Below are 57,671 nucleotides of genomic sequence, written 5' to 3' on the forward strand. Positions count from 1 at the left end.
CACCCCACCTCCGGACTCCGCCCCCGCCCCGGCTCGCCCGGGGCGGGGGCGGAGCTGTCACACCGCACCCGTCGCCGTATCCCCCTCGCGTCAGCAGCTTTACCCAAAGCCATTCCATCGAGTGACCGTTGGGCCATCCGGATGACGGGTCTCCAGGGTCCAACTAGGGTGCGGCGCAGGCGTTCCGGCACTTGGCCCACCGGCATTGCGATGTCAGTGCCGGGTGCCACAGTGGGGGAGTGAGCAACGCAGGCCGCAGGGCAGAGGGGGTGAGGTCCGACCATGTCCGGTTCCGGTATCGGTGAGGAGATGGGTGCTCAGGGCGCCCGTGTACGGGCTCTCGCGGTGCTGCGCATCCGCAGCAGGGCGCTGGGCGTGGCGGTGCTGCCCGCCGCCGTCGCCGTCGTCCTGCTCGTCGGCGGGGCCACGGGCCGCATCAGCGGCGGAGGCTGGGACATCGCGCGCTGGGCCGTGACGGGCGTGGCACTGATCGTGTTGCTGCTCGCGGGCGCCGTCGCCGCCGTGGTCGCCCGCGCCAGGCCCGCGCTCAGCCCGACCGTCCCGGTCAGCGAGAAGGCCGCCCCCGATCTCTACCGGCTGGTGCGCGATCTCGCGGAGCGGCTCGACGTGCCCGCGCCCTCCGCCATAGCGCTGACCCCGGACTGCGACAGCTGGCTGGAGGACCGTACGCATCCGGCGCAGGCCGAGGCACTCTCGGGTACGCACTCGGACGCATATACGCACCCGCGCGCGCTGTCCGGCTTCGGCGGCGGCCGTCGCCGCGCCGCCCGGCGGATCGCCGCCGCCCCCGTCCTCGTGATCGGTTCGCCCTTCCTGTGGTGGATGCGGGTCGCCGAGCTGCGGGCCGTGCTCGCCCCTGTCGTGGCGGGTACGGGACCTTCGGCGCATCCGGACATAGCCGCAGCCCGCCGGTTCGTCCGGGGGCTGGACGCGGCGGTCGCCGTCGCGTCCCGGCCTGGCCTGGGACCGATACGCCGGGTGGCGCTGGGCTTTGTCGGCCAGGTCGCCAAGCTGCTGCTGCGCGGCTGCGGCGAGCATGCCGCGCTGATGGAGCGCGGTGTCGCGGCGGCCGCCTCCGAGCGCGCACAGGCGGTGGACTACGGTCTGCGGATCGTCGCCCAGGAGCAGGTGGGCCTCGCGTACGCGGGCTGGGACCGGCTGCTGACCAGGGTCGCGCTGCCCGCGTGGCGCATGGGCCGCTGGCCGTCCCGGCTGGACGCCGGCGTGGTGTCCGCGCTCACGGAGCTGTCCCGTCGCGACCGCCTCGCCGAGGGTTTCACGTCCCGGCTCGGCGAGCGCCCCGCCTGCGATCTGCTCGAAGAACCGGGCGTGGTCGACGAGGCGGCCTCTCTGCTGGCCGCCCGGCTCTTCCACGGTGGCCCGGCCGAGGCGGGCCCGGACTGGTCCCCGGTGGACTGGCAGCAGTATCCGGAGGAGGTCGTCGACCGTAAGTGGCGTACGGAAGCGGCGCGGCTGCACCGCGTCCTCGACGCCATGGGCGTACGGCGCTCCGCCGACCCCGCAGGCTCCGCCCTGACGCCCGGCCCGACCCTGGAACGGGTCATCGACCATCTGTCCCGGCACGACGCCGGGACAGGCGTCACCGGCAGTACCCGTCATGTCAGTGGCGGCAGTGGCGGCAGTGGCGGCAGCGGATGCGGTGGCTCCAGCGGCACCAGTCCCGTCAAAAGCGCGAGTGAGGGCGGCAAGACCAGCGGGACCGGTGAGGCCAACGAAACCGGCAAGACCAGCAGCGAGGCCAACGAGACGAGTAAGACCCACGAGCCGAGCAAGACCGAGGAGCCGAGCAAGGCCAACGAGACGAGCAAGCCGAGCAAGACGAGTAAGCCGAGCAGGATCAGCGAGACGAACAAGATCAACGAGGCCATTGAGGCGGGCGACGCCCTGGCCGCGGGCATCAGCGCCGAGCTGGCCCGCGAGGAGGCCGCGGCGGCCCCGGCCGTCCCGGCCGAGGCCGCGAGCGACGCTGTCGCGCTCTGGGGCACCGATCCGCTGCCCCTCTTCCCGCTCCAGCCGCCCCGCAGCGGCCGTGAGCTGCTCGCCGACCATGTCACGGCGATGGTCTGCTGCTCCGCCGTCGATACAGCGGGTGCCGTGCCCGGCCTGGACTGGCTCGACGGCCCGGCCCTCCTGATCGACGGCGAGCGCCGCGCGGATCTGGGCGGGCGCGTCCTCAGCCTGGTCGAGGGCGGCGACGCCGAGCCGCTCCGTTCCTGGCTGACGTCGCTCGGCGTACGGGCCGAGAAGCCCGTGCGCCTCGTGTGAGCCCCGCCATATAACGCCACATACCGCCCGGCGCCGCCCACCGCCGACCGGCGGTGGGCCCGGTAGCGCCCCGCCGACCGCGACAGCGGACCACCCCTTATCACACCGTGAATCCTGATTGTCGCGTTCCTTTAAGGTTAATTCGCAACGAACGGTGACGGAGTGCGTGCGTAATGTGATGTGCTGGGGGTCGCCGCTTACACCCGACCGCTTCACCGGCCGGATAAACGGTCGTATCACCGGCGCGTCGGTGCTCGCGTCGGCGCATCTGTCAACGGTCGTGCCACCTGATGGCGCGGGGGCTCGGAGGAGGGGCGCACCATGGGGGCGGACCAGATCCGGCGGTGGGAATCGGGTGCGCTCGCCCACGCGGTCAGCGATCCCTTCGGCCAGGGCCCGCTGCCCTGGCTGCGCGGCAGCGAGAACTACTTCGACGACACCGGCCATGTCGTGCCCTGGTACGCCGATCCGCATCTGGGCGGCGGCGGTCAGGGCAACCACGCCGGTTACGGGCACGGACACGGGCACGGACACCACGGCGGCAGCGGTGGCACCCGTACCGCCGACGACGTACGACGCCAGATCAAGGGCTTCGCGTCCACCGGCGCCGTCGCTCCCGGCGAGGCCATCGACTTCCATGTCACCGTCGACCCGCCCCAGCAGTTCTCGGTCGACATCTATCGGATCGGGCACTACGGCGGCGACGGCGCCCGCAAGATCATCACCAGTCCCCGGCTCTCCGGGATCGTCCAGCCGCCCCCGCTCGCCGCCGACCGGACCGTCTCCTGCCATCACTGGTGGCTGTCCTGGCGGCTCCAGATCCCGGACTTCTGGGCTCTCGGTGCCTATGTCGCCGTCCTCACGACAGCCGACGGCTACCGCTCCCACATCCCCTTCACCGTCCGCGACAGCCACCCCGCCGATCTGCTCCTGCTCCTCCCCGACATCACCTGGCAGGCCTACAACCTCTATCCCGAGGACGGCCACACCGGCGCCAGCCTCTACCACGCGTGGGACGAGCAGGGCCGGCTCCTCGGCGAACAGGACGCCGCCATGACGGTCTCCTTCGACCGCCCCTACGCGGGCGCGGGGCTGCCCCTCCATGTCGGTCACGCATACGACTTCATCCGCTGGGCCGAGCGGTACGGCTACGACCTCGCCTACGCCGACACCCGCGATCTGCACGCGGGCCGCGTCGACCCCAGCCGCTACCGGGGCCTGGTCTTCCCCGGCCATGACGAGTACTGGTCCGTCCCCATGCGCCGGACCGTCGAGGCCGCGCGCGACGGCGGTACCTCACTCGTCTTCCTCTCCGCCAACACCATGTACTGGCAGGTGGAGTTGGGCCCCTCGGCCTCCGGTGTCCCCGACCGTCTGCTCACCTGCCGCAAGCGCCGTGGTCCGGGCCGCCCCGCGCTCTGGCGCGAGGTGGACCGGCCGGAGCAGGAGCTGCTCGGCATCCAGTACGCGGGCCGGGTCCCCGAGCCGCGCCCCCTGGTCGTACGGAACGCCGATCACTGGCTCTGGGAAGCCACCGGCGCGACGGAGGGCGACGAGATCGAGGGCCTGGTCGCGGGTGAGGCGGACCGTTACTTCCCGCGTACCGCCCTCCCCGAGCACCAGGACCGGATCCTGCTCGCGCACTCCCCGTACCGCGATCTCGACAACAGCCGGCGCCACCAGGAGACCTCGCTCTACCGCGCTCCGTCCGGCGCGCTCGTCTTCGCGTCGGGCACCTTCGCCTGGTCCCCGGCGCTGGACCGGCCGGGCCATGTCGATCCCCGCATCCAGCGCGCGACCGCCAACCTCCTGGACCGGATCTGCAAGCGGGACTGAACGCCGGGCGTGAGCGCGGGAACCAACGCAAGGACCGAACGCCGGGACCGACCGAGCGCCGGAGCCGGCGCCGGGCCTGAGCGCCGGAAACCGAGCGCAAGGCTGGGGCGCCGGGCCCGAGCGCCGCCCACCCGTTCCCGTCCCCCCCGTCGGACCGGATCCATGAGCCGTCCGAACGGCGCGCGGCACCCCTGAGAGCTGGGACTTCCGGCATACGGGAGAATCGAGGCGATCTCTCAGATCGGACAGAACCACGGGGAGGAACCGTGTCCGGATTCGTAGAAAAGCCCGAGCCCGAAGAGGTGCCGGGTCTGGTGCACATCCACACCGGCAAGGTGCGGGATCTGTACCGGAACGAGGCGGGCGACCTCGTGATGGTCGCCAGTGACCGTTTGTCCGCGTACGACTGGGTGCTGCCCACCGAAATCCCCGACAAGGGCCGGGTCCTCACCCAGCTCTCGCTCTGGTGGTTCGAGAAGCTCGTCGACCTCGTGCCCAATCATGTGATCTCGACCGACCTCCCCGCGGGCGCCCCCGCCGACTGGGCCGGCCGCACCCTCGTCTGCCGGTCGCTCCGGATGATCCCCGTGGAGTGCGTCGCCCGTGGCTATCTGACCGGCTCGGGTCTCGCGGAGTACAAGGAGTCCCGTACCGTCTGCGGGCTCGCGCTCCCCGAGGGCCTCATGGACGGCTCCGAGCTGCCCGGCCCGATCTTCACGCCCGCCACCAAGGCGGCCGTCGGCGACCACGACGAGAACGTCCCGTACGAAGAAGTGGCCCGCCAGGTCGGCGCGGAGACCGCGGCCCTGCTCCGCCGTACGACCCTCGACGTCTACGGCCGGGCCCGGGACATCGCCCGCGAACGGGGCATCATCCTCGCCGACACCAAGTTCGAGTTCGGCTTCGACGGCGAGCGGCTGGTGATCGCCGACGAGGTGCTGACCCCCGACTCCTCGCGTTTCTGGCCGGTCGCCGGCTGGGAGCCGGGCCGTCCGCAGCCGTCGTACGACAAGCAGTACGTCCGCGACTGGCTGACCTCGCCGGCCTCCGGCTGGGACCGCCGGAGCGAGCAGCCGCCGCCCCCGCTGCCGCAGGAGATCGTCGACGCGACCCGCGCGAAGTACGTGGAGGCGTACGAACTGCTCACCGGCCTCGGCTGGCGGTAAACGCCTACGAGCAGCAGCCGGAACCGGCACGCACGGCCGGCAGGCACGGCCGATACGCACGGCCGGAACACCAAGAAGCCCCCCGACCGATCCGGCCGGGGGGCTTCTACGCTGAGCGGACGACCAGGTTCGAACTGGCGACCTCAACCTTGGCAAGGTTGCGCTCTACCAACTGAGCTACGTCCGCATGCGCCGTGGCGCGGAGACCACTATACCCAACCTCGCTCGCGGGCGAGACGCACTGCCGTATGCCGGTTCTCCGCCCCCAGTTTGGAGGCCGCCGACGACAGATAGTTCCGCACGGTCCCCTGCGACAGCGACGCCCGCTCCGCGACCTCCGCGATCGGCGCCCCGTCCGCCGCCAGCTCCAGGACCTCGGCCTCGCGCGCGGTCAGCGGCGAGTCCCCGGCCGAGATCGCGTCCGCCGCCAACTCGGGGTCGACGAAACGGTTCCCGGCGTGGACGGTACGGATGATCTCGGCGAGCTGTCGCGCGCTCACCGTCTTCGGGACGAAGCCCCGCACGCCCGCCGCCAGCGCCCGCTTCAGATGGCCGGGCCGGCCGTGGCTCGTCACGATCATCGTGCGGCAGCCGGGCAGTTCGGTACGGAGCGATGTGGCGACTTTCACACCGTCCGCGCCCGGCATCTGGAGATCCAGCACGGCCACATCGGGCCGGTGGGCCCGTGCCATCGCCAGGGCTTCGGGCCCGGAGGCCGCCTCGGCGACCACGATCAGATCGTCTTCGAGCGCGAGCAGTGCGGCGAGCGCGCCGCGGATCAAATGCTCATCGTCGGCGAGCAGTACGCGAACAGGACTCATACCGCTACTTCCTCGCCGTCCGGGTCTCGTCGGCTTCATCAGTCACGTCAGTCACACCGGTCACGTCGGTGTCATCGGCGTCATCGGCAGCGCCGCCCGCGTCGCCCGCGTCGGAGAAGGGGCGGTCACGACCGGTGTCCGCCCGTGGCAGCGGCAGCGGCACCCGTGCCGTCAGCAGGAAGCAGCCGTCCCCGGTGCTTCCCGCCTCAAGGGTCCCGTCCAGCGCGGCCAGCCTCTCCCGCAGTCCGGCCAGCCCGGAGCCCGTCCCCGACAGTCCGGAGTCCTTCCCGGCCGGCCCGGAGCCCGTCCCGGCCCGCGTACCGGCACCGGCGGCCGGCACCCCGTCGTTCTCCACGGTCAGCACCGCCTCCCGGCTGCCCGACCCCCCGGCCGGCCTTCCACCGGCCTCCGACCCATTGACCCCCGACCCATCGACCCCCGACCCGTCGTCCGCCGACCCTCCGGTCTGCGACAGCCGTACGGTGCACCGCCGGGCGTCCCCGTGCCGCAGCACATTCGTCGTCGCTTCCCGTACCACCCACCCGAGAGCCGACTGGACCTCGGCGGACAGCCCGCCGACATCGCCCCCCTTGATCCGGCAGTCGATGCCCGCCGCCTTCAACACCCCCCGGGCTCCTTCCAGTTCGGTGTGCAGATCCGCTTCCCGGTAGCCGCGTACGACCTCCCGTACCTCCCGCTGCGACTCCTGCGCGATCTGCTGCACTTCGGTCATCTGGGCCACCGCCCCCGGCCGGTCGCGCTCGGCCAGCTGGACCGCCAGCTCGCTCTTCAGCGCGATCACCGCGAGGTTGCGGCCCATGACATCGTGCAGATCGCGCCCGAAACGCAGCCGCTCCTCCGCGATCGCGAGCCGCGTATGCAGCTCGCGCGCCTCGCTCAGTTCCCAGACGACGTTGACCAGCCAGGCCGAGAAGACACAGGAGAAGCCGAGAGACGAACCCGTGGCGAGGACGGCGACCCCGTTCGCGGCGGCGTTGTACCACTCCAGCCCGAACAGCAGACTGAAGGCCGTCGTACCGGCCCCCGCACCGAGCACGGCGTACACCCTCCGCGCCGTCGTGCGCAGTCCGAGAGTGATCGCCGCCAGACCGAAGCCGGCGAACCCCACCAGCAGAAACGCGTAAGCCGTGTCCTGTGGAATCGAGCCGGTACTCCCCAGCACGAGCAGGGTGATGATGCCTCCGCCCGTCAGCGCGGAAACGCCCAGAACCAGCCGTACAGGCTGCTCACGCCGGCCCAGGCGCCAGTCCATGGCCGTGGACAGCAGCACGCCCGTCACCGCGGAGTGCGCCATGACGAGCAGGAACAGCCAGCTGCCCCGCTGTCCTCCGCCCCCGGCGAAGAGCTGCGGAATGCCGATCGCGCCGACCTCGACGATCGTGAAGCCATGGAACGTCCAGCGGGTGTAGAGCTCGACCTTGGCCATGTTGCTCCTGGCCGGCTTGCTCCAGCCGTGCCACCAGCCCGTCAGTCTGGACATCGCGCCCTTCCTCGGTGTCCTGGTGCCTGTGTCCGCGTCTCAGCGACGAGGCTCCCAGCGGAACCATCGCTGTACAGCAAACACTGAGAGGATGGTCCAAACCAAGGCGCTCAGCGCCGCGCCGAGCAGGTCGTACGCTTCCGTCCCGCCGAGCCAGCCCGCCCGGATCAGCGTGATGGTCCCGGTCATCGGCAGCAGCTCGCAGATGGAGGCGATCCGTTCGGGCAGCGCCTCCAGCGGTATGAACAGCCCCGAGCCGACCACCGAGATCATGAACAGCGGCATGCTGGTGATCTGGGCGCTCTCGACGGTACGGGTGAAGGCGGAGGTCACCGCCGCCATCGCGCTGAGCAGCACCAGCCCGAGCAGCAGTCCGCCCACCAGCACCACCGGCTGCTGCGGCGCGCGTACGTCGAGGAACGCGACCGCGGCGGCGATCATCACGGCGGACTGCGCGAACGCCAGGCCGGCCGACGGCAGCGCGGTGCCGATCAGGATCTCCCGGTCGGACGCCTCCATCGTGCGGAGCCGCTTGAGCACCAGTTCCTCGCGGCGCGCGGTGTACGCGGCGGTGAGGCTGCTGTAGACCGCCATGATCAGCACCATGCCGATGCCGCCGGTCATCGACGCCTCGATGACGCTGATCCCGGTGTCGCCGAGGTCGATCCTGCCGAGCGATTCCTTGATCGCGACGATCATCCCCAGCGGCACGAGCAAGGCGGTGAACAGCGCCGTCCTGTTCCGTACGAGCAGCGAGAACTCGGCCCGGCCGAGCGCCTTGAGGCGGTCTCCGGTCGTGGTCGTCCGTACGTCGGTCTCCCCGCTCCGCGGGATCTCGGTCTTCTGCCGGCTCACCGTGCTCATCGTGCGTCCACCGTTCCGGCCGTTTCCACTGTTCCCGCCGCTCCCGCTCCCGCCGCTCCCGCCGCTCCCGCCGTTTCCGCGGTCCGGGCCGCGATGTCGAGAAAGGCCTCCTCAAGGGAGGCGGACCGCGCGTCCAGCGCCCCCAGCTCCACGCCCGAGTCCTCGGCCCACCGGAGGAGTTCGCTCAGATCCCGCTGGAGCCGCTGCGTACGGATCTCCACCGCCTGTCCGTTCGCCGCCGCCCGCAGGGACAGCGGGAGCCGTCCGGCGGGGACGTTCTGGGGCAGCACGAAGCGGATCCGGGCCGGGCGGGTGGCGGTCACCTCGGCCGGGGTGCCGGTGACATCGATCCGGCCCTGGTGCATGATCGCCAGCCGGTCGGCGAGGGTCTCGGCCTCCTCCAGATAGTGCGTGGTCAGCAGCACGGTCGTGCCGCCGTCCCGCAGCTCCCTGATCAACTCCCAGGTGTCGCGCCGCCCTTCGGCGTCCAGCCCGGTCGTCGGCTCGTCGAGGAAGAGCACCTCGGGCCGGCCGAGCAGCGCGAGCGCCAGATCCAGGCGCCGCTTCTCCCCGCCGGAGAGCTGCTTGACGCGTACGCCGGAGCGCTTGGTGAGCCCCACCAGGTCCAGCGCCTCCGGGGTCGGCCGTGCCCCGCTGGTGCAGCCGGCGCACATCCCCACGGTCTCGGCGACCGTCAGATCGGACGGGAAGCCGCCCTCCTGGAGCATCATTCCCATCCGGGGCCGGACGGCCGTCCGCTTGGTGTACGGATCATGTCCGAACACCCGGACCGTGCCGCCGCTGGGTCTCGCGAGGCCCTCCAGCATTTCGAGGGTGGATGTCTTGCCCGCGCCGTTCGTGCCCAGCAGGGCGAACAGCTCGCCCCGCGCCACGGAGAAGGAGACACCGTCCACCGCTGTGAAGCCACCGGCGTACGTACGCCTCAGCTCTTCCACCTCGATTACCGCGTCGTTCATCATGCCTTCGAGGTTTCCGTCGGACCGGTGTGGTCGGCAGTGCGCGGTGTCATCGCGGCGGATGACATTTGTCATCGACCGCTGGGCACGTACGGGGCTCGCGCCGCGCACGCGCCGGACATACGCCGGGGCACGCCCCGGGCCAGCCGTGGCGCGCCCCCCACCGGATAGATGCCCCGCGATACGTGCCCCGCGATACGTGCCCCGCGATACGTGCCCCGCGATATGTCCCCGGGACACGTGCCCCGGGATACGCGCCCCTGGGATAGGCACCCGGGATACGCATCCGGGATACGAGATATACGAAGAAGGCCCCGGTCGAAGTGACCGGGGCCTTCATTTCTGAGCGGACGACCAGGTTCGAACTGGCGACCTCAACCTTGGCAAGGTTGCGCTCTACCAACTGAGCTACGTCCGCAGTGCGTCGGAAGCCCGACGCGAGCACCACTCTACCTGATCCAAAAGAGCCACTGGACCACCGGCCCACTGGACCGGAGAGCGACGCGGAGCGGGTGACAGGAATTGCACACTGCGCCTCCCCCTTGGAAAGGGGGCGTTCTACTACTGAACTACACCCGCACGCTGCTTGGGGTTTGGCCTTTCGGCCTTGCCCCTCGGCGTGGTCCAAACTCTAGCCGATCAATGGGGGTGCTGTGCAACTCGGTGCGCCGCGGGGCGCACTGTCCGCGGGACCGGGCCGCGCCGGGCCCGCGGAGCCGCCGCACCGAACCCGCGGTGCCGGGTGGCGCGGCCTCAACTCGCCTCGCGGAACGCCTCGTACACCCGCTTGGGGATCCGGCCCCGGGCCGGCACCTCCATCTTGTGGGACTGCGCCCAGGCGCGGACCGCCGCCGGGTCGGGCGCGAGGGCGGTGTGCCGGTAGGTGGTGCGAGACTTGCCGTGCTTGCTGGCGTTTGTCTGCTTTCGGCCTGCGGCCATGAACGGGGCCAGGGCCTTGCGCAGTTTCTTTGCATTGGCGGGATTGAGGTCGATCTCGTACGTCTTCCCGTCGAGGCCGAACGTGACCGTTTCCGCCGCTTCTCCTCCGTCGATGTCGTCGGAGAGCGTGACCACTACGCGCTGCGCCACGGATATCGGTCCTTTCCTGCGGTACCGCCCGCGCCCGTCACCTGCTGGAAACGGGGCTGACGTGCGGCGATACCGGCCTTCCGGCTGTTATGGGGCAATGCTGCTTTCTTCCGTATTCCTTTGTACAGCGGCAAGCGTCGCATTGTGAAGCCCAGCCAATTGCATCAGCGTGTCCCGAGGCAATGGTGGGGTGTGACTTTTTCCCTGGATTTTTCCCGCCGTCGCCGGGGCCGAAATCACGGCGTGATCTGCGAAACGGCATATCTACCCGCGTAGATCTTGCGGCCGGGTACGCTGAGAGTGCTCGGGGGGTCTGGGGGATTCCCTGGAGAAGACAGCAGCGAGAACCAGCCGCACCACACCACCGGGAGTGCCAGTGGCACGCGTCGTAGTCGACGTCATGCTCAAGCCGGAGATCCTCGACCCGCAGGGCCAGGCGGTGCAGCGTGCACTGCCCCGCCTGGGTTTCGAGGGGATCGCCGACGTCCGCCAGGGAAAGCGCTTCGAGCTCGAGGTGGCGGGGCCGGTCGACGACGCCGCCCTCGCCCGTATCCACGAGATGGCCGAGACGTTCCTCGCCAACACCGTCATCGAGGACTTCATCGTGAAGGTCGAGTCCGAGAAGGCCGGGAGCGCGGAGAAGGCCGAGGGGCCGAAGTGACTTCCCGTATCGGAGTCGTCACCTTCCCCGGCACGCTCGACGACCGCGACAGTCTGCGCGCCGTGCGGATCGCCGGGGCCGAGCCCGTCTCCCTCTGGCACCGCGACAAGGACCTCAAGCAGGTCGACGCCGTCGTGCTGGCCGGTGGCTTCAGCTACGGCGACTATCTGCGGGCCGGTGCCATCTCCCGGTTCTCCCCGGTGATGGAGACGGTCGTCGAGCAGGCGAAGGCCGGTCTGCCGGTCCTCGGTATCTGCAACGGCTTCCAGATCCTCACCGAGTCACATCTGCTGCCCGGCGCGATGCTCAGGAACAACCACCTGCACTTCATCTGCCGCGACCAGAAGCTGCGGGTGGAGACCACGGACACCGCCTGGACCGCCGATTACGAGGCCGGCCAGGAGATCTCCGTACCCCTCAAGAACATCGACGGCCGGTACGTCGCCGACGAGCGCACGCTCGACGAGCTGGAGGCCGAGGGCAGGGTCGCCTTCCGCTACCTGGACGGCAACCCCAACGGTTCGCTGCGCGACATCGCCGGAGTCACCAACGCGGCGGGCAATGTCGTCGGCCTGATGCCGCATCCCGAGCACGCCGTGGAGCCGCTGATCGGTACGGGCCGTACCGACGGCCTGGGATTCTTCACCTCGATCCTGAAGAAGCTGGTAAGCGCCTGATGACCATCAAGACCCTCGACACGGTCAAGCACGCGAGCGGCACGCCCGAGGCCGAGCAGCCCTGGAAGGACCTCGGCCTCAAGGAGGACGAGTACGCCCGGATCCGCGAGATCCTGGAGCGCCGTCCCACCGGTGCCGAGCTGGCCATGTACTCCGTCATGTGGTCGGAGCACTGCTCGTACAAGAGCAGCAAGGTGCACCTCAGGCAGTTCGGCGAGAAGGCTCCGGCCAACGACGCCATGCTCGTCGGCATCGGCGAGAACGCGGGCGTCGTGGACGTCGGCCAGGGGTACGCGGTCACGTTCAAGGTCGAGTCCCACAACCACCCGTCGTACATCGAGCCCTACCAGGGCGCGGCCACCGGCGTCGGCGGCATCGTGCGCGACATCCTCGCCATGGGCGCCCGCCCGGTCGCCGTCGTGGACCCGCTCCGCTTCGGCGCCGCCGACCATCCCGACACCAAGCGCGTCCTGCCGGGTGTCGTCGCGGGCATCGGCGGCTACGGCAACTGCCTGGGCCTGCCGAACATCGGCGGCGAGGTCGTCTTCGACGCCTGCTACCAGGGCAACCCGCTGGTCAACGCCGGCTGTATCGGCGTGATGAAGCACGAGGACATCCACCTCGCGAAGGCGTCGGGCCCTGGCAACAAGGTGATCCTGTACGGCGCCCGCACCGGCGGCGACGGCATCGGCGGCGTGTCCGTCCTCGCCTCCGAGACCTTCGAGTCGACCGGGCCCGCCAAGCGCCCCGCCGTCCAGGTCGGCGACCCGTTCCAGGAGAAGCTCCTCATCGAGTGCACCCTGGAGATCTTCCGGGAGAAGCTCGTCGCCGGTATCCAGGACCTCGGCGGCGCCGGGCTCTCCTGCGCCACCAGCGAGCTGGCGTCCGCCGGTTCCGGCGGGATGCGGGTCGAGCTGGACACCGTGCCGCTGCGTGACGCGACCCTCTCGCCCGAGGAGATCCTCATGAGCGAGTCGCAGGAGCGCATGTGCGCGGTGGTCGAGCCCGACAAGGTCGCCCGCTTCATGGAGATCTGCGAGAAGTGGGACGTCATCGCCACCGTCATCGGTGAGGTGACCGAGGGCGAGCGCCTGGAGATCTTCTGGCACGGCGAGCAGATCGTCGACGTACCGCCGCGCTCGGTGGCCCATGACGGCCCGGTCTACCACCGGCCGTACGCGCGCCCCGACTGGCAGGACGCCCTCCAGGCGGACGACGCCAACAAGCTGGCACGCCCCGCGACCTCCGCCGAGCTGAGGGAGCAGGTCCTGCGACTGATCGCGTCGCCGAACCAGGCGTCCAAGGCGTGGATCACCGACCAGTACGACCGGTTCGTGCAGGGCAACACCGTCCTCGCGCAGCCCGAGGACGCCGGAATGGTCCGGATCGACGAGGAGTCGAACCTCGGCGTGGCGATGGCGACCGACGGCAACGGCCGGTACGCGAAGCTCGACCCGTACACGGGCGCGCAGCTCGCGCTGGCGGAGGCGTACCGCAATGTCGCCGCCTCCGGTGCCAGGCCGCTCGCCATCTCCGACTGCCTGAACTTCGGCTCGCCCGAGGACCCGGCGGTCATGTGGCAGTTCGCCGAGGCCACGCGCGGTCTGGCGGACGGCTGCCTCCAGCTGGGCACCCCCGTCACCGGCGGCAATGTCTCGCTCTACAACCAGACCGGTGAGACGGCCATCCACCCGACGCCGGTCGTCGCGGTGCTCGGTGTGATCGACGACGTCAACCGCCGTACGCCGATCGCGTTCAAGGAAGAGGGCCAGCTCCTCTATCTGCTGGGCGAGACGCGCGAGGAGTTCGGCGGCTCGGCCTGGTCGCAGGTCGTCCACGACCATCTCGGCGGGCTGCCGCCGGCCGTGGACCTGGACCGGGAGAAGCTGCTCGGCGAGATCCTGATCTCGGCGTCCCGCGACGGGATGATCGACGCGGCGCACGATCTGAGCGACGGCGGTCTGATCCAGGCGGTCACCGAGTCCTGCCTGCGCGGCGGGAACGGCGCCCGGCTGGTCGTGCCGGACGGTCTGGACGCGTTCACGTTCCTGTTCAGCGAGTCCGCCGGGCGCGCGGTCGTCTCCGTACCGCGCAGCGAGGAGCTCCGTTTCACCGACATGTGCGGTGCGCGCGGGCTGCCCGTGACCCGGATCGGGGTCGTGGACGGCGAGGCGGTCGAGATCCAGGGCGAGTTCAGCGTGGAGCTGGCCGAGCTGAAGGACGCCCACGAGGGCACGATCCCCGCGCTGCTGGCCTGAGGTCCGTCACCGGCTGAAGGTCCGTACCCGGCTGAACGCGGTCACGCGACGATGAGCCCCCGCCCGGTCTCCACCGGACGGGGGCTCCGTCGTGCTGCGGGCATCAGGCCATTGCCGGGGAAAGTGGCGTCCGACCGCGCGTTCCTCATCTCCGCGCGAAATTCCCCGACCTGGTCGCGTATGCGGATTCATGCGCTCTCCGCACCGGTGAAAGGGGCGGTTTTTCCGCTGGGACAAGGCGTTCCCGGGAAGAAGCCCTCCTCCGTACGGAAGCGCTTCCCGTGCCCTCTGAGCAGGGATGACTCTCGATCTCGGCCTCGGTGCCCCGCCTTTGGCGGAGCGCGGCGGTGAAGCGGGCTTCTCTCCGCGCGTTTCTCGCGCGGGAAAGGCCCGGAATTCCATGGGGCGTTGGGTTCTTCACCATTCCGGAGGCCCGGCCGAATGGTGCGCGGACGGAACCGGTGCGTTCACTTCGCGCCAGTCATGGCCGGAGACGCGTACGGACCCCGGCGGCCGGCCGGGGGCCGCGCATATGCTCGCGCCATGCCACCGGCCAAGAAGCGTCTGCGCAGCTACGACTCCGCCAAGATCCGGACCGCCGTCCTGACCCAGTTCGGGACCGTGCGCGAGGCAGTCGCCCGGCTCACCCCCGAGCAGCTCGCGCTGCCCACGGCGCTCGGCGACTGGACGGTCCGCGAGCTGGCCGCGCATCTCAGCATGGCCGTCGAGTCCGTCAACCGCTATCTCGAACAGCCCGAGCACCCCGGCCCGCCGCCCGGCCCCGTGGCCGTCCTGCCCGAGTGGCCGTTCACGACCGCGGCCCACGCCCCGGCGATCTCCGAGGACATCCGCGCGCTCGCCGCGTCCGCCACCCCCGACGAGCTGTTCGAGCGGGCCGGGACCCGGATCGCCGCGCTGCTGCCGGGCGCCTCCGACGACCGGCTGCTGGCGACCAGGATCGGTGCCATACGCCTCGGGGACTATCTGGTCACCCGGACCGTCGAGCTGATCGTCCACACCGACGACCTGAACCGGGCGGCCGGGCTGAGCGTCCCGTACGAGCGGCAGGCGCTCGCCGCCTGTACGCGGCTGCTCGCCGACGCCCTCGCCGTGAAGGCGCCCGGGGCCTCGACCGAGGTGCGGATCCCGCCGTACGCGGTGGTGCAGTGCGTGGAGGGTCCCCGGCACACCCGCGGTACGCCGCCGAACGTCGTGGAGACCGATCCGCTGACCTGGGTCAGGCTCGCCACCGGACGGACGACCTGGCGCGAGGCGCTGGACGCGGCGCGGGTCGGCGCCAGTGGCGAACGCGCGGATCTGGCCGGGCTGCTGCCGCTCATGGGGTGACGGAACCCCGCCGCACGGGCGACATCGGAAGAACCGCGGAACCGGAGTCCGGCCCGCTCCGTCCCACCGGTATGCCGAAGCAGCGGATCACCACAGTCACTACTGTCACAGCCGTCACTACCGTCGCTCTGCTCACACTGGCCGCCTGCGGTACGGAGTCCGGCAAGGGCTCGGGATCGGGCGCCGGCGCGGGCTCCGGCGGCGAGGTACGGACCGAGACCGCCCTCACCGATGTGCGCTGGAACGTCGCCAGCGTGACGGTCGGCGGCAAGAAGACCGCCGCCCCCGCCGGTGCCAGCGTGCAGATCGACTCCCAGGGCCGGGCCAGCGCGAAGACGGGCTGCAACTCCATCGGCGCGGAGGTCACCGTCGAGGGCGACACCGTCACCGTGGGCAAGAAGCAGACCACGCTGATCGGGTGTCCGAAGGAGCTGGAGACCTTCGAGAAGGCGCTCGACGGCGCCTTCTCCGGCAAGCTCAAGGCCACCGTCCAGGACAAACGGCTCACGCTCACCACCGCCGACGGCGACGCGATCGCCCTGACCTCCGAGCCCCCCGCCCCCCTCGTGGGCACCGAGTGGACCGTCGACGCGCTGGCCCAGGGCGCCACCGCGACCTCCCTGCCCAAGGGGACGGACGGCAAGGCGCACTTCACGTTCCGTAAGGACGGCAAGGGCCTGTCCATGGAGGGCAGTCTCGGCTGCAACACCTTCAGCGCGCCCGCGCGGCTCTCCGAGTCCGCGTCCGACTCCGCGGCCACCGTCACGATCGGCCGGGTCAGCTCCACCCGCAAGCTCTGCCCGGGGCCCGAAATGACCCTGGAACGCCAGGTACAGAAGGTGCTGGAGGGCAAGGTCTCCTATGAGCTGCGTCACCGCGGGCTGAGCCTCACGTCCGCCGACGGCCAGGGACTGAGCGCCACCGCGCCCGCTCCGGGGAAGTAGTCGGAGGACCGGCGGGGGGCCGGTCCGCATCCCCAATTCGGACCAGTGGTCGATCTCGCCTACACTCGGTGGCGTGCCTCGTGGTGATGGACGACTCAACCACGACCTGCTCCCCGGAGAGAAAGGCCCCCAGGACGCTTGTGGCGTCTTCGGAGTCTGGGCCCCGGGCGAAGAGGTCGCCAAGCTCACCTATTTCGGACTGTATGCCCTGCAGCACCGTGGACAGGAGTCCGCGGGCATCGCAGTGAGCAATGGGTCCCAGATCCTGGTTTTCAAGGACATGGGCCTCGTCTCACAGGTCTTCGACGAAACCTCCCTCAGCTCACTCCTCGGCCATATCGCCGTGGGCCATGCCCGCTACTCCACCACCGGTGCCTCGGTGTGGGAGAACGCGCAGCCGACCTTCCGGGCCACGGGCCATGGCTCCATCGCGCTCGGCCACAACGGCAATCTGGTCAATACCGCCCAGCTCGCCGAGATGGTCGCCGATCTGCCCAAGGAGAACGGCCGGACGACCCGCGTCGCCGCCACCAACGACACCGACCTGGTCACGGCACTGCTCGCCAGCCAGGTCGACGAGGACGGCAAGCCCCTCACGGTCGAGGAAGCCGCCGCCAAGGTGCTGCCCGACGTCAAGGGCGCCTTCTCGTTCGTCTTCATGGACGAGCACACGCTCTACGCCGCCCGTGACCCCCAGGGCATCCGCCCGCTGGTCCTCGGCCGGCTGGAACGTGGCTGGGTCGTCGCCTCCGAGGGCGCCGCTCTCGACATCTGCGGCGCCTCGTACGTCCGGGAGATCGAGCCCGGCGAGCTGATCGCCATCGACGAGAACGGCCTCCGTTCGCAGCGATTCGCGGAAGCGAAGCCCAAGGGCTGTGTCTTCGAGTACGTTTATCTGGCCCGTCCCGATACGGACATCGCCGGGCGGAACGTCTATCTGTCCCGCGTCGAAATGGGGCGGAAACTCGCCAAGGAAGCTCCGGTCGAGGCGGATCTGGTCATAGCGACCCCGGAGTCCGGCACGCCGGCCGCGATCGGTTACGCGGAGGCCAGCGGCATCCCGTACGGCTCGGGCCTGGTCAAGAACGCCTATGTCGGCCGGACCTTCATCCAGCCGTCCCAGACCATCCGCCAGCTGGGCATCCGCCTCAAGCTGAACCCGCTGAAGGAAGTCATCCGGGGCAAGCGCCTGGTGGTCGTCGACGACTCGATCGTCCGCGGCAACACCCAGCGCGCCCTGGTCAAGATGCTCCGTGAGGCGGGCGCCGCCGAGGTCCACATCCGGATCTCGTCGCCGCCGGTGAAGTGGCCGTGCTTCTTCGGGATAGATTTCGCCACCCGCGCCGAGCTGATCGCCAACGGCATGACGGTGGAGGAGATCGGCGTCTCCATGGGAGCCGACTCCCTCGCGTACATCTCGCTCGACGGGATGATCGAGGCGACGACCATCGCCAAGCCGAATCTCTGCCGTGCCTGCTTCGACGGCGAGTACCCGATGGATCTTCCCGACCCCGAGCTGCTCGGCAAGCAGCTGCTGGAGACCGAGCTGGCGGCGGGACCTGCCAATACCGCCGCCACGGACGCGCTCCGCCGCCCGTAGCCGCCCGCGTCCTCCCCGCCCGTGACCGTCCGTCCCTCCGACGACCGCAAGACGACAGGAAAGTACCCAGCCATGTCCGAAACGACTACTGGTGCCAGCTATGCCGCCGCGGGCGTCGACATCGAAGCCGGTGACCGCGCGGTCGAGCTGATGAAGGAGTGGGTGAAGAAGACCCGGCGCCCCGAGGTCCTCGGCGGCCTCGGCGGCTTCGCCGGCCTCTTCGACGCCTCCGCCCTCAAGCGCTACGAGCGCCCGCTGCTCGCCTCCGCCACCGACGGGGTCGGTACGAAGGTCGACCTCGCCCGCAAGATGGGCGTGTACGACACGATCGGTCACGATCTGGTCGGCATGGTCGTCGACGACCTGGTGGTCTGCGGCGCCGAGCCCCTCTTCATGACCGACTACATCTGTGTCGGCAAGGTCCACCCCGAGCGGGTCGCCGCCATCGTCAAGGGCATCGCCGAAGGCTGTGTGCTGGCCGGCTGCGCCCTGGTCGGCGGCGAGACCGCCGAGCACCCCGGACTGCTCGGCGAGGACGACTTCGACGTCGCCGGCGCCGGTACGGGCGTGGTCGAGGCGGACCGGCTGCTCGGCGCGGATCGTATCCGTACGGGTGACGCGGTGATCGCCATGGCGTCCTCCGGTCTTCACTCCAACGGGTACTCGCTGGTCCGGCACGTGGTCTTCGACCGGGCCGGCTGGTCGCTGGACCGCGAGGTCGCGGAGTTCGGCCGCACTTTGGGCGAAGAACTGCTCGAACCCACCAAGATCTACTCACTGGACTGCCTGGCGCTCGCCAGGACCACCGAGGTACACGCGTTCAGCCACATCACCGGCGGCGGTCTGGCGGCCAATCTGGCCCGGGTGATCCCGGACGGACTGCACGCCACGGTGGACCGCTCGACCTGGACGCCCGGCGCGGTCTTCGACGTCGTCGGCACGGCGGGCCGGGTGGAGCGCCTGGAGCTGGAGAAGACGCTGAACATGGGCGTGGGCATGATGGCGGTCGTCCCGCGGGAGTCGGCCGACGCCGCGCTCACCACGCTCGCCGACCGGGGAGTGGACGCCTGGATCGCCGGAGAGATCACCGAGCGGGCCGGCCACGCCACGGGAGCCACGCTGACCGGCGACTACGCGGGCTGAGCGCGGCGAAGATCCGCCCCGTCCAGGGGCCGCCCCGGCACCGCCGGAGGCCCCGTGGACAGGGCGGACACGGCGGACAGGCGAAAAGCGGACAGGGGAAAAGCGGACAGCACAGAACCCGGTCCCGGACTACCGCCCAGGACCGGGCAATGAGCTACTGCTCGGGGTATATCGACGTATACGGACGTCAAGCGCCGCGGCGCTGCGTCGAGGGTCCGGACTCGTCGTCCTCGTCCTCGTCGTCGTTGTACCGATCCGCGTACTTCGCGTACGGGTCATCTTCCTCGTCGTCATCCTCGAACGGCTCCGCGTTCGGTGGTTGACTTGAAGGCGATGCGCCCAGCTCGTTGGCCAGACGCGACAGGTCAGTCCCGCCGCTGTTGTACTTCAGCTGGCGGGCGACCTTCGTCTGCTTGGCCTTGGCCCGGCCGCGCCCCATGGCTCGACCCCCTCGGTGACGGGGCTCGACGGCCCCAGAGTCTTGACACGCGTTCATGAATCAGAACGAGCTCTCCGCGGAGAGACCCGTCCGTAGGGCTTCAACGGTACCTGCTTCCGCGGCCATACGGTACGCCGCCCGCATGACGCGCCCCGGCGCAGGACCAACGAGATGCCCCGTCCTCGCTGGTCAGCTGCGATTTTAACCTCTTCTTGAGGGGCGACCCGCCGACCGGCGTGAGTCTGGTCTCCCGAACGGTCCCCCGCACGGTCCACCGGGCATCACGCCGGCCTCGCGCAGGGTCAGGGACGGCGGGCTTCCGCCATCTTGTGCTCGGCGATCCTGTCCGCCGCCGCGGCCGGCGGAATACCGTCTTCCTTCGCACGTGCGAATATCGCCAGCGTGGTGTCGAAGATCTTCGCGGCCTTCGCGTGGCAGCGGTCGAAGTCGAACCCGTTCAGTTCGTCGGCGACCTGGATCACCCCGCCGGCGTTCACCACGTAGTCCGGCGCGTAGAGGATCCCGCGGTCCGCGAGGTCCTTCTCGACGCCGGGGTGGGCGAGCTGGTTGTTGGCCGCTCCGCACACCACGGCCGCGGTGAGCACGGGTACCGACTCGTCGTTCAGCGCGCCGCCGAGGGCGCACGGGGCGTAGATGTCCATGCCCGCGGTAAGGATCAGCGCGTCGTTGTCGGAGACGACGGCGACCTGCGGGTACTGGTCGGTGACGCGGGTGACCGACTCTTCCCGTACGTCCGTGATGACGACCTGGGCGCCGTCCTGGAGCAGATGCTCCACCAGCAGCCGCCCGACCTTGCCGACGCCCGCGATCCCGACCGTACGGCCGCGCAGCGACGGGTCGCCCCACTGGTGCCGCGCGCTCGCCCGCATGCCCTGGAAGACCCCGAAGGCCGTCAGGACCGACGAGTCGCCCGCGCCGCCGTTCTCCGGCGACCGTCCCGTGGTCCACCGGCACTCCCGCGCCACGACGTCCATGTCCGCGACGTACGTGCCGACGTCGCAGGCGGTGACGTACCGGCCGCCGAGCGAGGCCACGGCCCGGCCGTAGGCGAGCAGCAGTTCGGTGCGCCGGGCGCCCTCGAACTGCGCGGAGTCCCCGATGATCACGGCCTTGCCGCCGCCGTGGCCGAGCCCGGCCATGGCGTTCTTGTACGACATGCCCCGCGAGAGGTTCAGCGCGTCGGCGACGGCCTCTTCCTCGGACGCGTAGGCGTGGAAACGAGTACCGCCCAGGGCGGGGCCCAGGGCGGTCGAATGAATGGCGATCACGGCCTTGAGGCCGCTGGCACGGTCCTGGCAGAGCACGACTTGCTCGTGGCCTCCCTGCTCCGAACGGAACAAGGTGTGCAGTGCGTCGACAGGAGCGCCGGTCACATCGGTCACTGTGGTGACTCCCAAGTAAGAAACGGCGGTGGGAAGGCCCCTCCCATGGGTTGGGGGAGGGCCTGATGGAGCGGTTGTGCGGGTGAGGCGGTCGAGCAAGCAAGAGCGTAATTCCTGTGGGGGCGCAGATCAGCCGCAGTGCTGAGGATCACCCCCTTGTGGGGTAAGGACATGGGACGATGCGCCGCATGCCGGCGGTGTCTTCAATTCTCGTCCCTTACGCGTCCTACCTGCGGGTCTACGAGCCGCTGGCGGCCTTCGCGGAGCCCGAACGCGGCCATTGGCGCCGTTACGCCGCCCGGGACGGTACGCCGACCGCACAGGACGAACTACGGCGCTCCCTGGCCGACTTGCTGCCCACCCCGCCGGTGCCGGTGCCCGTGCACGAGAGCGCGGACGCCTTCATCGCGGAGGTGGACGGCGTGGTGTGCGTCTGTCCGTGGCGGACCCGGCTGCGCGGCTGGCTGGCCCTGGAGGAGCTGGGGGAGCTGCTGCCCGTACCGCTGCTGGACGCGGTGCTGCCGCCGGTGGTGCGCGGGCAGGCGGCGAAGGACTACGAGCGCTGGCGGGACCGCAACCCGGACGCCCGGCCGTGGATCCGGACGGCGGTCTGGCAGGTGCCGGTGCGCTGGTTCACGCTTTTCTCCGACGACGAGCGCACTTTTGAGCCAGGTGCGGCCGAGGGAGCCGAGGGGGCCGACGCGGGCGGGGCCAAAGCGCGGATGCTGCGTTACCGGACCCCGATGGTGCAGGCCCGGCGCCGGCTGGCCCGTTCGCTGAAGACCCTGCGGGACGCCGTGGACGACGGTCCGCTGGTCGAGGGACTGGTGGACGTGGGGCGCTGGCTGGAGGAGTTCCACCCGCGCTCACTGGTCGAACTGGACTACGGCGGCCTGGTGCACGTACTGTCCTGCGCTCAGCTCGCCGAGGACCACTCGGCGGCCGATGTGGCGGCGGCGATCACGGCGCTGCGGGACGGGGACGACGAGGGTGCCGGGGAGGCGTACGGGCGGCTCATGGAGCGGTGGCGGGCGGTCCGGGACCGTCAGTTCGCGAACTGAGTTCATACTCTGTCTCACTCACCGACTCAAACGGGGCGGAGAGTGGCGGGCGGGGAGCCTCGGTCGGCGAGCGCGCGGAGCGGCATCCGAAACGGGCGCCGAAACGGGCAGTGCCCGGCTCTTTACGGGCAGTGAGCCGGGCCTAGGGCAGAGGTCCCGATCCGGGCCTTTGTCTCAAGCGTGACGGACCGCACTAACGGGGCTCTTGCGCCCATCACCCACCCTCGTGTCAAAATAGGACAAGGAGTCCGGGGAGGGTTCCTTCCGTCCAAGTGTGGGCGGAACGCTCAGCATTGCACTCTATGCGGGGGATCTGTTGACTCCTGATCGCTCTGTGACTGATCGTATCTGTGACGTGACTGTCCGCTATGGCATGGTCCATCGGCTTCCGCCACTGATGGGCACCTCAGAGGGCAATTCCATCGGTTTGGCCGACGTGGCTGGACGGATGGTGTAGTTGTAGTGCCGAGGACAAGCCGTTCGTCCTATAACCGACTCGGCCCGCGTCCGCCATTTCGGGCAACGCGGGTCAAGGTGCAGAATTTAGAGGAAAGAACCGAGATGGTTCGGTTCTCCCGAGGAGGCCGCTCATGACCGCTCGCACCCCTGATGCCGAGCCGCTGCTGACCCCGGCTGAGGTTGCCACGATGTTCCGCGTGGACCCGAAGACGGTCACGCGCTGGGCAAAAGCCGGCAAGCTCACGTCCATCCGCACGCTCGGTGGGCATCGCCGGTATCGCGAGGCAGAGGTCCGCGCACTGCTTGCGGGTATTCCGCAGCAGCGCAGCGAGGCCTGAACACCCCAGTAAGGCTCATTAGGGCTCAACTACAAGCAGGGCACAGCCGGGTCCCCCAAACTCGGTCGTCCCGACCCATAGCTCCACACGACGGGCGCCTGCCCCAACAGGCCCCATGCCCTCGCAACACGGGTAAGTCGTCGATCGCGCTGGACTCCGCCGGGTCCAGCGCGATCTTTTTTGTGCGCCGGGGAAGCGGCGTCCCCGCCCTGTTGGGGCACTGTGCGAGGGCTGTCGGAGAGGCTCCGGGAGTGGGTCGGGAGAGGGTGCAATTGCACATATTAAATTGGTGCGTTGTAGGTGGGGTGTAAGCGCCGTCATTCCAGAAACTCATTCGGTGACTAGCGTCACACCGCGAAAGGCTTGCCAACAGCGGGCGTGCTACGGAATGGATCAAGGGCAGTCGGCGGGGCACGGAGCGGAGGTGGCTTGACCCTCCGCTAACTCCCCGTCCAGGAAGCAGTCTTCGAGGAACAGGTCGTCGCCCACCGAGGGCTCCATGGCGAGCCGCTGGAGGCGATGACAGATCGGGCAGTACCCCGTGCGATGCGGGTGGCCGGACGCGGCCGCCAGATGGGCGCGCAGCAGGGCGCGAGTCTCGTGCTTCGTCTTCGATGTCGTCACGCACACCACCCCCGGTGCGGGCCCGTGGATGCGATGAGCGTGGGGCCCTTCTGCTTAGGTACCCCCGGCCGTTGGCGCCGTCAAGGAGCTGCGGCCCAGGTCCGGCCGATTTGGGTACGCCATTACTGCCGCGTGACCACCGCGTCGACGGCGCTTGCCGTATGCAATGGGGTCACCTGTGACGGGGAACAACGGGGGACGACGAAAGAGCCCGCATCCGATGGGATGCGGGCTCTTCCTCTGCTGCGGTCCTGACGGGATTTGAACCCGCGGCCTCCACCTTGACAGGGTGGCGAGCACTCCAAACTGCTCCACAGGACCAGGTTTCGCGGCCCCGTAGCGGCGGCTGCGAAACGAGACTCTACAGCAGCTCGGAGGGTCCGGTCGAACTCACTCCCCGCGCACCCTCCGCCATGAACGCGTTACGGCGCCGCCGCGTCGATCGCCTTGATGATGCGCTTGTCCGAGACGGGCTGCGCGGTGCCCAGGGCGTGCGCGAAGTAGCTCACCCGCAGCTCCTCGATCATCCAGCGGATGTCCAGCACCTGCTGCGGCACCGGCCGTCCCCGCGGCAGCTGTTCGAGCAGCCAGGCGTACTCGTCCTGCATCTCGTGGACCTTCTCCATGCGCGTGGTGTCGCGCTGGACGCTCGTCGGCATCTGCTGGAGCCGGCGGTCCGCCGCGACGAGATAGCGCATCAGGTCGGGCAGCCGACGCAGCCCGGTGCGGGTGACGAAGCCCGCCGGTACGAGGGCCGCCAGCTGGTCCCTGACGTCCTGGACGTTGTTGACCAGCGTCAGACTGCCCGTGGCCTTCAGACGGCGCTCGCAGGCCTGCCAGGCGGCCAGGATCTGCTGGACCTGCCCGATGGTCCGTACGGTCGCGTCGACGAGATCGGCGCGCACCCGGTCGTACAGCTTCCGGAACGATTCCTCGTCCCACGCCGGACCTCCGTGGTCCGCGATCAGCTTGTCGGCGGCGGCCATGGCGCAGTCGTCGAACAGCGCCTGGATGGAGCCGTGCGGATTGCGGGAGAGCGCCAGCTTCTGCTGGTTGGTGAGCTTGTCGGAGGCGAACTTCGCCGGGTTCACCGGGATGTTCAGCAGGATCAGCCGGCGCGTCCCGGCCCACATCGCCTGGCGCTGCTCGGCCTCGGTGTCGAAGAGCCGTACGGCCACGGTCGCGCCCTGGTCGACCAGCGCCGGGTACGCCTTGACGGGCTGGCCGGCCCGCCGGGTCTCGAAGACCCGGGAGAGCGTGCCCACCGTCCAGTCCGTCAGCCCCGTACGTTCGATCGCCTCGCCGCCCGCGCGCTCGGCGGTGGCCGCGGCGGCCTTGGAGAGCGCCTGACGGGCCTTGGGGCGCAGCTGGAGCCTGAGTGCCTCCAGATCCTTGTCCTCGGCGATCTTGCGGCGGCGTTCGTCGACGACGCGGAACGTGATCCTGAGATGGTCGGGCATCCGGGCCGGATCGAAGTCGTCGGCCGTGACCGGCACCCCGACCATCCGCTGGAGCTCGCGGGCCAGCGTCACGGGCAGCGGCTCCTGGAGGGGCACGGCGCGCTCCAGGAACGCCTTGGCGTAGTTCGGCGCGGGCACGTAGTGGCGGCGGATCGGTTTGGGCAGCGAGCGGATCAGCTCCATGACCACGTCCTCGCGCAGGCCCGGGATCTGCCAGTCGAAGCCCTCGGAGGTGACCTGGTTGAGCACCTGGAGAGGGACGTGGACGGTCACGCCGTCCGCGTCCGTACCCGGCTCGAACTGGTACGTCACACGGAACTTGAGAGGGCCCTGGCGCCAGGAGTCCGGATAGTCGTCCTTGGTGACGGAGCCGGCCTTCTCGTTGATGAGCATCGAGCGCTCGAAGTCGAGCAGCTCCGGCTCCTCTTTGCGTCTCTTCTTCCACCAGGAGTCGAAGTGCGCGCCGGAGACCACCTCGTCCGGCACCCGCTGGTCGTAGAAGTCGTAGAGCGTCTCGTCGTCCACGAGGATGTCGCGGCGCCGGGCGCGGTGCTCCAACTCCTCGACCTCGCCCAGGAGTTTGCGATTGTCATGGAAGAACTGGTGGTGCGTGCGCCAGTCGCCCTCGACCAGCGCGTGGCGGATGAACAGCTCCCGGGACGCTTCCGGGTCGATCCGGCCGAAATTCACCTTGCGCTGGGCGACGATCGGTACGCCGTACAGCGTCACCTTCTCGTACGCCATCACGGCCGCCATGTCCTTCTCCCAGTGCGGCTCGCTGTAGGTCCGCTTGAGGAGATGGCCGGCCAGGGGCTCGATCCACTCGGGCTCGATCTTCGCGTTGACACGTGCCCAGAGCCGGGAGGTCTCCACCAGCTCGGCGGACATGACGAAGCGCGGCGGTTTCTTGAAGAGCGCGGAACCGGGGAACACCGCGAACTTCGCGCTGCGGGCGCCGAGGTACTCGTTCTTGGCGCCGTCCTTCACGTCCTTCATCCCGATGTGCGAGAGCAGCCCCGCGAGCAGCGAGACGTGGACGGACTGGTCCGCCGCGTCCTCCTCGTTGAGGTGGATGCCCATCTGCTTGGCGACCGTGCGCAGCTGCGAGTAGATGTCCTGCCACTCGCGGATCCGCAGGAAGTTCAGATACTCCGATTTGCACATCCGGCGGAAGGCCGAGGAGGACAGCGTCTTCTGCTGCTCCCTGATGTAGCGCCAGAGATTGATGAAGGCCAGGAAATCGGAGGTCTCGTCCTTGAACCGGGCGTGCTGCTGGTCCGCCTGGGCCTGCTTGTCGGCGGGCCGCTCGCGGGGGTCCTGGATGGAGAGCGCGGCGGCGATCACCATCACCTCGCGCACGCAGCCGTTGCGGTCGGCCTCGATGACCATCCGGGCCAGCCGCGGGTCCACCGGGAGCTGCGAGAGCTTGCGGCCGAGCGGGGTGAGCCGCTTCCTCGGATCCTTCTGCGCGGCCTGCGACGGGTCGAAGGCGCCCAGCTCCTGGAGCAGCTGCACGCCGTCGCGGATATTGCGGTGGTCCGGCGGATCGATGAAGGGGAACTTCTCGATGTCGCCCAGGCCGGCCGCGGTCATCTGGAGGATGACGGACGCCAGATTCGTACGGAGGATCTCGGCGTCGGTGAACTCCGGGCGCGACTCGAAGTCGTCCTCGGAGTAGAGCCGTACGCAGATCCCGTCCGACGTACGGCCGCAGCGGCCCTTGCGCTGGTTGGCGCTGGCCTGGGAGATCCGCTCGATCGGCAGCCGCTGGACCTTGGTGCGGTGGCTGTAGCGGGAGATACGGGCGGTGCCCGGATCGATGACGTACTTGATGCCCGGGACGGTCAGCGAGGTCTCGGCGACATTCGTCGCCAGAACGATCCTGCGTCCGCTGTGGCGCTGGAACACGCGGTGCTGCTCGGCGTGCGAGAGCCGGGCGTAGAGGGGGAGGACCTCGGTGCCCCGGAGCTTGCGCTTCTCCAGGGCGTCGGCGGTGTCGCGGATCTCCCGCTCGCCGGAGAGGAAGACCAGGATGTCGCCCGGCCCCTCCGACTGGAGCTCGTCCACGGCTTCGGAGATCGCGGTGATCTGGTCGCGGTCGCCCTCCTCGCCGTCCTCCTCCAGCAGGGGGCGGTAGCGGACCTCGACGGGGTACGTACGCCCCGAGACCTCCACGATGGGCGCGCCCCGCCGCGCTTCGCCATCGCCGCCTTCGCCGTTGCCGCCGTCGACACCGACGGAGGCGAAGCGGCCGAAGTGGCGGGCGAAGCGCTCCGGGTCGATCGTCGCGGACGTGACGACGACCTTCAGGTCCGGGCGTCTGGGGAGCAGCTGGGCCAGATAGCCCAGCAGGAAGTCGATGTTGAGGCTTCGCTCATGGGCCTCGTCGATGATGATCGTGTCGTAGGCGAGCAGCTCGCGGTCCGTCTGGATCTCGGCGAGCAGGATGCCGTCGGTCATCAGCTTGACGAACGTCGCGTCCCGGTCGACCTGATCGGTGAACCGGACCTTCCAGCCGACGGCCTCGCCCAGCGGGGTGTCCAGCTCCTCCGCGACGCGCTCCGCGACGGTACGGGCGGCGATCCTGCGCGGCTGGGTGTGCCCGATCATGCCGCGGACCCCGCGGCCCAGCTCCAGACAGATCTTGGGGATCTGCGTCGTCTTGCCCGACCCGGTCTCACCGGCGACGATCACGACCTGGTGGTCGCGTATCGCCTCCAGGATCAGGTCCTTCTTCTGGCTGACGGGCAGCTGCTCGGGGTACGAGACGGCGGGCATCCGCGCCCTGCGCAGCCGGGTGCGCTCGGCGGCCTTGCCGGCCTCGCCGGCGATCTCGTCCAGCACGGCCTGCCGCGCTTCGGGCTTACGGATGCGCCGTGCGCCTTCGAGACGGCGGCCGAGCCGCTGCGCGTCGCGCAGGGAGACGTCGGCGAGCAGGGTCTGGAGGTCGGCGAAGGAAGTAGACATACCTGGCCCAGGATCTCACCCGCCGCTCGGGAGTGGCGAACCCATTTCAGCGGCGGCCCCGGCGTGGTGGCCGCGGCGTGGCGGCCGTGGTGGGTGCGGTGGCCCGGCGGGTCGGGGGGCCGTATTGCCCGATCGGGAGGAGCACCCCTTACGATGCGAGGCACGTACCCCGTACCCCGTCTTCCTTCCGTCCCCCGTATCGCCGACCTTCGGAGAGGCTCAGCCGATGCCCCGCACGCGCACCGGAAGCAGGCGCCGCCGCTTCGTGGGTGCGGGTGTGGGCGGGGCGCTGCTGGGGGTGCTGGTCGCGCTGCTGTTCTGTCTTCCGTCCGCCGCCGTGGCGGTCGGGACGGCCGGGACCGCCGGGGGTGCCGCGGCCGTCGAGACCGTCGGGGCCGAGGCCGTCGCGGTCAGCGGGTACGGCGGGCAGACTCCGGGGTGCGGGCGCGGCGGCCAGGACGATGCGGGCATCCCGCCCATCACCCCGTCGCGCGGCAGCTCCGTCCATGAACTGCTGCCCGCGCTCCACGACGCCCGTGACGCCGCCGGTGCGTGGGGCGTCGCTCAGGCCGTGCTCGCCGTGACTCCCGACCGCGGGCCGCCGCCGGTCGCCGCGCCGTCTCCGGTCGATCTCTCCGTACTGCGCGTATAGGGCCCGGCTCCGTCCGCCCCTTTCGTCCCCTTTTCATGGATTGCTACGGAGAGCCGAACACCCATGTCCGCACAGCCTTCCCGCATGTCCTCCCGCCGCGCCCTCGCCATCGGCGCCGGCGTCGTGGCCGCCGCCGCCCTGCTCGGCGTCGTCTCCTACACCGCCACCAAGCCCGACACCTCCACCCGCGTCGCGACCGGTGACAGCCCGGTCGCCGAGGTCTCCGCGGAGCCGCGGGCCGGGGTCTATCCCGAGCTGGCGAAGCTCGCCCGCCGCGACACGGCGGACCCGCTCGCCGTCGGCCGGGCGGACGCGCCGGTCGTCATGGTCGAGTACGCCGACTTCAAGTGCGGCTACTGCGGCAAGTTCGCCCGCGACACCGAGCCCGGCCTCGTCGAGAAGTACGTCAAGAACGGCACCCTGCGCATCGAATGGCGCAACTACCCGATCTTCGGCGCGGAGTCGGAGGCCGCCGCCCGCGCCGGCTGGGCCGCCGGACAGCAGGGCCGCTTCTGGGAGTTCCACTCGGCCGCGTACGCCGAGGGCGCGAAGGAGAAGGGCTTCGGCGCCGCCCGGCTCGACGCGCTCGCCCGGGAGGCCGGGGTGAAGGACCTGGACCGGTTCCGGCGTGACCGTGCCGGGGACGCCGCAGCGGCGGCCGTACGGAAGGACCAGGAGGAGGCGTACGGCCTCGGCGCCACCTCCACGCCGTCCTTCCTCGTCAACGGCCGCCCCATCGCGGGCGCGCAGCCGGTGGAGGCCTTCACGCAGGCCATCGAGTCGGCGAAGGCCGCGGCGAAGCCCGCCCCCGGGCCCGCTCCGAAACAGGCCCCCGAGTCCGCTTCCGAGTCCGCCCCCGAGGCCGGAACAGGGGACGGGGACCAGTGACCGACATCGGGTATCCGGTCGCGCTGCTCGGCGGGCTCCTCGCGCTGCTCAGCCCGTGCAGCGCCCTGCTCCTGCCCGCGTTCTTCGCGTACTCCATCGACTCGGCCGGCCGGCTCCTGGCCCGTACCGGCATCTTCTATCTCGGCCTGGCGACCACGCTCGTCCCGCTGGGCGCCGCCGGTTCCTTCGCCGGCCGGCTGTTCTACGGGCACCGCGATCTGCTGGTCGCCGTCGGCGGCTGGCTGATCATCGCGCTCGGGGCCGCCCAGATCCTCGGCATGGGCTTCGCCTCGCGCCGTATGGCCGCGCTGTCGGGCCGGATCCGGCCGACGACCGCGCTGTCCGTGTACGCCCTCGGCATGGTCTACGGGCTCGCCGGCTTCTGCGCGGGCCCGATCCTCGGCAGCGTGCTGACCGTGGCCGCGCTGAGCGGCAGTCCCGTCTACGGCGGGCTGCTGCTCGCGGTGTACGCGCTGGGCATGGCCGTACCGCTCTTCCTGCTCGCCCTGCTCTGGGAACGGTTCGATCTCGGCGGGCGGCGGTGGCTGCGCGGCCGGGCCTTCCGGCTCGGACGCTTCGAACTGCACACGACCTCACTGCTCTCGGGGCTGTTCTTCCTCGTCCTGGGCGCGGTCTTCCTCGTCTTCGACGGGACGACGGCGCTGCCGGGGCTGCTCTCGGTCGACGACTCCTTCGCGACCGAGCAGTGGGCGCGCGGGGTCGGGGCGGGGATCCCGGACTGGGCGCTGCTGGGTGGGGTGGTGCTGGTGGTGACGGTGATCACACTGGTGCGCTGGCTCCACGGGCGCGAGGCGCGTGACGACCGCGAGGGGCACGGCGACAGCGACGATCGTGAGAGCCGCGAAAGCCGCGAGAGCCGGGACGAGCGGGCCGCGCACGACGACCCGGCCGAGCCGGTCCGTACCGAGACCGGGGCATGAGAAAAGCCCCCCGCCGAGAGACTCGGTGGGGGGCCTCGCCCTCACGGGCCGAAGTGGCTGGGGCCGGGATCGAACCGGCGACCTATCGCTTTTCAGGCGATCGCTCGTACCAACTGAGCTACCCAGCCACGCAACCTCGACGGCTGCAGCGGTCCTGACGGGATTTGAACCCGCGGCCTCCACCTTGACAGGGTGGCGAGCACTCCAAACTGCTCCACAGGACCAAGCAATGTGCGAGCACTAGTCTCGCACACAGTGTTGCGTGCCCCCAACGGGATTCGAACCCGTGCTACCGCCTTGAAAGGGCGGCGTCCTGGGCCACTAGACGATGAGGGCTAAGGGCCCGCCTGGGCGCTTTGCAGCGCGTCGGGGACGTGAGAAGCATATGGGATGGGCAGAGCTATCGCCAAAACGGTTTAGGGAGCGGGTACGGGGAGGCCCGACGGCGACGGTGAGGGTGCGGCGCCGCCGGGCGCGGGCGAGGCGGCGCCCGGCGTACGGGTCGGGGTGCCGGGCGTACGGGCCGGGGAGCCCGGCGGCGCCGACGACGGGCCCGTACCGCCGGTGCCCGACGGATCAGGGCCCGGCGAGGCGTCGGCCCCCGGTGTGCCCACCTCCTGCGGAAGATGGCGGCTGACCTCGGCGGTCGTCAGACCCAGCCCGCCGAGGGTGATCTCGTCCCAGGCCTGGAGCCGCTTGGTCGTCCGGTCCAGATAGAGCACGGACATCTGCACCTTCTCCGGACTGTCGTTCTGTACGGCGCGCAGCCCGCCGCCGCCTGTGGAGCCCTCGATCTTCAGCCGGGTGCCGTGCGGCAGCACCTCGGTCTCGCGGTGGTGGATATGGCCCGAGAGGGCCAGCGGGACGAGGCCGTCGGTCTCCCGCGCGGCCACCGGGTTGTGGGCGACGGCGATGTCCACGGGGGTGCCGGCCCGCCGCTGGTCGCGGAGGGCCGAGGCGAGCCGGATGCCCGTCATGCGTTCCGCCGGGTCGCCCTGGGCCTCCACCGAGCGGTCGGGGGTGAACTGCGGGTCGCCGCTGCCCGCCACCCGTACCCCGCCCACGGTCACGGCCCGGCCCTCGTCCAGGACCCGGACGTTCTTCATGCGCCGCAGATACTCCTGGGTGCCCTGCGAGTCGTGGTTGCCGCGCACCCAGACGTACGGGACGTCCAGGTCGGCGATGGGGTCGAGGAAGGTGTTCTCGGCGGAGGCGCCGTGGTCCATGGTGTCGCCGGAGTCGATGATCACGCCGATCCCGTACTGCTCCACGAGGGAGCCGATGATGTGCCAGGCCGCCGGGTTGAGATGGATGTCCGAGACATGCAGCACCCGGAGGGTCGCCGGGTCCGGCTGGAAGGTGGGGAGGGTGGAGGCGGCGTCGTACAGCTTGGTCACGTTGGTGACCAGCCGCGCCAACTCCTTCTGGTAGACGTCGAAATCGTTCACGATCGAGCGCGCGCTGCCGACCACCTGCGGGGCGGAGGAGAGCAGTCCGGAGAACCGCGGCTCCAGCACCGACTTGGGGTTCCAGGTGGCGTACGCGCCGACGCCCGAGGCGGCCAGCAGCGCGAGCGCCAGCCCGCCGGCGGTGAGTGCGCGGCGCGGGCGGCGGTACACGGCGAGCCCGAGGGCGGTGGCTCCGGAGACGACGGCGACGACGGACCGTACGGCCAGCTCCGTCGTGCCGTCCATGACGTCGTGGCTGACCTCGCCCTGGAGGCCGGAGAGCCGCTCGGGGTGCTCGACGAGCGCCTGGGACCGTACGGGGTCGAGCTGGTCCACGTCGACGTCGAGGCGGATGGGGGCGGTGTGCGTGCTCAGCTCCAGCGCTCCCAGCGGGGAGACGTTGATCTTGGTGCCGCCGGTCAGGGACGGGCGGAGCGTCATCTTGGTGTCCATCGGCCCGACCGGGGTCCGTACGCTGCCGACGATCAGCAGCCCGAGCCAGGCGCCCAGCAGGACGACGGAGAGCAGCCCGACCGCGCGGCTGTAGGGGTGCGGGGAGTGGGTCAGGGCGCTGGTGGGGGCGTCGCGCCGGGAACTGAGATGGCCCTGGATGCGGGTGAGCGAGGTACGGAACGGGAAGCGTGGTACATCACGGGCCATTGGTCGCGTATGCCCATGATGGGGGCGGACCATGCCTGGCCACGGCCATCAGGAGTAGTGGGCGGGGTGCGGGGCGGGCGGTGGGGACTTCACCTACCCCCGGTCCCGCTCGATACCCCCGGTCCGGCTCATGCCCCGGCCCGGTTCGTTGACCTGGGTCCGGCTCGTCACCCCCAGCCCAGCTCGTGCAGCCGGTCGTCGTCGATGCCGAAGTGGTGGGCGATCTCGTGGACGACGGTCACGGAGACCTCGTGCACCACGTCCTCGGGGGTCTCGCAGTAGCGCAGGGTCGGCCCCATGTAGATGGAGATCCGGTCGGGCAGGACCCCGGCGTACCACTCGCCGCGGTCCGTGAGCGGGGTCCCCTCGTAGAGCCCGAGCAGCTCGGGGTCGGACGCGTCGGGTTCGTCCTCGACGAAGACGGCGACGTTGTCCATGACCTTGGTCAGCTCCGGTGGGATCTGATCAAGGGCCTGGCTCACCAGCTCTTCGAAGGTCTCGCGTGTCATCTCCAGCACATGGCCATTGTCCAGCAGAGCCCGGCCGAACGGCCCCCGCCTTCCGCATGCGTGGGTGCGGGATGTCTCCCGGGCGTGTCCCCGGCGGGGAAAAGGAAGTTGAGCAGTGAAAACCCTCACCTCGCCGTCGGCGGGGAGACCCGTTCCGCGCCCCCCGGAGGTGCCACTCGTGCGCCAGTTGTCCGCCCCAGGCCGTTTCGCCGTCTGGATCGTCACGTCACTGGCGGTCGCGGCCTCCACAGGCTGCATGAGCGTCGGTGAGGACGAAGGAAAGCCGGCGCCCTCGCGGTCGGCGGAGGACCAGGACACCGCGGCCGAGCCCGACGGCGTCACGGGCGAGGGCGCCGGAGCCCGTGAGCCCTACGCCTGGCAGGGCCGTACGGAAAGCGGCGGCGCCGAGAGCGCCGGCGCGGACGGCCGCGACAAGGAGGGCGGGGGCGAGAAGGGCGACGGAGAAAGCACGAGTGACAAGGGCGGCAGCGGCGCCAACGGAGCTTCGCCGAGCGCCAGTTCCGACGTCACGCCCTCGCCCGAGCCGTCGAAGGGCACGCGTCCGCAGCCGGGGAAGCCGGTCCCGCCGGGCGACGGACCCGAACCGCCCAAGGAGCCCACGCGCCCGGCGCCGCCGGTCTCCCCGCCGCCGGGGCCGCCGGATCCGGAACCGCAGCCGGAGCCGGAGCCGACGAGGCCGCCGGAGCAGCCGTCCGCGTCACCGGCGGCGGACGTCCGAACGGGCGCGATGTCGGCCGCCGACGGGATGGGGATGCGAAAGGAGCCGACGGCGTCGCCGCAGCTCGGGCCGGTGTGACGGGGGTCATGACGGAGGCGGTCCACGCACGGTCTGCTCGCTGGTTTGCCCGGCGGTCTGCCTCGTGGTTTGCCTGGTGGTTTGCCTAAGAGGGGGGAGGGTGCGTATGGTAGTAGATCGTTTGATCATTGCCCGGCGCCGACACAGAAGAGCGCCGCGTGGCGCGTACTCTCCCTTGCCGTGGCTGACCGCATTGAGGCGGTCGATTTGCGAATCACGGAGTTTGGGCGCGTGCCGAGACTCCGGAAGGTTTCGCATTTCGCATGTCCATTTCCAGTACTGACCACGCCGTCATGCCCGAGAACGAGTCCCCCGAGACGGTCACCGACGTGACCGCCGAGGCCGCCAAGGCCCCCGAGACCGTTGAGGGCGCGGAGGCCGTCGTGGCCCCCGAGACGGCCGTCGAAGCCCCCGAGGCTCCTGAGGCCACCGAGACGGCTCCCGAGGCCCCCGAGACCTCGGTGGTTGACGAGGCGTCAGACGCCGACGAGGCCCCCGGACTCACCTTCGGCGACCTCGGCCTCCCGGACGGCATCGTCCGCAAGCTCACCCAGAACGGCGTCACCGCCCCCTTCCCGATCCAGGCCGCGACCATCCCGGACGCCCTGGCCGGCAAGGACATCCTGGGCCGTGGCCGTACCGGCTCCGGCAAGACCCTCTCCTTCGGTCTGCCGCTGCTGGCCACGCTCGCCGGCGGCCACACCGAGAAGAAGAAGCCCCGCGGCGTCATCCTCACCCCGACCCGTGAGCTGGCGATGCAGGTCGCGGACGCCCTCCAGCCGTACGGCGACGTGCTCGGCCTGAAGATGAAGGTCGTCTGCGGCGGTACGTCGATGGGCAACCAGATCTACGCGCTGGAGCGCGGCGTCGACATCCTCGTCGCCACCCCGGGCCGGCTGCGCGACATCATCAACCGCGGCGCCTGCTCGCTGGACCAGATCCAGATCGCGATCCTCGACGAGGCCGACCAGATGTCGGACCTGGGCTTCATGCCCGAGGTCACCGAGCTGCTCGACCTGGTGCCCGCGGGCGGTCAGCGCATGCTCTTCTCCGCCACCATGGAGAACGAGATCAGCACGCTGGTCAAGCGCTATCTGACCAACCCGGTCAGCCACGAGGTCGACAGCGCCCAGGGCAACGTCACGACCATGACGCACCACGTGCTCGTCGTGAAGCCGAAGGACAAGGCCCCGGTCACCGCCGCGATCGCCGCCCGCAAGGGCCGCACGATCATCTTCGTACGGACGCAGCTGGGCGCCGACCGTATCGCCGAGCAGCTGCGCGACTCGGGCGTGAAGGCCGACGCGCTGCACGGCGGTATGACGCAGGGCGCGCGGACGCGGACGCTGGCCGACTTCAAGGACGGTTACGTCAACGCGCTCGTCGCCACCGACGTCGCCGCGCGCGGTATCCACGTGGACGGCATCGACCTGGTGCTGAACGTGGACCCGGCCGGCGACCACAAGGACTATCTGCACCGCTCGGGCCGTACGGCGCGGGCCGGCAAGTCCGGTGTCGTCGTCTCGCTGGCGCTGCCGCACCAGCGCCGCCAGATCTTCCGGCTGATGGAGGACGCGGGCGTGGACGCCTCGCGCCACATGGTCGGCGGAGCCGGCGCGTTCGACCCGGAGGTCGCCGAGATCACCGGCGCCCGCTCGCTCACCGAGGTCCAGGCCGACTCGGCGAACAACGCGGCCAAGCAGGCCGAGCGCGAGGCCGCCGAACTGGCCAAGCAGCTGGAGCGCGTCCAGCGCCGCGCCCGCGAACTGCGCGAGGAGGCCGAGCGCCTGGTCGCCCGTGCGGCGCGCGAGCGGGGCGACGACCCGGAGGCGGCGGTGGCCGAGGTGGCCGCCGAGGCCGAGCGCGCGGTGGAGGCGGCTGCCGCCGCCGCTGCCGCCGTACCGGCGCAGCGCGAGGAGCGCAGGGACAGCCGCGACGACCGGGGCAACTTCGGGCGCCGCGACGACCGCGGCGAGCGCAGTGGCCGGGGCGGCGCGCGGGGTTACACCCCGCGTGACGACCGTGGCGGCGAGCGCGGCGCGGACCGCGGCGGTGACCGTGGCGGGTTCCAGCGTCGCGACGACCGTGGTGGCGAGCGCGGCGGTGAGCGCGGTGGTGAGCGCGGTGGCTTCAACCGTGACCGCCGTGACGACCGTGGCGGGTTCCAGCGCCGTGACGACCGTGGTGGCGAGCGCGGCGGTGAGCGCGGTGGTGAGCGCGGTGGTGAGCGCGGTGGCTTCAACCGTGACCGCCGTGACGACCGTGGCGGGTTCCAGCGCCGTGACGACCGTGGCGGCGAGCGGGGCGGTTTCAACCGTGACCGCCGTGACGACCGCGGCGCCGAGCGCCGTGACGACCGCGGCGGCCGTTCCTTCGAGCGCCGCGACCACCGGGGCAGCGACCGCCCGTTCAACCGCGACCGCCGCGACGACCGCCCGTCGAGCGGCTTCCGCCCCGGCGGCCACGACCGTCCGTCCACCCGCCGTGACGACCACCGCGGCGGTACGACGGGCACCGGCACCGGCTCCTTCGGCCGCCGCGACGACAAGCCGCGCTGGAAGCGCAACGGCTGACCGTCCGCGACAGCGATCCGGCTGACGCGTCACCAGGGCCCGTGCCCCACCCCCGAGGTGGGACACGGGCCCTGCCCGCGTCCGGGGGCCCGAGGATCCGGGGGACGGACACCCCGCCCGACCCGGCCCACGAGAACCGCCTCCGGCCACCCTGCCGACACCACCCCCGCGAACCGCGCAGACACCCACGCCGACGCGCGACATACCCACGTGGGGATACCCGATCGGCGCAGGGCCGACGGCGGGCTATGCTCGTGGGTGTTGTGCCGAGGGCCGTTAGCTCAATTGGCAGAGCAGCGGACTTTTAATCCGTTGGTTGTGGGTTCGAGTCCCACACGGCCTACCACCCGCAGGCAGGGGAGTCCCCTACGAGCCTGCACTTGAGCGCCCCTCCCGTCCCAGCCGGGCAGGGGCGCTCCGCCGTCCCAGGACCGACCGAGAGCGGACGGACCTTAGAGGGGGCACGGGGCGGCGGGAACTGCGCCTACGAGCGCGAAGAGGCGCCTGTGTGGCGGGGCACACAGAAGCCATCCTTTCGGACGGCTTCTTCTCCGCACCAGCCGACGCGTTCCACCACGGGGCAAGGTTGCCGCCGCCCCCGAGCCAGCGGCCGCCCAAGGCCCGGCCACTGATCGCCCTACGCCGCCGGCAACGGGACCACCCCCGCCCGCGCGGGGACCACTGATCGACGTACGCCTGTCCGGCGTCTTGAGCCGGAGCACCCCCGCTTGCGCGGGGACCACGTCGCCGTCTACGGGGTGGACCTGGGAAAGCTCGGAACACCCCCGCCTACGCGGGGACCACACGTCCAGCCGGCGACAGTCCGCAACAATCTGCGGAACACCCCCGCCTGCGCGGGGACCACGCCGGAGGCGGCGTAGCGGACGGTCCAGTCGTCGGAACACCCCCGCCTGCGCGGGGAGCACTCCGTCACAGGACTGGATGTGACGGTCGAAGGCGGAACACCCCCGCCTACGCGGGGACCACCCCTTTTCGACCTGCGGCGTTAGAGGGGCTTTGCCGTTGCTTGACCATGGGTCGTTCTCACGCCTTCATGGTGTCAGAGGCGTGTGGTCGGTGGGGCTGCCTTGTCGCCATCGCTGGACCGACTGCCCACCGGATCGCTTGACAAGCCGGCCAACCAACCCGTCCAACCAGGGGATTTGGACGGCTGCCGGCCGCGCCGAGCCGAACCCCTCGCGCCTTCGCGTCAGCCGCAGCTCAGGAATGTGTCCGGCGTCGGCGTCGGCACTGGGACGCGGGCCTGGGCTGGGGCTGGGCCCGGGGCCGCGTGTAAGTGGCGGTGGGTGGTGGTGGTGGTGGCGTGGCAGGGGCAGTCGCAGCGGAGCGTTTCGATCGCCGGGCCCGTGCGCGACTGCCAGGGGAGGCGGGTCTCGCTCGGGCCGTGGCATTCCGCGTGCTCCTCGATGCGGCACGCCGGTGCCGTGTAGGCGGGCGCCTTCTGAGTCACTGGGCCGCTTCCACTTCGTGTCCGTCCGTCGTCGCGCGGGTTGCCGCGTCATCCGTAGGTGTGGCTTCCGCGCCGTGCCCACTGGGCCGGGGCGGTGCCGCGGCAATCACCATGACAGCCCTCCCGCTACGCTCGGTCGACCGTCCATTACTGGGCTCATGACAGTAGGGAGCGGCGATCACCGCTTGAAGTGACCACGGGTACGGGTAGCCGGCCGCGGTCCGCGTGCAATTGGGGGCCTCGTGCCGAACGTTCCGCGGTTCACCCTGACCGGCGGTCGGGAAAGTGTGCCGAGGGCTCGTGCGGGGATCGTGTCCGGCTACGTCTTCCGGATCATCCGTGAGCAGCTGGGGCTCACCCAGGACGCGCTGGCCGAGCAGTTCCGGGTGTCGGCCGACACCGTCGCCGGGTGGGAGTCGGGGCGGCGGGCGCTGACCCACGTGCCCGTGGGGCAGCTGTTCGTGTACAGCCACCGGCTGATGCGGCTGGGCACCGTCCCCGCGCTCCTGCTCTCCCTGGAGCGCGCCATGGAGGCGGACGTCCTGCTCGCCGGTGCGCTGGACGGTGGTTCGTCGTACGAGGCCGACCCGCTGGGCGCGTGTGTCATGCGGCGGGATCTGGTCGAGGTGCTCGCCTGGCCGCTCAACGGGGTCGCTCCCGCGCATCTGGCCGCGCTGCCCGAGCCGCCGCGCCCCCGGCGCGGGCCGGTGCCCCGGGGGCCCGAGCTGGCGGCCGCGGACCGCCGCCGCTTCTTCTCGGAGATGCGGCGCACCGCCGAGCGGGCCCGCGGGGCGGAGAGCTTTCTGCTGCGGCGCCAGGCCCTGTATCTGGCCGGCTACGACGACCGGGCCGACACCCCCGGCTGGCTGGCCCGCCAGCAGCGCACCGAACGGCCCGACGACTGGCTGTCGGGCTGGCTCAACTCCCGCTCGGTGGCGGCGGTCGCCGCCCGGCACGGCGACCGCGACCGGATGCGGTACTTCATCGACAGCGCCCTCGCCGACGACGACGCGGGCGAGGCCGCCAATCTGAACTACTGGGCGTACTGGATCGGCGAGGCACCGCACATCCAGCTCTCCGACGACTTCATCGCCGCCCGCACCCCGGGCCGCTGGCCGGGCGACAAGCTGATGCATCACCTCGTACGGGGGCTGACGCCGCGTCATGGGTTCTTCGATCTCAATGTCCACACCCTGTGGGCGTTGCTGGCGGCCCGGCCGAATCTGCTGCGGCCCGGAGGCGCGGCGGGGAGCGCGCTCAGCGCGTGTCTGCCGGCGCTTCTCGACGACCGGGAACTCCCGGCGCGGGCGAGGAGAGAACTCCAGGGCATCCGGTACGCGATCCGGCTCGCCGAGGCGTGAGCGTAGACGTGAGCGTGAGCATGAGCATGAACGTAGGCGTAGGCGGGAGCGTAAGCAGGAATATGCCTCCGTAATAGCCGTCGCCTTTGCCGGCACGGCCGAAAATCGCCCGCGCGACGCCTTTCTGTTCGCGCACCTCTTCGTGCATTTCCCGCCACTTCGTCGTGCTTCGGCCATTGTCCCGCGCACCCGGTCTGCCGAGATGAATAGTTGGCTACCTTTGGGCGCTGCTCCGGACAAAACCGGATGCCGGGCCATTCGTGGAGAACGGAAAAGGAGGGGTATCGCACCATGCGCGAACAACTTTCCCCGGAACTCGACGAGAGCATGCTGGAGCAATTCCGGGAGCGAGGCTATCTCGTCCTTCCCGGATTTGTCCCAGCCGATTCGCTGGCGTCCCTGGAGCGTGAAGTCGACCTCTGGGTGGACAGCGGTCTGCGAAAGCGTTCCATCGCCGCGGCGCTCGAACCCGAGGTGTACGGCGCGCCGGACATGGTGGAGATAGAGCTGGCGGCCCACGGCGAACTGGCCGTGCATCCGCCGCTGATGTCCCTGCTCGCGCGCCTCATGGGGCCGTCGTTCGTCTTCCACCATCTGCACAGCGACCGCCGCGCGCCGGGCGCCCCCGGCAAGGGCTGGCACCATGACTACGAACAGTCCCCGCAGCGCGACCGCGACCATCTCATGGTCCATGCCCTGCACTACATCGGCGGTCTCCAGCCGTCCATGGGCGGGCTCGCGGTCCTCCCGGGATCGCACCGCGAGGTCGCCGACAAGACGGCCCGCGCCCATCTCGGCACCTGCCCGCTGCCCTCCGAGGCCGTGATCGACGAACTGCCCCCCGGCTCCACGGTGGTGTTGCACTCCGCGCTGTTCCATGCCCGCCGTACGGCCCCCGGCGCGTCGGGCGGGCCCCGCTACATGATCGACGCCTCGTACTGCCAGACCGGCACGCGCTGGCCGCCTGTCAAGCCGTACTGGCGTCATCTGCTCGCCACCGCACGGGAGTTGGACCTCGGGCGTGGCCGGTGGCCGGAGCTCTTCGCCGAACGGCACTTCACCGAGTACGTGCGCGGCAGCGCCGGCTGAGTCCGGCCAGGGGAGCTCGGGGAGCGCCGCCCGAACGCGGTCGCGTCCCGTCGAGTCCCGCTGAGCTCCGTCGAGTCCGGCGCACGAAGCGCATGAAGCGCATGAAGCGCACGAGGTGAGGGGAACGTGTCATGAGGGTCATCGCCGCCGTCCCGTTCGCGTCCGTCCTGGACACCTTCGCGCGGGCGCATCCGCTCGACCGCGCCCACGAGGCCAACACGAACGACGAGGCCGAGGAGCACATCCGCAACGCCGAACTGTCCCTCGGGTCGTGGCGGCGGGTGCTGCTCGACCGGGACGATCTGCTCCGCGTCGTCCTTCCCTGGCATCTGGGCGAGGGCGGCGAGCGGGAGCTGATCCCCAAGTCCGGGCTGACGGTCGCCGAGGCGGTGGCGCGGCTGGACGCGGTGGCCCGGCCGGACGCGGCGGGCGGCGCGTACGCCCGTACGAACCCGGTCTGCGCCCGCAAGCTCGACGGCCTGGCCGGCGCGCCCTTCACCCCGCTGTTCCTCAGCACGCGGGCGGTGCCCGGCATCGACTACGCGGGACTGGTGGTACGGGAGGGGCTGATCCATCTGGACGGGCTGCACCGGGCACTGGCGTGGGAGCGCGCGGGACGCCTCACGGCCGCTACCCGGATCGAGGCGTTCCTCGCGTACGAGGAGGGCCGGGAGCACGAGGAAGGCCAGGAGCGCGGGGAAGGCCGGGGGTACGAGGAGGGCCTCGCGCACCAAGTAGGCCGGGCCTACGAGGAGGGCCTCGCGTACCGGCAGGACCAGGAGTCCGGACACGCCTCAACCGCGGCCGACGTACGGCATCGCACTGGGCATGACGGCGACGGACTGGACGTTCACGCCCACGGGTAGGTTCGCCATGACCAGCACCATCTCGACCACATGCCGTACATCCATCGTCGGCTCCACCCGCAGGGTGCCGTCCGCCTGCCGGACCGCCGGCTGCTCCCGGCCCACCGGTGTCACGTTGCCGATGTCGATCTGCCCGCACGAGATGTCGTAACGGCGGCCGTCCAGCGAGAGCGAGCGCGTCAGTCCGGCCACCGCGTGCTTCGCGGCGGTGAAAGCGATCGAGTCCGGCCTCGGGACCTGCGCGGACGGAGCGCCGTTGTTGATGATCCGGCCACCGCGCGGGGTCTGGTCCTTCATCATCCGGTACGCGGCCCGCGCGCACAGGAAGCTTCCGGTGGCGATGGAGTCCATGACGCGGTGCCAGTCCTCGACCGAGACGTCCTCGGTCGGTGTGTACGGCATGGTGTCCGCCGCGTTGTTGAAGAGGAGATCGATACGTCCGAAACGCGTCGCCACCTCGTCGAACAGCCGCGCTACCGAGTCCCCGTCCGTGATGTCCGCGGGCACCGGTACGGCGCGCGCCGCGTCCGCTCCGGCCAGCGCCGCCGTCTCCACGAGCGGGTCTTTCCGCCGCCCGGCCAGGACGACCGTCCAGCCGTCCGCCAGCAGCCCCAGCGCACAGGCGCGGCCGATACCGCTGCCCGCGCCCGTGACGACCGAGATCTTTTCGGCCAATTCAGCGGATTCAGTCATGCCGGACTTCCTTTCGCCGCATTCTGGATCTCCGCAGCGAGTCTGGACACCGTCCGCGATCCCGGTCAAGGCTGCGTGAAAGCCGAAGAGTTGTTCCCAGCGGGCGATGGCGCCCCGGACAGGAGTGACATATGGCCCGACAGGATTTCTCCGGCGTTCCCGATTTCTCCGGGGCACCGGCCGGGGCACCGGCCGGAGCGGCGGCTCGGACCGTACCCGCTCTCGGTGGAACCGCCATGAGCAGCGCCCTGTTCGAACGTGCCAAGAAGTCTCTCGCGGGCGGTATCAGTTCCTCTTCCAGGCTGACGTCCACCGGCCCGCATCCCTACCCGCTCTATATAAACGGCGGTTCCGGGGCGCGCATTCGGGATGTGGACGGAAACGAGTACATCGACTTTCTCGCCGCGTACGGAAGCGCCGTTCTCGGCCATGCCCACCCCGCGCTCACCGACGCGCTGACCGGAGTCCTCGCCAACGGCCCCATGTTCGGCACCTGCAACGTGCCCGAGGTCGAACTCGCCGAGCTGATCCGCGCGATGGTCCCCTGCGCCGACCTGGTCCGGTTCGCCAACTCCGGTTCGGAGGCGGTCCAGGGGGCCGTACGGGTCGCCCGCGGCCACACCGGACTCTCCACGGTCCTCAAGTTCGAGGGCCACTACCACGGGTGGTCGGACACCCTCGCCGTCTCCAACCGGCCGCCCGAGGCGGCGGCGGGACCGTACGCCGCCCCGCACTCCGTCCCGCACTCCCCGGGGATCCCCGAGGGCGTCACCGGCGATGTCGTCGTCTGCCCCTGGAACGACCCCGACGCGCTGCGCGCCGTACTCGACGCCCACCGCGGCCGGCTCGCGGCCGTCATCTGCGAACCCATCGTCGCCAACAACGCCTGCACCATGCCCGCCCCCGGCTATCTGCGGCTGCTGCGCGACGAGTGCACGGAGCGCGGGATCATCCTGATCTTCGACGAGGTCTGCACCGGCTTCCGTACCGGTCCGGGCGGCGCGCAGGCGCTCTTCGACGTCGTCCCCGATCTGGCCGTCTACTCGAAGGCCCTGGGCGGCGGACTGCCCATCGCCGCGTTCGCCGGCCGCCACGAGGTGATGGCGGCGCTCGCCACCGGCCGGGTCAAGCACGGGGGTACGTACAACGCCTCGCCCCTCTGCGCCACGGCCGCGCTGGTCACGCTCAGCACGCTCGCCGACCCGGCCGTCACCAAGAGAATCGACGACACCGGGCAGCGGATCATGGAGGCCGTGCGCCGTGCGGCCACCGACCACCGCGTCCCGTGCGCGGTGCAGGGGGTCGGCGCGATGTTCCAGGTGGTGTTCTCGGACGACGGCGCCCCCACCCGCCACTACCGCGACACCCTCCGCGTCGACCAGCGGCGCTACGACACCTTCCGGCACGAACTGCTGCGCCGCGGGATCCACACCAACGCGCACGGACTCGCCTGCTGGTTCGTCTCGGCCGCCGTGACCGACGACGACACGGACCGGACGTGCGCCGCGATCGACGAGGTCTTCGCCCTCCTGCGCTGAGACAGGGCCTGGCTCGGCTGGTCGTGATCCGCGGGCGTGATCCGCGGGCGTGATCCGCGGGCGTGATCCGCGGGTGTGATCCAACCGACAGCCCCCGCGGAAAAGAAGCGGGTCCCAGAGGCTGCGGACAGAGCGAGATCGACGCACTCTTGGGCCTATGAGTGATGCACCGATCGTCGTCCACCGGGCGTCAGGGACAGGCGGGCGGCGGGTCACGGTCCGTGGGCGGATCATGGGGCTCGCCCACTCCGACGACCATCTGATCGAATTCCTGCGCCTGGCGGGGCTGCCGGACGCCTGGGAACTGCTGGACGACCCCTCCTGGGTGGAGTGGCAGGGCGGTCCCGCGCACGAGTACAGCGTGGTCTGAGCCGGCGGGGCGCCTGCCCACGGGGGGCCTGGCGGCCCCGTCGGCACCGTCAGTCCCGCCTGGTCCCACCTGCACCGTCAGCCCTGGTGGTCCGCCCGTTCCGCCTGTTCTGCCCGTTTCCTCTGCTCCGCCGCGATCGCCGTAAGCTGCGTCAGGTTGTCGATCCGCCAGTCCGCCGCCTCGATCACCTCCGGGTCGTCCGCCCACAGATAGCCCCACGGCCCGCGCCGCAGATGGGCGGCGCGCAGGCCCGCCTCCCGGGCCGGGAACAGGTCGTACGCGGGATGGTCGCCCACGTACACCGTCCTGTCGGGTGCCGCCCCGGACGCCTCGATGACGTGCGCGAAGAACTCCGGCGACGGCTTCTCCGCGCCCCACTCGCCCGAGGTGGCGACGAGATCGACGGGCAGGTCGAGGCCGCGCAGCAGCTCTCCGGTCCTGACGGTCTGGTTGCCCGCGAGGACGACGCGGACGCCGAGGGCCCGGAGGCTCGCCAGGGCGGGCCGTACATCGGGATAGAGATCGGACTCGTCGAGATGGTCGCCGCGTCCGGCGGCCTCCCGGGCGCGGTACGCCTCGCCGACGTCCATGCCGGGCTTGATGAGGCGGAGGGCGTCGGTGTGGTCCCGGTTCTGGACGGTGGCGGCGCCGACGAGCGCGGAGATGGTGTGCCGGGGAATGCCCAGCCAGTCGGCCCAGGACGCCCAGTAGCGGTCGTCGCGGACGAGGGTCTCGCCGACGTCGAACACGATGGTTTCAATCACCGGTGTAAGCGTAGGGGGACACGCTCTGCCGATTGTCAGTGGCTGGCCGTAGCCTTGCTCCTATGTTCGCTTCCTCGTCCACTTCTTCCCCCGCTTCCGGTGATGGCGACTCGTTACGCGCTGTCAGGTCCGCCGCTGTCGTCAACGCGGAGATCCGTGCCCTGTGGGCGCGCGCCGGTGGCGCGCTGCCGCCCGCCGAGCAGGAGCGCTACCAGCGGCTTCTGGTGGAGTGGGCCGCCGCGGTCCACGCCGATGTCGTCGAGGCGGCCTAGCCCGTCCGTGCGCCGCGTGGTGATGATCTTGCTCCGGATGGCGTAGAGTTGCATTCAACGGCGCGGGGTGGAGCAGCTCGGTAGCTCGCTGGGCTCATAACCCAGAGGTCGCAGGTTCAAATCCTGTCCCCGCTACTGGAAGAGAACGAAGGCCCGGATTCCTGGTGAATCCGGGCCTTCGTCGTGTCCGCCCGGACCGGTCCGCCCGCCCGGACCGGCGGCCGCCCCACCCGCGCCGGGCCCGGATTCCGGCTCCGCCTCGCCGACACGCGCTTCGCCGTCGGCCGTCGACCATGACAAGTACGGTGAAAGTACGGCTGTGCTCGTGCGGACGCCGTGAGGGCGTACGCCGAGCGCCAGCCGACCGACTGATCGGGTCCGCCGGCCGACCGGTGCGCCGGAGCATCGGCCGCCCGGCGGGTCCGCTCGCCGTAGCCCACTCGGCCGACGGCGAGTCGCCACCCGGGATGGCAGCGGCCAGCCTGGTGGAGCGCGGCACCGTCCGCAGCAGTCGGCGGACCGGGCAGGAGACCACTGGTGTGGAGACTGAGGAAGCTCGGAAAGGGTATCGGCGGCACAGACCGGCGGGCGGCTGAGGACGGCGGTATCTGGTCCGGCCGCGGAACGGGTTTCTGGACGGCCGGCGACAACGTCCGCGGCGGCGGCCGGTACGCGGGAGGGCGCGGCCGTACCGGACGCAGGCTGGTGCGGGTGCTGCCCGTGCTGGTGATCGTCGCCGGGGTGATCTTCGACCTGGTGACCCCGACGCGCGTCACCGCGTCCCCTCTCTTCGCCGCGGCTCCGCTGGTCGCCGCCCCGTTCTATCCGATGGCCGGCACGCTCGTCATCGCCCTCGCCTCGCTGGTCGCCGAGGTGGTGCTGCACATCCACGCGGACACCCAGTTCCAGGTGGAGTCGGTCAGCGAGGTGCTGACGGTGGTGGTCGTGTCCCTGCTGGCGCTGTACATCAACGGTGTCGTGCGGCGCAGCGGTGAGCGGCTGGCCTCCGCCCGCATCATCGCCGAGACCGCCCAGCGCGCGGTGCTGCCCAGACCCGCCGAGCGGATCGGGGGGCTGCGGATCGCCGCGCGGTACGAGGCGGCGCAGGAGGGCGCGTTCATCGGCGGGGACCTCTTCGCCGTACAGGACACGCCGTACGGGGTGCGGCTGGTGGTCGGGGACGTACGGGGAAAGGGGCTGGACGCGGTCGAGGCGGTGGCGGTGGTCATCGGGTCCTTCCGGGAGGCCGCCGAGCAGGAGAGTTCGCTGGAGGCGGTCGCGCAGCGGCTGGAGCGGGCCCTCAGGCGGGAGGGGACGCGGCAGGACGCGCTCGATGTCTTCGAGGGGTTCACGACGGCCGTACTCGCCGAGATCCCGCACGACGAGGGTGTGGTGCGGCTGGTCAACCGCGGCCACCCCGAGCCGCTGCTGATGTGCGGCGACGGTGAGGTGCGGATGCTCGTCACGACGGATCCCGCGCTGCCGCTCGGGATGAGCGAACTGGGTACGTGGCCGGACCGCGCCGAGCAGGCCCCGTATCCCGAAGGCGCGACGCTGCTCTTCTACACGGACGGGCTGACCGAGGCGCGTGATGCCCACGGGGTCTTCTACGTCCCGCGCGAACGGCTCGACGGACGGGTCTTCCAGGGGCCCGACGAGATGCTCCAGGCGCTCATCGACGACGTACGGCGGCACACGGGCGGCGGGAGCCAGGACGACATGGCGCTGCTGGCGGTCAGCCGGCCCTCGGAGGGCGAGCCGGAGCGGCGCATGACCATGCCCCTGGTGCCGTGAGACCCCTCACCCCTGGTGCCGTGAGCCCCCTCACCACCGTCCGTAGTCGAGAGGTATCCCTCCGCATAACATTTGACACACCGTCAGAAAGGCGAGCTGTCCTGACGGGCCATCAACTCGCCCGATTGCGTTCCCATATGTACCGGTACGTCCGATGCGAAGTCGTTAACGATCATCCGGAACAGCTTGGAATAAGGCCCAGGTCTCTATTAACGTTCGATAACGCAGCGCGGTCGTCCCAGCCGTCGCAAGAGATGGCACCGTGCGCACGCGCCGAATCCCGCAAGGGAACCGGGGAACCACCAATTGGGGTGAATCGGGTGTCTTTTGCCGCCTTGTGCGGCGGGAGCGCTCGTAGGAGACCTTCCTGCTCCGAACCCGTCAGCTAACCCGGTAGGCGAGAAGGAAGGAAAGGAGTACGCCTCAGTGGCGTCCAACAAGCCTGCCCCCGAAGCCCTCTTCGAAACGCGCTCCCACGGCGACCAGCCGGACAGGGCATGGGGGGAATGGAATCCCACCGAGGAGTCCATACGGCCCGTACGCGGCCGGCACCGCGTCGCCAAGCAGCGCGGACTGGCCCGTAGCTCCACCGTCCTCGGCGTGGGCGTCATCGCCGCCGTCGGCGCGGGAGGCATCGCCACCGCGCAGGACAAGCCCGCGGTCTCCATATCCCTGCCCGACGCGATCGCGGACAATCTCCCGGACGCCAAGTCGCTGCCGGGAATGGGCTCGCTCGCCTCGGACGACTCCGACTCCGAGGTGCTCGCCGCCCCGCTCACCACCGCCGGGCTCACCGCCTCGGACACCGAGCAGGGCGCCACCGACGCGGGAGAGGCGCTGCGCGCCCGTATCCTCCAGCAGGCCGAGGCGCAGCAGACCGGGGCCGACGCGGCGCAGAAGGCGGCCGCGGAGTCGGCGGCGGCCGAGAAGGCCGCGGCCGAGGCCAAGAAGCAGCAGACCGAGGCCGAGAAGAAGATCGAAGAGGCGAAGAAGAAGGCCGAGGCGGAGGCCAGGGCCAAGGCGGAGAAGGCACGGCTGGCCAAGCTGGCCGCCAGCTACGCGATCCCCACCTCCTCGTACACGATCACCTCGACCTACGGTCAGGCCGGCTCGCTGTGGTCCTCCGGCCAGCACACCGGCCTGGACTTCGCCGCGCCGACGGGCACCCCGCTCAAGGCCGTGCACAGCGGCACCGTCAAGTCGGCCGGCTGGTCGGGCTCGTACGGATACCGCACGGTCCTGGAGCTCGACGACGGCACGGAGATCTGGTACGCCCACCAGTCCTCGATCAGCGTGAGCGCCGGGCAGAAGGTCAGCACCGGCGAGGTCATCGGCAGGGTCGGCGCGACCGGCAATGTGACCGGCGCCCATCTGCACCTTGAGGTCCACACGCCGGGCGGCTCGGGCATCGACCCGATGAGCTGGCTGCGCGGCAAGGGCCTCAACCCGTAAGTCTCGCCTCCACAGGCCCTCCACCGGCCTTCTCCCGCAGACCCGCAGACCCGCGGGCCTGCGGGCTTCCGCCCGCGGGCCCGCGGGCTTCCTGGTTCGCAGGCCCGCAGGCCCGCAGGCCCGCGGACCCGTGGGAAATTTCCCGCGGACATTCCCCCATACGGCCCATATCGGTGCGCGGAGCGGAATAGGGCGGCTTCCTCCGGGAGTTGCAGCCGCTTATGACCGCTCTGCGCCCACTGGGCTCTTCCGATCTGCACGTCTTCCCGCTCGCCCTCGGCGGCAACGTCTTCGGCTGGACCGCCGACGAGACGGCCTCGTTCGCCGTCCTCGACGCGTACGCCGCCGCGGGCGGGAACTTCATCGATACCGCCGACCTGTACTCCGCGTGGGTGCCGGGCCACCAGGGCGGTGAATCCGAGACCGTCATCGGCAACTGGATCGCCTCGCGCGGCAATCGCTCCGAGGTGCTGGTCGCGACCAAGGTCGGCGGGCACCCGCAGTACAAGGGGCTCCGGGCGGCCACCATCAAGTCCGGCGTCGAGGAGTCGCTGCGCCGGCTCCGTACGGACTACATCGACCTCTACTACACGCACTTCGACGACCCCGAGGTCCCGGTCGAGGAGATCGTCACGGCTCTCGACCAGCTGGTGAAGGCGGGCAAGGTCCGTGCGCTCGGCGCCTCCAACATCAGCGCGGAGCGGCTGGCCGCCTCGCTCGCCTTCTCGGAGCGCGAGGGCCTGGCCCGCTATGTGGCGCTCCAGCCGCACTACAACCTGGTCTCGCGGGACACGTACGAGGGCGAGCTGGAGGACACCGTCCGGCGGCACGGCCTCTCGGCCGTGCCGTACTTCGCCCTGGCCTCGGGCTTCCTCACCGGCAAGTACCGTCCCGGGACGACGGTCGACAGCCCCCGTGCCGACCGCGCGGCCACGTATCTGGAGTCCGAGCGGGGCACCAAGGTCCTGACCGCGCTGGACCGGATCGCCGGGGCGCGGGGCGCCGAGGTCGCGACCGTCGCGCTGGCCTGGCTGGCGGCGCAGCCGACCGTGGTCGCGCCGCTCGCGTCCGCGCGTACGACCGAGCAGCTGCCCGCGCTGCTGGCGGCGGCCGCCCTTGAGCTGACGGCGGAGGAGCTGGCGGAGCTCACCACGGCCTCCGCCTGAGGCCCTCGTCCGACAGGTTCCTCATAGGCCAGGTTCCTCACTGGCCAGGTTTCTCACCGGCCAGATCTCTCATTGGCCGGGTTGCTCATTGGCGGTACGGGTTGTAGCCGTCGTAGTCGATGTACGGCGGCGGCACCCGCACCCGGCCCGTGGCCCGCGCCGCATAGTTCAGCGCGGGCCCGGCTATCTCCCTGCGCTGCCACAGATGGTGCAGCAGCTCCTGCTCGCGCTCGATGAAGTCCGGGCCCACCGCCCCGCGGTGGGCCCGGTGGCGCAGAAACGCCAGGGACGTCGCGAACGCCTCGTACTCCCCGACCGATCTGGCCGCCCGCGGGCCGTACGTACGGCCCGCGAAGTTACGCGCCACGGTGCGCGCCCGCATGGAGGAGAGCGCGAGAGGCGCGGCCGGGGTCAGCCAGCCGGCCGCGGCGTACGCGGGAAGCTCGGCCCCGATCGTGCGCAGCTCGCGCTGGCGGCTCCAGATCGCCAGCCAGGTGAGCAGGGCGAAGACCGGCACCATGAACACCCCGTACACCACGTAGAAGCCGTACGGGCCGAAGACCGCCCCCGAACCGTTCCACAGCGCGTGCAGGCCCATCGCCAGGGCCAGACCGAGCAGCGGCAGGGCGAACCGGCGCATCCTCTGGCGGCGGGCCGCCGTCGCCGCCAGCCCGAAGCCGATGCCGGTGAGCACGGTGAAGAGCGGATGGGCGAACGGTGACATGACGACGCGGACGAAGAAGGTCGCGGCCGTGACGGAGGCCAGGCCGGAGTTGCCCAGGTGCTGGTCCTCGCCGAAGGCGCTGCCGAGATAGAGGATGTTCTCGGTGAAGGCGAAGCCGGTGGCGCTGAACCCCGCGATCACGACACCGTCGACGAGCCCGGTGAAGGCCCGTCTGCGGAAGAGGAAGATCAGCAGGATCGCGCCGGCCTTGGCGCTCTCCTCCACGACGGGGGCTATCACCGTGGCACCGAGCGACTCCGCGCCCGCCGGGTCGGCGGTGGCTGTGGCTATCCACTCGGTCGCGAACGAGTTCGCGATGATCGCGACGAGGGCGGCGGCGAAGGCACCCCATGCCAGGGCGAAGACCAGATTGCGCCAGGGGCCCGGCTCGACCCGGTCCAGCCAGCGGAAGGCCGTGATGAGCAGCGGTACGGGCAGGACGGCCAGACCCAGGCCCACCAGGAAGCCCTGCGTGCCGGTCTGGTCCCTCACGAGGGCGAGGATCACCAGGGCGCAGAGGACGAGCACCGTGATGACGGCCCCCACCCGGACCGCGCGGTGGCGCCAGAACGCGCGGCGTGGCCGGTAGCGCCTGCGGGCGGGCTCCGGCACGGCGGCCCACAGCTCACCGAGCCGCTGCTGGCGCTCGTAGACGGGGATCGCCGGACGCGGACCGGGCGGCTGCGGGGACGGTTCTGACACCCGACGACCCTAACGAGGGGCACTGACACCTGGCGATGGTGCCCGCGTCACCGCCTCGGGTCACGCGCGCTCGGGTCACGCGCGCTCGGGTACGTGCTCGGGTCACGCGCGCTCGGGTACGTGCTCGGGTCACGCGCGCTCGGGTACGTGCTCGGGTCACGCGCGCTCGGGTACGTGCTCGGGTTACGCGAGTCCGGGTACGCGGCGGAACAGCAGGTCGTGCACGACATGGCCCTTGTCGAGCCCCTGCCCCTCGAACCGGGTCAGCGGACGGAAGCCGGGCCGTGGCGCGTAACCGCCGTCCTCCTGGGTGTTCTCGAAGTGCGGGTGCGCGGTCAGCTCCGCCAGCATCTGCTCGGCGTACGGCTCCCAGTCGGTCGCGCAGTGCAGCACGGCCCCCGGCTTCAGCCGGCCCGCGGCCAGCGTGAGGAACTCCCGCTGGATCAGCCGCCGCTTGTGGTGCCGCTTCTTGGGCCAGGGGTCGGGGAAGTAGATCCGCAGCCCGGCGAGCGACTCGGCCGGCAGCATCTCCCTGAGCAGGATGATCGCGTCGCCGTTGGCCACCCGGATGTTGGCCAGACCGTTCTCCTCCGCGAGCCGGAGCAGATTCCCCTGGCCGGGGGTGTGCACATCGACGGCGAGGATGCCGGTGCCCGCGTCGGCGGCGGCCATGCGCGCCGTGGCCTCGCCCATCCCGAAACCGATCTCCAGGACGACCGGCAGTCCGCCGAACATCTCGTCCGGATCGAGAACCCGCTGCCCGTCGATGTCCATGCCCCAGTCGGCCCACATCCGCCGCAGGGCCTCGGCCTGGCCGGTGGTGACGCGGCTCCGGCGTGGCTGGAAGCTGCGGATGCGCCGCTCGAAGTGGGATCCGGCGGGGTCGGCCGCGGGACCCGTGCCTTCGGGAAACATCCGGCTCATGGTGCGGTTCTCGGCCATCTCGTTCGTCTCGTTCACAGTGCCTCCGATTCTACGGAGGCCCGGATCCTGCTCCGGAGCCCTGGAGCCCTGGAGCCCTGGAGCCCTGGAGCCCCAACGGCCCGGGGCTCCGGGGCTCAGTCCTCCGCCAGCCCCGCCAGTACCCGCCGTGCGACCTCCCGGCCGATGGGCAGCGAGGCGGTCGCCGCCGGGGACGGGGCGTTCAGGACATGCACCGTGCGCGGGGTCTGCCGGATCAGGAAGTCGTCCGCGAGCGTGCCGTCCCGCAGCACCGCCTGGGCCCGTACCCCGGCCGCCGCCGGGCGCAGGTCCGCGTCCGTGACCGCCGGGAGCAGCCGCCGTACGGCCGTCGCGAAGGCGCGCTTCGAGAGCGAGCGGTGCAGCTCACCGGCGCCGTACCGCCAGTGCTTGCGCGCCGTGCGCCACGAGCCGGGCCAGCTGAGGGTGGCCGCCAGCTCGCCGGGGCGTACGTCCGACCAGGTGTAGCCCTCGCGGGCCAGCGCCAGGACCGCGTTCGGCCCGACGTGGACCCCGCCGTCGATGGAGCGGGTCAGATGCACGCCCAGGAACGGGAACGCCGGGTCGGGCACCGGATAGACCAGCCCCCGTACGAGATCGGGCCTGGCCAGCTCGTAGTACTCGCCCCGGAACGGCACGATCCGCATCCCCGGGTCGTCGCCCGCCAGCCGTGCCACCTGGTCGCACTGGAGCCCCGCGCAGTTCACCAGGGCCCGCGCCCTGACCACCGCGCCGGAGGCGGTACGGACCGCGACGCCCCAGGGGCGCCGGTCGATGGCCGTGACCTCGGAGCCGTACCGTACGGACGCGCCCGCCGCCCCGGCCGACTCGGCGAGCTGTTCGGCGACCGCGACGAAGTCGCACACCCCGGTCGTACCGACCTGGATCGCCGCGAGACCGCGCACCTGGGGCTCGTACTCCGTGATCTGCGCCGGGCCCAGCTCCCGCACCGGAATGCCGTTCTCCCTGCCGCGCTGGACCAGGGCGTGCAGCCGGGGCAGCTCGTCTCGCCGTGTCGCGACGATCAGCTTGCCGGTGACCTCGTGCGCGATGCCGTACTCCGCGCAGAACTTGACCATCTCGGCGGAGCCGCGCACCGCGTACCGCGCCTTGAGCGAGCCGGGGCGGTAGTAGACGCCGCTGTGGATCACCCCGCTGTTGTGGCCCGTCTGGTGGCGGGCGGGGCCCGGCTCCTTCTCCAGCACGACGACCCTGGTGCCCGGAGCGGCGCGCGTGATCGCGTACGCCGTCGAGAGACCGACGATCCCGCCGCCGATCACCAGCACCTCGCAGTCGAAACCCACGCGTCCGCGTCCGCTCATGCGCGCCACCTCCCACCCCGATAGTGCACTGGCCCGCCGGAGACGCGCTTAAACCACCGCGATCGAACCGTTGACCGGTGGACATGTGTGTCATGCCTCGCGGACAGATGCCGGCCGGGTGTGCCCGGGAGCAGCCGGGTGCCCGGGATCACCGCGTGTACGGGAGCAGCCGCGTGCCCGGAATCAGGCGGGCGCCACCAGCAGGGGCCGCGCGCGCTCCCGCAGCTCCACCACCCGGGGCTCGTCCCCATACGGCTCCAGGCGGTGCAGCAGATCCCGTACGTACTCCGTCGTACGCGCGGAGGAGATTCGGTTCGCCACTTCCACGGCCCGCGTGCCCGCCGCGCAGGCCGCGTCCAGATTGCCCGACTCGAGCTCGGCGACGGCGCTCACCACCAGACGTAAGCCGTGCGAGCGTACGAACTCCTCCGTCGGCCGGGACAGCGCCTGCTCCGTGAACTGCCGTACCTGGCGCGGCGCCTTCAGGTCGCGGTAGCACTCGGCGGCGTCGGCCGCGAACCGGTCGTACGAGTAGAAACCCAGCCACGACGGATCGGCGTCGCCGTCCCGGGAGCGCTCCAGCCAGCCCTCCGCCGCCTTCAGCGCGGCCCCGGCCGCGACCGCGTCGCCCGCCTTCGCGTGCGCGCGCGCCTCCACCAGCCGGAAGAAGCTCATCGTGCGGGCGGTGGCGAGACCGCGGTTGCGCTCCAGCGCCGCCTGGGCGAGATCCACGCCCTCGTCCGCGAAGCCGCGGTAGGTCGCCTGGAGCGACATGGAGGCCAGCACATAACCGCCGAGCGGTACGTCGGCGGCGGCGCGGGCCAGTCGCAGCGCCTGGATGTAGTAGCGCTGCGCGGCCTCCTGCTGGCCGGTGTCGAAGGCCATCCAGCCGGCCAGCCTGGTCAGTTCGGCGGTGGCCCCGAAGAGCCCCCGGCCCACCTCGTCGCTGTACGCGCCGAGGAGCAGCGGCGCCGCGTCGACCCGCAGACACTCGGGCACCATCGAGGAACGCCAGTCCCCGCCGCCGTACTTGGAGTCCCAGCGCCGGGCGTCCGAGGCCGCCTCCCGCAGCTTGGCCACATCGCTGTGGCCCACGCGCAGCGGCGTGACCTCGCCTGTTCCCGAGGCATCGACGGCCCCCCCGCTCCCGCCATGCGCTCCCTGCGCCGCCTCCGCGACCGCCGCGTCACGGGCGACCGAGGAGTCGGCGGGTGTTATCAGCCACCGGGAAGCGGGTGTGGCGTAAGCGCTCACTGCGAAGGATCCGGCCAGCGACTGCCAGATGCCGCCGCTGCCCGCGCGGCGGCCCGCGAGGTCCAGCCGGTACAGCTCCGTCGCCGCGCGCACCGCCTCGCCCACGTCGCGCGGGAAGGCGAGCCCGACCTCGGGGGCCGGGTCCGCGTCCGCGAGGCCGATCTCATGGAGTGGGACGGGACGTCCCAGCTTCGCTCCGATGGCGGCGGCGATGAGATGGGGCGCCGCACCCTGCGGAACCATCCCCTTCGACACCCATCGCGCCACGGAGGTCTTGTCGTAGCGGAGTGTCAGGCCGCGTTGCGCCCCGAGGTCGTTGACCCGCCGGGCGAGGCCGGCGTTGCTGATTCCCGCGAGGGCGAGAACGGTTCCGAGCTTTTCGTTCGGCCCGCGTAGCTCTCTGGACATGCGTCACCCCTCGGCACACAGACGCCCGCCGCTTCGCGGCATAGGCGCGCGGCATTCGTAAACCCAGCGTAGTTCGCCACATCCCGACCGTTAAGGGGCGGAGTTCCGGATGGCGGGATTGTTGTCCGTGCGATGATCGCGCCGCACGTCCCCGGGCGGCACGCCGTGCTCCGGCCGTGCAGCGCGCGCCCGGCCGTGCGCTCTTGGCCCCGGTGGAGCGGCAGCGCTTCCATGAGTCCTGCGTGGGTCGGCCCACTGCGTACTGGAACCAGTGGGCTGGGGGATCCCGCCGCCCCAATCCCCGCGGGCGGTGGATCAGTCCGGGAGGCGGGACACGCCTCCCGGACTGAACGTTCACCGGCGTCGAACTGACACGCCGGGTCCGGAGATTGGCTGAATGCTGTCTGTCCGCGGAGCGCCACATCTCCGCCAAATGGCCAATGCCAGGGGCGCATTCGCATTCCCACCCGCGCTTCCGTAGGCCCTCCTGTGCGCTGTTGTCATGGCAGCATGTTCCCGAACGGCTTCAGCTCAAGCGTTTCCAGCTTGGTCTGGACTTGTCCACAGGCTGTGGAGGCGGCGATGCGCTGGTTGGTGGGATGGAGCAGTATCGCCGCGCGTTTCGGTACGGCAGGGGCCGTCGGCCCGGTCGGTGACGGCTCCGAGAGCGGCAGCGTGCATCCCGTCGGATCCCAGCTCCTGTGGGGCGACCCGGATCCGCTCTGGGCGGTGGGCGACTGGCGGCCCGACGAGGTCAGGGTCGTCACCGTCGATCCCTTCACCCGGCTCGCCGTGCTCGGCTGCTGCGGGGCCACCGACGAGGAGCTGCGGGTCGGGCTGTTCGCCGCGCGCGGCGGCGCGCTGCGCCATCTCACCGCCTGGCCCGGCAGTTACACGGCCGTCGCCCAGATCGGCCGTCGCATCACCGTCGCCGGCGACCTGGCCGGGGCACGGCCCGTCTTCTACACGCCGTGGGCGAACGGCACGGCGTACGCCACCGCCGCCCTGCCGCTCGCCGATCTCATCGAGGCACAGCTCGACATCGGACATCTGGCCGCGCTGCTCGCCTGCCCCGAGACCCCGGAGGCGCTGCGCGACACCACCCCGTACGACGGCGTCAAACGCATCCCGCCGGGACACGCGCTCGTCCTGCGCGAGGGCTCGCGCGAGATCACCGGATACGAGCCGGTCGCCTCCCTCGCCGTCGCCGGGCCCCAACGCGACCCGGACCGCGCCGTCGAGGGCGTACGGGACGCGCTCATCGAAGCCGTACGCGCCAGGCTGCTGGCGCCGCGCCACGCCCCCGAGACCCTGCCGCCCGACCCCGGACCCGTCCCCGGCATGGGGCCGGCGGACCGGCGCGCCGCCCGGGGCGGGCCCGTCCCCGGTATCGGCGCCGACCTGTCGGGCGGCAGCGCCTCCGGCACCCTCGCGCTGCTCGCCGCCGGGCTGCCCGGGGCGCCGGGCACGATCCTGGGGCACGGCACCGGCGCGGGGGAGCGGCTGCTCGCCGTCACCTTCAACGATCTGTCCGCGGGCGGCCGCGACGAAGCCGAACTGGAACGGGCCCGCGTCATCGCCGCCAACCCGCGGCTGCACCACGTCGTCGTCGCGGCCGGTGAAGAGGCCCTGCCGTACGCCGAGTTGGAGGGCCCGCTCACCGACGAACCGGGGCCGTCCCTCGTCACCGCGGAGCGGCACCGCCGCAGGCTCGCCGCGGGCAGCGCCGACCACTTCACCGGGGCCGGCGCCCGCGAGGTGCTCGACGCGCATCCGGCGCGCCTGGCCGATCTGCTGCTCGACCGGCGCAGACGTCATCTCCTGCACCCGGTCAGCGCGCTCGCCAGGGCCGAAGGCCCGTCGCCGGCCTCGCTGTTCATCCCGCTGACCGTCTACCGGGCGGCCCGCCGGCTGGCGCGTACGCCGTACCGCACCGGTCTCGAAGAGGCCGCCGCCCGGCTCCCCGAGGCCAACAGGGGGGTGCTGACCGCCGCCGCGATCAGCCCGCTGGGGGCGTCGCTGGCCGCCCTCACCTGGTCCAGACCCGGACCCGCCGCGCGCTGGCTGACGGGGGAGGCGCTCGCCGAAGTATCGGTTCGCCTGATGTCGGCGTCGACCCGGCCCACCTCCGTGCAGCGTCCAGGCGAGGCCCGCGCCCGCGCCGCGCTCGCCCGCCACGCCGCCGACCACCGCGTCTTCGAGCAGGCCGCGGAGATCCGCAGCCAGCGGCTGCACGCCCCGTTCCTCGACAACCAGGTGGTACGGGCCTGCCGCGATCTGCCCGAGGCGCTGCGGGTCCAGCCGGGCGCCCGCGCGGATGTGCTCCGTACGGTCCTCGCCGGGGCCGGTATCCACGATCTGCCGCCGGGCTGGGGCGCCACCTCCCGGGACGGCGCCGTCGCCGCTACGCGGGTGGGCCTGCGCGCGGCGATCGGCGAGCTGATCGACCTCTTCGACGCACCGCTGCTCGCGGACGCGGGTCTGGTGGAGGCCCGGGTCGTCCGCAAGGCGCTGCGCGCGGCGGCCGAGGGCGAGCCGGTGCCCCTGGACGGGATCGCGGACCTGGTCTCCACGGAGCTGTGGCTGCGGCGGCTGCTGTCCCGGCGCGGCACCTGCTGGACGGGGACGGCGGCGCCGCGCCAGCGCGCGGTGGCGGGCGGCGTGATCCCGCGGCCGACGCTGCACCAGTAGAGAGCTGCACCAATAAAGCCGCTGCACCCGTAGAGAGCTGTACCGGTAGAGAGCTGTACCGGTAGCCGGGCGAGGCGGCGGGGTCCGGCGCGGGCGGCGCGGGCGGCGGGGTCCGGCGCGGGGCGGAGCCGGGGGCGCGTCAGAGGTCTCCCGCCTCGCGGCAGGGGTCTCCGGCCTCGCACCAGGGTCTCGGGCCTCGTGGTAGGGGTCTCACGCAAAGGCGGCGCCGCTCCGGGAAAACCCGTCAGCCGTTGTCAGACCCTGCGGTCACAATGGGCCGCGTGCGGTATCTCATCCTTGGCGTCACGGAGGTACGTGACGGACACGGCGGGAGCCTGCCGCTG

The 57,671-nt window shown here is 71.1% G+C and carries 45 protein-coding genes, 9 tRNA genes and 1 riboswitch (1 of these 55 running past the window's edge); of the genes, 30 read left to right on the forward strand and 24 right to left on the reverse strand.

Annotated elements, in window-relative coordinates:
* The first annotated feature begins 282 nt into the window (after positions 1-282).
* From CU044_RS19020 to CU044_RS19030, 3 genes are all read left to right on the forward strand, one after another.
* A complete protein-coding gene (locus tag CU044_RS19020) occupies positions 283-2,307 on the forward strand; it encodes a hypothetical protein (RefSeq protein ID WP_129769928.1) in 2,025 nt (674 codons plus the stop codon).
* A gap of 321 nt (positions 2,308-2,628) precedes the next feature.
* A complete protein-coding gene (locus CU044_RS19025) occupies positions 2,629-4,143 on the forward strand; it encodes a N,N-dimethylformamidase beta subunit family domain-containing protein (protein ID WP_129769929.1) in 1,515 nt (504 codons plus the stop codon).
* Positions 4,144-4,409: 266 nt separating this feature from the next.
* Positions 4,410-5,309: a phosphoribosylaminoimidazolesuccinocarboxamide synthase gene (locus CU044_RS19030; protein WP_129769930.1), complete on the forward strand. Its 900-nt coding sequence runs from the start codon at positions 4,410-4,412 to the stop codon at positions 5,307-5,309.
* Between the two features lie 114 nt (positions 5,310-5,423).
* Here the strand turns inward: CU044_RS19030 and CU044_RS19035 are convergent.
* The 8 genes from CU044_RS19035 to CU044_RS19070 form a co-directional block, all read right to left on the reverse strand.
* Positions 5,424-5,496 (reverse strand) — tRNA-Gly (locus tag CU044_RS19035).
* Positions 5,497-5,518: 22 nt separating this feature from the next.
* A complete protein-coding gene (locus CU044_RS19040; RefSeq protein ID WP_129769931.1) occupies positions 5,519-6,130 on the reverse strand; it encodes a response regulator transcription factor in 612 nt (203 codons plus the stop codon).
* A 4-nt stretch (positions 6,131-6,134) separates the two neighbouring features.
* The gene (locus CU044_RS19045; RefSeq protein WP_240045690.1) at positions 6,135-7,631 is read right to left on the reverse strand and encodes a histidine kinase; all 1,497 of its coding nucleotides are present in this window, start codon (positions 7,629-7,631) and stop codon (positions 6,135-6,137) included.
* Between the two features lie 39 nt (positions 7,632-7,670).
* Positions 7,671-8,495, reverse strand: coding sequence for an ABC transporter permease (locus tag CU044_RS19050; RefSeq protein ID WP_129769932.1), 825 nt, complete (start codon positions 8,493-8,495; stop codon positions 7,671-7,673).
* The gene (locus tag CU044_RS19055) at positions 8,492-9,472 is read right to left on the reverse strand and encodes an ABC transporter ATP-binding protein (RefSeq protein ID WP_165371939.1); all 981 of its coding nucleotides are present in this window, start codon (positions 9,470-9,472) and stop codon (positions 8,492-8,494) included. The genes CU044_RS19050 and CU044_RS19055 overlap by 4 nt, the downstream gene beginning before the upstream one ends.
* 345 nt (positions 9,473-9,817) lie before the next feature.
* A tRNA-Gly gene (locus CU044_RS19060) sits at positions 9,818-9,890 on the reverse strand.
* Positions 9,891-9,979: 89 nt separating this feature from the next.
* Positions 9,980-10,051, reverse strand: a tRNA-Gly gene (locus CU044_RS19065).
* 174 nt (positions 10,052-10,225) lie between these two features.
* A complete protein-coding gene (locus tag CU044_RS19070) occupies positions 10,226-10,561 on the reverse strand; it encodes an Lsr2 family protein (RefSeq protein ID WP_129769933.1) in 336 nt (111 codons plus the stop codon).
* 376 nt (positions 10,562-10,937) lie between these two features.
* Here CU044_RS19070 and purS point away from each other — a divergent pair, with 376 nt between their 5' ends.
* From purS to purM, 7 genes are all read left to right on the forward strand, one after another.
* A complete protein-coding gene (purS, locus tag CU044_RS19075; RefSeq protein WP_129769934.1) occupies positions 10,938-11,222 on the forward strand; it encodes a phosphoribosylformylglycinamidine synthase subunit PurS in 285 nt (94 codons plus the stop codon).
* Positions 11,219-11,899: a phosphoribosylformylglycinamidine synthase subunit PurQ gene (purQ, locus tag CU044_RS19080; protein ID WP_129769935.1), complete on the forward strand. Its 681-nt coding sequence runs from the start codon at positions 11,219-11,221 to the stop codon at positions 11,897-11,899. The genes purS and purQ overlap by 4 nt, the downstream gene beginning before the upstream one ends.
* On the forward strand, positions 11,899-14,157 hold the full coding sequence (purL, locus tag CU044_RS19085) for a phosphoribosylformylglycinamidine synthase subunit PurL (RefSeq protein WP_129769936.1): 2,259 nt from the start codon (positions 11,899-11,901) through the stop codon (positions 14,155-14,157). Before purQ ends, purL begins: the two co-directional genes overlap by 1 nt.
* Positions 14,158-14,700: 543 nt before the next feature.
* Positions 14,701-15,504: a maleylpyruvate isomerase family mycothiol-dependent enzyme gene (locus CU044_RS19090; protein WP_129769937.1), complete on the forward strand. Its 804-nt coding sequence runs from the start codon at positions 14,701-14,703 to the stop codon at positions 15,502-15,504.
* Positions 15,501-16,448, forward strand: a complete 948-nt coding sequence (locus CU044_RS19095) for an META domain-containing protein (RefSeq protein WP_345790138.1) — start codon at positions 15,501-15,503, stop codon at positions 16,446-16,448. Before CU044_RS19090 ends, CU044_RS19095 begins: the two co-directional genes overlap by 4 nt.
* A 73-nt stretch (positions 16,449-16,521) precedes the next feature.
* Positions 16,522-18,048 (forward strand): amidophosphoribosyltransferase, encoded by a 1,527-nt coding sequence (gene purF, locus CU044_RS19100; RefSeq protein ID WP_129769938.1) that lies wholly within the window; start codon positions 16,522-16,524, stop codon positions 18,046-18,048.
* Positions 18,049-18,120: 72 nt separating this feature from the next.
* On the forward strand, positions 18,121-19,191 hold the full coding sequence (gene purM / locus CU044_RS19105) for a phosphoribosylformylglycinamidine cyclo-ligase (protein WP_129769939.1): 1,071 nt from the start codon (positions 18,121-18,123) through the stop codon (positions 19,189-19,191).
* A 187-nt stretch (positions 19,192-19,378) separates the two neighbouring features.
* Here the strand turns inward: purM and CU044_RS19110 are convergent, their stop codons facing one another.
* Together CU044_RS19110 and CU044_RS19115 are read right to left on the reverse strand one after the other, a co-directional pair.
* Positions 19,379-19,630, reverse strand: a complete 252-nt coding sequence (locus tag CU044_RS19110) for a DUF3073 domain-containing protein (protein WP_129769940.1) — start codon at positions 19,628-19,630, stop codon at positions 19,379-19,381.
* A 302-nt stretch (positions 19,631-19,932) separates the two neighbouring features.
* Positions 19,933-21,033, reverse strand: coding sequence for an amino acid dehydrogenase (locus CU044_RS19115; protein WP_129769941.1), 1,101 nt, complete (start codon positions 21,031-21,033; stop codon positions 19,933-19,935).
* Between the two features lie 188 nt (positions 21,034-21,221).
* On the opposite strand from CU044_RS19115, the gene CU044_RS19120 reads away from it, so the two are divergent.
* Both CU044_RS19120 and bldC read left to right on the forward strand, forming a co-directional pair.
* A complete protein-coding gene (locus tag CU044_RS19120) occupies positions 21,222-22,094 on the forward strand; it encodes a hypothetical protein (RefSeq protein ID WP_129769942.1) in 873 nt (290 codons plus the stop codon).
* A 590-nt stretch (positions 22,095-22,684) separates the two neighbouring features.
* Positions 22,685-22,891 carry a developmental transcriptional regulator BldC gene (gene bldC, locus CU044_RS19130; RefSeq protein WP_003949541.1) on the forward strand — a complete coding sequence of 69 codons (207 nt, stop codon included), beginning with the start codon at positions 22,685-22,687 and terminating at the stop codon, positions 22,889-22,891.
* 393 nt (positions 22,892-23,284) lie between these two features.
* On the opposite strand, the gene CU044_RS19135 is transcribed toward bldC, so the two are convergent.
* From CU044_RS19135 to hrpA, 3 genes are all read right to left on the reverse strand, one after another.
* Positions 23,285-23,515, reverse strand: a complete 231-nt coding sequence (locus tag CU044_RS19135; protein WP_129769944.1) for a DUF6274 family protein — start codon at positions 23,513-23,515, stop codon at positions 23,285-23,287.
* A gap of 246 nt (positions 23,516-23,761) precedes the next feature.
* Positions 23,762-23,836 (reverse strand) — tRNA-Asp (locus CU044_RS19140).
* Between the two features lie 101 nt (positions 23,837-23,937).
* Entirely contained in the window at positions 23,938-27,942 is a 4,005-nt protein-coding gene (hrpA, locus tag CU044_RS19145; protein WP_129769945.1) for an ATP-dependent RNA helicase HrpA, read from the reverse strand.
* A 226-nt stretch (positions 27,943-28,168) separates the two neighbouring features.
* Between hrpA and CU044_RS19150 the strand changes: the two genes are divergently transcribed.
* The 3 genes from CU044_RS19150 (at position 28,169) to CU044_RS19160 (ending at position 30,423) form a co-directional block, all read left to right on the forward strand.
* Entirely contained in the window at positions 28,169-28,594 is a 426-nt protein-coding gene (locus CU044_RS19150) for a hypothetical protein (RefSeq protein WP_129769946.1), read from the forward strand.
* A gap of 84 nt (positions 28,595-28,678) precedes the next feature.
* Complete coding sequence (locus CU044_RS19155; protein ID WP_345790139.1) at positions 28,679-29,482, forward strand: thioredoxin domain-containing protein; 804 nt, start codon at positions 28,679-28,681, stop codon at positions 29,480-29,482.
* Positions 29,479-30,423, forward strand: a complete 945-nt coding sequence (locus tag CU044_RS19160) for a cytochrome c biogenesis CcdA family protein (protein ID WP_129769948.1) — start codon at positions 29,479-29,481, stop codon at positions 30,421-30,423. The genes CU044_RS19155 and CU044_RS19160 overlap by 4 nt, the downstream gene beginning before the upstream one ends.
* A gap of 54 nt (positions 30,424-30,477) precedes the next feature.
* Here CU044_RS19160 and CU044_RS19165 read toward each other — a convergent pair.
* The 5 genes from CU044_RS19165 to CU044_RS19185 all read right to left on the reverse strand — a co-directional run bounded on the left by CU044_RS19165 (position 30,478) and on the right by CU044_RS19185 (position 33,049).
* Positions 30,478-30,551, reverse strand: a tRNA-Phe gene (locus tag CU044_RS19165).
* A 21-nt stretch (positions 30,552-30,572) separates the two neighbouring features.
* Positions 30,573-30,647: transfer RNA gene (locus CU044_RS19170), tRNA-Asp, on the reverse strand.
* Positions 30,648-30,686: 39 nt separating this feature from the next.
* Positions 30,687-30,759, reverse strand: a tRNA-Glu gene (locus CU044_RS19175).
* Positions 30,760-30,839: 80 nt separating this feature from the next.
* Positions 30,840-32,531: a metallophosphoesterase gene (locus tag CU044_RS19180; protein WP_129769949.1), complete on the reverse strand. Its 1,692-nt coding sequence runs from the start codon at positions 32,529-32,531 to the stop codon at positions 30,840-30,842.
* Positions 32,532-32,698: 167 nt separating this feature from the next.
* On the reverse strand, positions 32,699-33,049 hold the full coding sequence (locus tag CU044_RS19185; protein ID WP_129769950.1) for a metallopeptidase family protein: 351 nt from the start codon (positions 33,047-33,049) through the stop codon (positions 32,699-32,701).
* Positions 33,050-33,218: 169 nt separating this feature from the next.
* On the opposite strand from CU044_RS19185, the gene CU044_RS19190 reads away from it, so the two are divergent.
* The 6 genes from CU044_RS19190 to CU044_RS19215 all read left to right on the forward strand — a co-directional run bounded on the left by CU044_RS19190 (position 33,219) and on the right by CU044_RS19215 (position 41,217).
* Positions 33,219-33,857 carry a hypothetical protein gene (locus CU044_RS19190; RefSeq protein ID WP_129769951.1) on the forward strand — a complete coding sequence of 213 codons (639 nt, stop codon included), beginning with the start codon at positions 33,219-33,221 and terminating at the stop codon, positions 33,855-33,857.
* Positions 33,858-34,120: 263 nt separating this feature from the next.
* Entirely contained in the window at positions 34,121-36,430 is a 2,310-nt protein-coding gene (locus CU044_RS19195; RefSeq protein ID WP_129769952.1) for a DEAD/DEAH box helicase, read from the forward strand.
* 270 nt (positions 36,431-36,700) lie between these two features.
* Positions 36,701-36,776: transfer RNA gene (locus CU044_RS19200), tRNA-Lys, on the forward strand.
* Between the two features lie 1,412 nt (positions 36,777-38,188).
* Positions 38,189-39,262, forward strand: a complete 1,074-nt coding sequence (locus CU044_RS19205) for a helix-turn-helix domain-containing protein (RefSeq protein ID WP_240045695.1) — start codon at positions 38,189-38,191, stop codon at positions 39,260-39,262.
* 291 nt (positions 39,263-39,553) lie between these two features.
* Positions 39,554-40,351, forward strand: a complete 798-nt coding sequence (locus tag CU044_RS19210; protein ID WP_129769953.1) for a phytanoyl-CoA dioxygenase family protein — start codon at positions 39,554-39,556, stop codon at positions 40,349-40,351.
* Positions 40,352-40,482: 131 nt separating this feature from the next.
* The gene (locus CU044_RS19215) at positions 40,483-41,217 is read left to right on the forward strand and encodes a DUF6309 family protein (protein WP_193564003.1); all 735 of its coding nucleotides are present in this window, start codon (positions 40,483-40,485) and stop codon (positions 41,215-41,217) included.
* Here the strand turns inward: CU044_RS19215 and CU044_RS19220 are convergent.
* Positions 41,146-41,910, reverse strand: a complete 765-nt coding sequence (locus tag CU044_RS19220) for an SDR family oxidoreductase (protein WP_165371938.1) — start codon at positions 41,908-41,910, stop codon at positions 41,146-41,148. The two genes, CU044_RS19215 and CU044_RS19220, sit on opposite strands and share 72 nt — an antisense overlap.
* A 236-nt stretch (positions 41,911-42,146) precedes the next feature.
* On the opposite strand from CU044_RS19220, the gene CU044_RS19225 reads away from it, so the two are divergent.
* Both CU044_RS19225 and CU044_RS19230 read left to right on the forward strand, forming a co-directional pair.
* Complete coding sequence (locus tag CU044_RS19225) at positions 42,147-43,448, forward strand: glutamate-1-semialdehyde 2,1-aminomutase (protein WP_240045696.1); 1,302 nt, start codon at positions 42,147-42,149, stop codon at positions 43,446-43,448.
* A 157-nt stretch (positions 43,449-43,605) separates the two neighbouring features.
* On the forward strand, positions 43,606-43,818 hold the full coding sequence (locus CU044_RS19230) for a hypothetical protein (RefSeq protein WP_129769955.1): 213 nt from the start codon (positions 43,606-43,608) through the stop codon (positions 43,816-43,818).
* Positions 43,819-43,895: 77 nt separating this feature from the next.
* Here the strand turns inward: CU044_RS19230 and CU044_RS19235 are convergent, their stop codons facing one another.
* Positions 43,896-44,579, reverse strand: coding sequence for an HAD family hydrolase (locus CU044_RS19235; protein ID WP_129769968.1), 684 nt, complete (start codon positions 44,577-44,579; stop codon positions 43,896-43,898).
* A gap of 65 nt (positions 44,580-44,644) precedes the next feature.
* Here CU044_RS19235 and CU044_RS19240 point away from each other — a divergent pair, with 65 nt between their 5' ends.
* The 5 genes from CU044_RS19240 to CU044_RS19260 all read left to right on the forward strand — a co-directional run bounded on the left by CU044_RS19240 (position 44,645) and on the right by CU044_RS19260 (position 49,266).
* Positions 44,645-44,854 (forward strand): hypothetical protein, encoded by a 210-nt coding sequence (locus CU044_RS19240; protein ID WP_030350053.1) that lies wholly within the window; start codon positions 44,645-44,647, stop codon positions 44,852-44,854.
* Positions 44,855-44,915: 61 nt separating this feature from the next.
* Positions 44,916-44,989, forward strand: a tRNA-Met gene (locus CU044_RS19245).
* Between the two features lie 567 nt (positions 44,990-45,556).
* Positions 45,557-46,648, forward strand: coding sequence for a PP2C family protein-serine/threonine phosphatase (locus CU044_RS19250; RefSeq protein WP_240045697.1), 1,092 nt, complete (start codon positions 45,557-45,559; stop codon positions 46,646-46,648).
* A gap of 261 nt (positions 46,649-46,909) precedes the next feature.
* A riboswitch (cyclic di-AMP (ydaO/yuaA leader) is annotated at positions 46,910-47,063 on the forward strand.
* Between the two features lie 11 nt (positions 47,064-47,074).
* On the forward strand, positions 47,075-48,100 hold the full coding sequence (locus CU044_RS19255) for a M23 family metallopeptidase (protein WP_129769956.1): 1,026 nt from the start codon (positions 47,075-47,077) through the stop codon (positions 48,098-48,100).
* 221 nt (positions 48,101-48,321) lie between these two features.
* Entirely contained in the window at positions 48,322-49,266 is a 945-nt protein-coding gene (locus CU044_RS19260; protein ID WP_129769957.1) for an aldo/keto reductase, read from the forward strand.
* A gap of 85 nt (positions 49,267-49,351) precedes the next feature.
* Here CU044_RS19260 and CU044_RS19265 read toward each other — a convergent pair whose 3' ends face one another.
* The 4 genes from CU044_RS19265 to CU044_RS19280 form a co-directional block, all read right to left on the reverse strand.
* A complete protein-coding gene (locus CU044_RS19265) occupies positions 49,352-50,692 on the reverse strand; it encodes a PrsW family intramembrane metalloprotease (protein WP_129769958.1) in 1,341 nt (446 codons plus the stop codon).
* 183 nt (positions 50,693-50,875) lie between these two features.
* Positions 50,876-51,634 (reverse strand): tRNA (guanosine(46)-N7)-methyltransferase TrmB, encoded by a 759-nt coding sequence (gene trmB / locus CU044_RS19270; protein ID WP_129769970.1) that lies wholly within the window; start codon positions 51,632-51,634, stop codon positions 50,876-50,878.
* Positions 51,635-51,750: 116 nt separating this feature from the next.
* Entirely contained in the window at positions 51,751-52,974 is a 1,224-nt protein-coding gene (gene lhgO, locus CU044_RS19275) for an L-2-hydroxyglutarate oxidase (RefSeq protein WP_129769959.1), read from the reverse strand.
* Positions 52,975-53,157: 183 nt separating this feature from the next.
* Complete coding sequence (locus CU044_RS19280; RefSeq protein WP_129769960.1) at positions 53,158-54,636, reverse strand: MFS transporter; 1,479 nt, start codon at positions 54,634-54,636, stop codon at positions 53,158-53,160.
* Between the two features lie 582 nt (positions 54,637-55,218).
* Between CU044_RS19280 and CU044_RS19285 the strand changes: the two genes are divergently transcribed.
* Positions 55,219-57,327 (forward strand): asparagine synthase-related protein, encoded by a 2,109-nt coding sequence (locus CU044_RS19285; protein WP_129769961.1) that lies wholly within the window; start codon positions 55,219-55,221, stop codon positions 57,325-57,327.
* 272 nt (positions 57,328-57,599) lie between these two features.
* On the forward strand, positions 57,600-57,671 hold part of the coding region annotated (locus CU044_RS19290; RefSeq protein ID WP_345790140.1) for a BTAD domain-containing putative transcriptional regulator (this coding region is incomplete at its 3' end). 1,370 nt of the annotated region lie beyond the right edge of the window; 72 of 1,442 annotated nt are visible.

Origin of the sequence: Streptomyces sp. L-9-10 (assembly GCF_004151105.1) — a bacterium.
GTDB lineage: Bacteria > Actinomycetota > Actinomycetes > Streptomycetales > Streptomycetaceae > Streptomyces.

Excerpts from the sequence above, each read along its gene's own strand:
- CU044_RS19020 (WP_129769928.1), top strand. The coding sequence starts at position 283 with ATGTCCGGTTCCGGTATCGGTGAGGAGATGGGTGCTCAGGGCGCCCGT.
- CU044_RS19025 (WP_129769929.1), top strand. The coding sequence starts at position 2,629 with ATGGGGGCGGACCAGATCCGGCGGTGGGAATCGGGTGCGCTCGCCCAC.
- CU044_RS19040 (WP_129769931.1), bottom strand. The coding sequence starts at position 6,130 with ATGAGTCCTGTTCGCGTACTGCTCGCCGACGATGAGCATTTGATCCGC.
- CU044_RS19045 (WP_240045690.1), bottom strand. The coding sequence starts at position 7,631 with ATGTCCAGACTGACGGGCTGGTGGCACGGCTGGAGCAAGCCGGCCAGG.
- CU044_RS19050 (WP_129769932.1), bottom strand. The coding sequence starts at position 8,495 with ATGAGCACGGTGAGCCGGCAGAAGACCGAGATCCCGCGGAGCGGGGAG.
- CU044_RS19055 (WP_165371939.1), bottom strand. The coding sequence starts at position 9,472 with ATGAACGACGCGGTAATCGAGGTGGAAGAGCTGAGGCGTACGTACGCC.
- purL (WP_129769936.1), top strand. The coding sequence starts at position 11,899 with ATGACCATCAAGACCCTCGACACGGTCAAGCACGCGAGCGGCACGCCC.
- CU044_RS19090 (WP_129769937.1), top strand. The coding sequence starts at position 14,701 with ATGCCACCGGCCAAGAAGCGTCTGCGCAGCTACGACTCCGCCAAGATC.
- purM (WP_129769939.1), top strand. The coding sequence starts at position 18,121 with ATGTCCGAAACGACTACTGGTGCCAGCTATGCCGCCGCGGGCGTCGAC.
- CU044_RS19110 (WP_129769940.1), bottom strand. The coding sequence starts at position 19,630 with ATGGGGCGCGGCCGGGCCAAGGCCAAGCAGACGAAGGTCGCCCGCCAG.
- CU044_RS19120 (WP_129769942.1), top strand. The coding sequence starts at position 21,222 with ATGCCGGCGGTGTCTTCAATTCTCGTCCCTTACGCGTCCTACCTGCGG.
- bldC (WP_003949541.1), top strand. The coding sequence starts at position 22,685 with ATGACCGCTCGCACCCCTGATGCCGAGCCGCTGCTGACCCCGGCTGAG.
- hrpA (WP_129769945.1), bottom strand. The coding sequence starts at position 27,942 with ATGTCTACTTCCTTCGCCGACCTCCAGACCCTGCTCGCCGACGTCTCC.
- CU044_RS19150 (WP_129769946.1), top strand. The coding sequence starts at position 28,169 with ATGCCCCGCACGCGCACCGGAAGCAGGCGCCGCCGCTTCGTGGGTGCG.
- CU044_RS19155 (WP_345790139.1), top strand. The coding sequence starts at position 28,679 with ATGTCCTCCCGCCGCGCCCTCGCCATCGGCGCCGGCGTCGTGGCCGCC.
- CU044_RS19180 (WP_129769949.1), bottom strand. The coding sequence starts at position 32,531 with ATGGCCCGTGATGTACCACGCTTCCCGTTCCGTACCTCGCTCACCCGC.
- CU044_RS19195 (WP_129769952.1), top strand. The coding sequence starts at position 34,121 with ATGTCCATTTCCAGTACTGACCACGCCGTCATGCCCGAGAACGAGTCC.
- CU044_RS19210 (WP_129769953.1), top strand. The coding sequence starts at position 39,554 with ATGCGCGAACAACTTTCCCCGGAACTCGACGAGAGCATGCTGGAGCAA.
- CU044_RS19215 (WP_193564003.1), top strand. The coding sequence starts at position 40,483 with ATGAGGGTCATCGCCGCCGTCCCGTTCGCGTCCGTCCTGGACACCTTC.
- CU044_RS19220 (WP_165371938.1), bottom strand. The coding sequence starts at position 41,910 with ATGACTGAATCCGCTGAATTGGCCGAAAAGATCTCGGTCGTCACGGGC.
- CU044_RS19225 (WP_240045696.1), top strand. The coding sequence starts at position 42,147 with ATGAGCAGCGCCCTGTTCGAACGTGCCAAGAAGTCTCTCGCGGGCGGT.
- CU044_RS19230 (WP_129769955.1), top strand. The coding sequence starts at position 43,606 with ATGAGTGATGCACCGATCGTCGTCCACCGGGCGTCAGGGACAGGCGGG.
- CU044_RS19240 (WP_030350053.1), top strand. The coding sequence starts at position 44,645 with ATGTTCGCTTCCTCGTCCACTTCTTCCCCCGCTTCCGGTGATGGCGAC.
- CU044_RS19260 (WP_129769957.1), top strand. The coding sequence starts at position 48,322 with ATGACCGCTCTGCGCCCACTGGGCTCTTCCGATCTGCACGTCTTCCCG.
- trmB (WP_129769970.1), bottom strand. The coding sequence starts at position 51,634 with ATGGCCGAGAACCGCACCATGAGCCGGATGTTTCCCGAAGGCACGGGT.
- lhgO (WP_129769959.1), bottom strand. The coding sequence starts at position 52,974 with ATGAGCGGACGCGGACGCGTGGGTTTCGACTGCGAGGTGCTGGTGATC.
- CU044_RS19280 (WP_129769960.1), bottom strand. The coding sequence starts at position 54,636 with ATGTCCAGAGAGCTACGCGGGCCGAACGAAAAGCTCGGAACCGTTCTC.
- CU044_RS19285 (WP_129769961.1), top strand. The coding sequence starts at position 55,219 with ATGCGCTGGTTGGTGGGATGGAGCAGTATCGCCGCGCGTTTCGGTACG.